This is a genomic window from Pseudonocardia lacus (genome assembly GCF_018531445.1).
Lineage (GTDB): Bacteria > Actinomycetota > Actinomycetes > Mycobacteriales > Pseudonocardiaceae > Pseudonocardia > Pseudonocardia lacus.
Genome location: NZ_JAHDTH010000024.1, coordinates 1 through 56,433, shown reverse-complemented (window position 1 = coordinate 56,433; position 56,433 = coordinate 1). Strand labels below are relative to the sequence as shown.

At 75.4% G+C, this 56,433-nt stretch carries 53 protein-coding genes (1 of these 53 only partly in view); 38 read left to right on the top strand and 15 right to left on the bottom strand.

The window, feature by feature from the left end:
• Together mmsA and mmsB are read left to right on the top strand one after the other, a co-directional pair.
• A protein-coding gene (gene mmsA, locus KIK08_RS07950; RefSeq protein ID WP_214402361.1) for a multiple monosaccharide ABC transporter ATP-binding protein crosses the window boundary here: on the top strand, nt 1-1,457 show its 3' portion. It extends 82 nt beyond the left edge of the window; only the last 1,457 of its 1,539 coding nucleotides appear in the window; its start codon lies off the left edge, out of view; its stop codon occupies nt 1,455-1,457.
• On the top strand, nt 1,454-2,695 hold the full coding sequence (gene mmsB, locus KIK08_RS07945) for a multiple monosaccharide ABC transporter permease (protein ID WP_214402360.1): 1,242 nt from the start codon (nt 1,454-1,456) through the stop codon (nt 2,693-2,695). Before mmsA ends, mmsB begins: the two co-directional genes overlap by 4 nt.
• A gap of 75 nt (nt 2,696-2,770) precedes the next feature.
• Here mmsB and KIK08_RS07940 read toward each other — a convergent pair whose 3' ends face one another.
• Complete coding sequence (locus tag KIK08_RS07940) at nt 2,771-3,463, bottom strand: DUF998 domain-containing protein (protein WP_214402359.1); 693 nt, start codon at nt 3,461-3,463, stop codon at nt 2,771-2,773.
• A 306-nt stretch (nt 3,464-3,769) separates the two neighbouring features.
• Here KIK08_RS07940 and KIK08_RS07935 point away from each other — a divergent pair, with 306 nt between their 5' ends.
• The 5 genes from KIK08_RS07935 to KIK08_RS07915 all read left to right on the top strand — a co-directional run bounded on the left by KIK08_RS07935 (nt 3,770) and on the right by KIK08_RS07915 (nt 8,182).
• On the top strand, nt 3,770-5,065 hold the full coding sequence (locus KIK08_RS07935) for an MFS transporter (protein WP_214402358.1): 1,296 nt from the start codon (nt 3,770-3,772) through the stop codon (nt 5,063-5,065).
• 43 nt (nt 5,066-5,108) lie between these two features.
• Nucleotides 5,109-5,906, top strand: a complete 798-nt coding sequence (locus KIK08_RS07930; RefSeq protein ID WP_214402357.1) for an SDR family NAD(P)-dependent oxidoreductase — start codon at nt 5,109-5,111, stop codon at nt 5,904-5,906.
• A gap of 128 nt (nt 5,907-6,034) precedes the next feature.
• On the top strand, nt 6,035-6,736 hold the full coding sequence (locus KIK08_RS07925; protein ID WP_214402356.1) for an RNA polymerase sigma factor: 702 nt from the start codon (nt 6,035-6,037) through the stop codon (nt 6,734-6,736).
• Nucleotides 6,736-7,227 (top strand): hypothetical protein, encoded by a 492-nt coding sequence (locus tag KIK08_RS07920; protein WP_214402355.1) that lies wholly within the window; start codon nt 6,736-6,738, stop codon nt 7,225-7,227. Before KIK08_RS07925 ends, KIK08_RS07920 begins: the two co-directional genes overlap by 1 nt.
• Before the next feature lie 184 nt (nt 7,228-7,411).
• Nucleotides 7,412-8,182, top strand: coding sequence for a C40 family peptidase (locus KIK08_RS07915; RefSeq protein ID WP_214402354.1), 771 nt, complete (start codon nt 7,412-7,414; stop codon nt 8,180-8,182).
• On the opposite strand, the gene KIK08_RS07910 is transcribed toward KIK08_RS07915, so the two are convergent.
• From KIK08_RS07910 to KIK08_RS07900, 3 genes are all read right to left on the bottom strand, one after another.
• Nucleotides 8,139-11,054, bottom strand: a complete 2,916-nt coding sequence (locus KIK08_RS07910; protein ID WP_214402353.1) for a LuxR C-terminal-related transcriptional regulator — start codon at nt 11,052-11,054, stop codon at nt 8,139-8,141. The genes KIK08_RS07915 and KIK08_RS07910 overlap by 44 nt on opposite strands.
• 168 nt (nt 11,055-11,222) lie before the next feature.
• The gene (locus KIK08_RS07905) at nt 11,223-12,275 is read right to left on the bottom strand and encodes an NAD(P)H-dependent flavin oxidoreductase (RefSeq protein ID WP_214402352.1); all 1,053 of its coding nucleotides are present in this window, start codon (nt 12,273-12,275) and stop codon (nt 11,223-11,225) included.
• 18 nt (nt 12,276-12,293) lie between these two features.
• Complete coding sequence (locus KIK08_RS07900) at nt 12,294-12,857, bottom strand: TetR/AcrR family transcriptional regulator (protein WP_214402351.1); 564 nt, start codon at nt 12,855-12,857, stop codon at nt 12,294-12,296.
• Nucleotides 12,858-12,956: 99 nt separating this feature from the next.
• Between KIK08_RS07900 and KIK08_RS07895 the strand changes: the two genes are divergently transcribed.
• The 3 genes from KIK08_RS07895 (at nt 12,957) to KIK08_RS07885 (ending at nt 15,394) form a co-directional block, all read left to right on the top strand.
• The gene (locus KIK08_RS07895) at nt 12,957-13,382 is read left to right on the top strand and encodes an organic hydroperoxide resistance protein (protein WP_308257485.1); all 426 of its coding nucleotides are present in this window, start codon (nt 12,957-12,959) and stop codon (nt 13,380-13,382) included.
• A gap of 113 nt (nt 13,383-13,495) precedes the next feature.
• The gene (locus tag KIK08_RS07890; protein ID WP_308257482.1) at nt 13,496-14,959 is read left to right on the top strand and encodes an amidohydrolase family protein; all 1,464 of its coding nucleotides are present in this window, start codon (nt 13,496-13,498) and stop codon (nt 14,957-14,959) included.
• A 129-nt stretch (nt 14,960-15,088) separates the two neighbouring features.
• Entirely contained in the window at nt 15,089-15,394 is a 306-nt protein-coding gene (locus KIK08_RS07885; RefSeq protein WP_214402349.1) for a hypothetical protein, read from the top strand.
• 73 nt (nt 15,395-15,467) lie between these two features.
• Here KIK08_RS07885 and KIK08_RS07880 read toward each other — a convergent pair whose 3' ends face one another.
• From KIK08_RS07880 to KIK08_RS07870, 3 genes are all read right to left on the bottom strand, one after another.
• Nucleotides 15,468-16,385: a hypothetical protein gene (locus KIK08_RS07880; protein ID WP_214402348.1), complete on the bottom strand. Its 918-nt coding sequence runs from the start codon at nt 16,383-16,385 to the stop codon at nt 15,468-15,470.
• A 142-nt stretch (nt 16,386-16,527) separates the two neighbouring features.
• Entirely contained in the window at nt 16,528-16,857 is a 330-nt protein-coding gene (locus tag KIK08_RS07875) for an antibiotic biosynthesis monooxygenase (protein WP_214402347.1), read from the bottom strand.
• On the bottom strand, nt 16,854-17,750 hold the full coding sequence (locus KIK08_RS07870; protein ID WP_214402346.1) for a haloalkane dehalogenase: 897 nt from the start codon (nt 17,748-17,750) through the stop codon (nt 16,854-16,856). Before KIK08_RS07870 ends, KIK08_RS07875 begins: the two co-directional genes overlap by 4 nt.
• 24 nt (nt 17,751-17,774) lie before the next feature.
• Here KIK08_RS07870 and KIK08_RS39660 point away from each other — a divergent pair, with 24 nt between their 5' ends.
• Complete coding sequence (locus tag KIK08_RS39660; protein WP_308257481.1) at nt 17,775-18,254, top strand: MarR family winged helix-turn-helix transcriptional regulator; 480 nt, start codon at nt 17,775-17,777, stop codon at nt 18,252-18,254.
• Between the two features lie 24 nt (nt 18,255-18,278).
• On the opposite strand, the gene KIK08_RS07860 is transcribed toward KIK08_RS39660, so the two are convergent.
• The 3 genes from KIK08_RS07860 to KIK08_RS07850 form a co-directional block, all read right to left on the bottom strand.
• Nucleotides 18,279-20,021, bottom strand: a complete 1,743-nt coding sequence (locus KIK08_RS07860; RefSeq protein ID WP_214402345.1) for a hydrogenase maturation protein — start codon at nt 20,019-20,021, stop codon at nt 18,279-18,281.
• A gap of 199 nt (nt 20,022-20,220) precedes the next feature.
• Nucleotides 20,221-21,570, bottom strand: a complete 1,350-nt coding sequence (locus KIK08_RS07855) for an NtaA/DmoA family FMN-dependent monooxygenase (RefSeq protein ID WP_214402344.1) — start codon at nt 21,568-21,570, stop codon at nt 20,221-20,223.
• Nucleotides 21,571-21,580: 10 nt separating this feature from the next.
• The gene (locus KIK08_RS07850; protein ID WP_214402343.1) at nt 21,581-22,774 is read right to left on the bottom strand and encodes an LLM class flavin-dependent oxidoreductase; all 1,194 of its coding nucleotides are present in this window, start codon (nt 22,772-22,774) and stop codon (nt 21,581-21,583) included.
• Nucleotides 22,775-23,178: 404 nt separating this feature from the next.
• Here KIK08_RS07850 and KIK08_RS07845 point away from each other — a divergent pair, with 404 nt between their 5' ends.
• On the top strand, nt 23,179-23,967 hold the full coding sequence (locus tag KIK08_RS07845; RefSeq protein WP_214402342.1) for a DUF1684 domain-containing protein: 789 nt from the start codon (nt 23,179-23,181) through the stop codon (nt 23,965-23,967).
• 50 nt (nt 23,968-24,017) lie between these two features.
• Here KIK08_RS07845 and KIK08_RS41605 read toward each other — a convergent pair whose 3' ends face one another.
• Nucleotides 24,018-25,334, bottom strand: a complete 1,317-nt coding sequence (locus KIK08_RS41605) for a YibE/F family protein (protein WP_214402341.1) — start codon at nt 25,332-25,334, stop codon at nt 24,018-24,020.
• Nucleotides 25,335-25,447: 113 nt separating this feature from the next.
• On the opposite strand from KIK08_RS41605, the gene KIK08_RS07835 reads away from it, so the two are divergent.
• From KIK08_RS07835 to KIK08_RS07795, 9 genes are all read left to right on the top strand, one after another.
• Nucleotides 25,448-27,376, top strand: a complete 1,929-nt coding sequence (locus tag KIK08_RS07835) for an acetoacetate--CoA ligase (protein ID WP_214402369.1) — start codon at nt 25,448-25,450, stop codon at nt 27,374-27,376.
• A gap of 77 nt (nt 27,377-27,453) precedes the next feature.
• Nucleotides 27,454-28,098: a hypothetical protein gene (locus tag KIK08_RS07830; RefSeq protein WP_214402340.1), complete on the top strand. Its 645-nt coding sequence runs from the start codon at nt 27,454-27,456 to the stop codon at nt 28,096-28,098.
• Between the two features lie 126 nt (nt 28,099-28,224).
• Nucleotides 28,225-28,551: an ArsR/SmtB family transcription factor gene (locus tag KIK08_RS07825; protein ID WP_214402339.1), complete on the top strand. Its 327-nt coding sequence runs from the start codon at nt 28,225-28,227 to the stop codon at nt 28,549-28,551.
• A gap of 25 nt (nt 28,552-28,576) precedes the next feature.
• On the top strand, nt 28,577-29,062 hold the full coding sequence (locus tag KIK08_RS07820; protein ID WP_214402338.1) for an NADH-quinone oxidoreductase subunit B family protein: 486 nt from the start codon (nt 28,577-28,579) through the stop codon (nt 29,060-29,062).
• Entirely contained in the window at nt 29,059-31,074 is a 2,016-nt protein-coding gene (locus tag KIK08_RS07815) for a proton-conducting transporter transmembrane domain-containing protein (RefSeq protein WP_214402337.1), read from the top strand. Before KIK08_RS07820 ends, KIK08_RS07815 begins: the two co-directional genes overlap by 4 nt.
• Nucleotides 31,071-32,018: a respiratory chain complex I subunit 1 family protein gene (locus KIK08_RS07810; RefSeq protein ID WP_214402336.1), complete on the top strand. Its 948-nt coding sequence runs from the start codon at nt 31,071-31,073 to the stop codon at nt 32,016-32,018. The genes KIK08_RS07815 and KIK08_RS07810 overlap by 4 nt, the downstream gene beginning before the upstream one ends.
• Nucleotides 32,019-32,028: 10 nt before the next feature.
• Nucleotides 32,029-32,691 (top strand): hypothetical protein, encoded by a 663-nt coding sequence (locus KIK08_RS07805; protein ID WP_214402335.1) that lies wholly within the window; start codon nt 32,029-32,031, stop codon nt 32,689-32,691.
• Entirely contained in the window at nt 32,691-34,181 is a 1,491-nt protein-coding gene (locus KIK08_RS07800; RefSeq protein ID WP_214402334.1) for a proton-conducting transporter transmembrane domain-containing protein, read from the top strand. Before KIK08_RS07805 ends, KIK08_RS07800 begins: the two co-directional genes overlap by 1 nt.
• Nucleotides 34,178-35,719: a hydrogenase large subunit gene (locus KIK08_RS07795; protein ID WP_214402333.1), complete on the top strand. Its 1,542-nt coding sequence runs from the start codon at nt 34,178-34,180 to the stop codon at nt 35,717-35,719. The genes KIK08_RS07800 and KIK08_RS07795 overlap by 4 nt, the downstream gene beginning before the upstream one ends.
• A gap of 30 nt (nt 35,720-35,749) precedes the next feature.
• On the opposite strand, the gene KIK08_RS07790 is transcribed toward KIK08_RS07795, so the two are convergent.
• The gene (locus tag KIK08_RS07790) at nt 35,750-36,208 is read right to left on the bottom strand and encodes a DoxX family protein (RefSeq protein ID WP_214402332.1); all 459 of its coding nucleotides are present in this window, start codon (nt 36,206-36,208) and stop codon (nt 35,750-35,752) included.
• Between the two features lie 278 nt (nt 36,209-36,486).
• Between KIK08_RS07790 and KIK08_RS07785 the strand changes: the two genes are divergently transcribed.
• The 7 genes from KIK08_RS07785 to KIK08_RS07755 all read left to right on the top strand — a co-directional run bounded on the left by KIK08_RS07785 (nt 36,487) and on the right by KIK08_RS07755 (nt 41,480).
• A complete protein-coding gene (locus KIK08_RS07785; RefSeq protein WP_250556532.1) occupies nt 36,487-37,020 on the top strand; it encodes a hypothetical protein in 534 nt (177 codons plus the stop codon).
• A 94-nt stretch (nt 37,021-37,114) separates the two neighbouring features.
• Nucleotides 37,115-37,510, top strand: coding sequence for a hypothetical protein (locus KIK08_RS07780; RefSeq protein ID WP_214402331.1), 396 nt, complete (start codon nt 37,115-37,117; stop codon nt 37,508-37,510).
• A 54-nt stretch (nt 37,511-37,564) separates the two neighbouring features.
• A complete protein-coding gene (locus KIK08_RS41320) occupies nt 37,565-38,251 on the top strand; it encodes a DUF1707 SHOCT-like domain-containing protein (RefSeq protein ID WP_308257479.1) in 687 nt (228 codons plus the stop codon).
• An 18-nt stretch (nt 38,252-38,269) separates the two neighbouring features.
• Nucleotides 38,270-38,689, top strand: coding sequence for an MmcQ/YjbR family DNA-binding protein (locus KIK08_RS07770; RefSeq protein WP_214402330.1), 420 nt, complete (start codon nt 38,270-38,272; stop codon nt 38,687-38,689).
• A 58-nt stretch (nt 38,690-38,747) separates the two neighbouring features.
• Entirely contained in the window at nt 38,748-40,007 is a 1,260-nt protein-coding gene (locus KIK08_RS07765) for a sensor histidine kinase (protein ID WP_214402329.1), read from the top strand.
• Nucleotides 40,008-40,021: 14 nt separating this feature from the next.
• The gene (locus KIK08_RS07760; protein ID WP_214402367.1) at nt 40,022-40,699 is read left to right on the top strand and encodes a response regulator; all 678 of its coding nucleotides are present in this window, start codon (nt 40,022-40,024) and stop codon (nt 40,697-40,699) included.
• Between the two features lie 247 nt (nt 40,700-40,946).
• Nucleotides 40,947-41,480, top strand: a complete 534-nt coding sequence (locus KIK08_RS07755; RefSeq protein WP_214402328.1) for a YceI family protein — start codon at nt 40,947-40,949, stop codon at nt 41,478-41,480.
• Nucleotides 41,481-41,484: 4 nt separating this feature from the next.
• Here the strand turns inward: KIK08_RS07755 and KIK08_RS07750 are convergent, their stop codons facing one another.
• On the bottom strand, nt 41,485-42,498 hold the full coding sequence (locus tag KIK08_RS07750; RefSeq protein ID WP_214402366.1) for a LacI family DNA-binding transcriptional regulator: 1,014 nt from the start codon (nt 42,496-42,498) through the stop codon (nt 41,485-41,487).
• 201 nt (nt 42,499-42,699) lie between these two features.
• On the opposite strand from KIK08_RS07750, the gene KIK08_RS07745 reads away from it, so the two are divergent.
• From KIK08_RS07745 to KIK08_RS07705, 9 genes are all read left to right on the top strand, one after another.
• Entirely contained in the window at nt 42,700-44,208 is a 1,509-nt protein-coding gene (locus KIK08_RS07745; protein WP_214402327.1) for a sugar ABC transporter ATP-binding protein, read from the top strand.
• A complete protein-coding gene (locus tag KIK08_RS07740; RefSeq protein WP_214402326.1) occupies nt 44,205-45,251 on the top strand; it encodes an ABC transporter permease in 1,047 nt (348 codons plus the stop codon). The genes KIK08_RS07745 and KIK08_RS07740 overlap by 4 nt, the downstream gene beginning before the upstream one ends.
• Nucleotides 45,244-46,314 carry an ABC transporter permease gene (locus KIK08_RS07735; protein ID WP_214402325.1) on the top strand — a complete coding sequence of 357 codons (1,071 nt, stop codon included), beginning with the start codon at nt 45,244-45,246 and terminating at the stop codon, nt 46,312-46,314. Before KIK08_RS07740 ends, KIK08_RS07735 begins: the two co-directional genes overlap by 8 nt.
• An 11-nt stretch (nt 46,315-46,325) precedes the next feature.
• Nucleotides 46,326-47,408 (top strand): rhamnose ABC transporter substrate-binding protein, encoded by a 1,083-nt coding sequence (gene rhaS, locus KIK08_RS07730; protein ID WP_214402324.1) that lies wholly within the window; start codon nt 46,326-46,328, stop codon nt 47,406-47,408.
• Nucleotides 47,409-47,460: 52 nt separating this feature from the next.
• Entirely contained in the window at nt 47,461-47,808 is a 348-nt protein-coding gene (locus KIK08_RS07725) for an L-rhamnose mutarotase (protein ID WP_214402323.1), read from the top strand.
• A complete protein-coding gene (gene rhaI, locus KIK08_RS07720) occupies nt 47,805-48,989 on the top strand; it encodes an L-rhamnose isomerase (protein ID WP_214402322.1) in 1,185 nt (394 codons plus the stop codon). The genes KIK08_RS07725 and rhaI overlap by 4 nt, the downstream gene beginning before the upstream one ends.
• 100 nt (nt 48,990-49,089) lie before the next feature.
• Entirely contained in the window at nt 49,090-51,144 is a 2,055-nt protein-coding gene (locus KIK08_RS07715) for a bifunctional aldolase/short-chain dehydrogenase (protein WP_214402321.1), read from the top strand.
• 17 nt (nt 51,145-51,161) lie between these two features.
• Nucleotides 51,162-52,592, top strand: a complete 1,431-nt coding sequence (locus tag KIK08_RS07710) for an L-fucose/L-arabinose isomerase family protein (protein WP_308257483.1) — start codon at nt 51,162-51,164, stop codon at nt 52,590-52,592.
• Nucleotides 52,589-54,043 carry a rhamnulokinase gene (locus tag KIK08_RS07705; RefSeq protein WP_214402320.1) on the top strand — a complete coding sequence of 485 codons (1,455 nt, stop codon included), beginning with the start codon at nt 52,589-52,591 and terminating at the stop codon, nt 54,041-54,043. The genes KIK08_RS07710 and KIK08_RS07705 overlap by 4 nt, the downstream gene beginning before the upstream one ends.
• Before the next feature lie 112 nt (nt 54,044-54,155).
• Here the strand turns inward: KIK08_RS07705 and KIK08_RS07700 are convergent, their stop codons facing one another.
• Nucleotides 54,156-55,034: a LysR family transcriptional regulator gene (locus tag KIK08_RS07700; RefSeq protein WP_214402319.1), complete on the bottom strand. Its 879-nt coding sequence runs from the start codon at nt 55,032-55,034 to the stop codon at nt 54,156-54,158.
• Between the two features lie 104 nt (nt 55,035-55,138).
• Here KIK08_RS07700 and KIK08_RS07695 point away from each other — a divergent pair, with 104 nt between their 5' ends.
• Nucleotides 55,139-55,501 (top strand): YybH family protein, encoded by a 363-nt coding sequence (locus KIK08_RS07695; RefSeq protein ID WP_214402318.1) that lies wholly within the window; start codon nt 55,139-55,141, stop codon nt 55,499-55,501.
• Between the two features lie 177 nt (nt 55,502-55,678).
• Here KIK08_RS07695 and KIK08_RS39650 read toward each other — a convergent pair whose 3' ends face one another.
• Nucleotides 55,679-56,152 (bottom strand): OST-HTH/LOTUS domain-containing protein, encoded by a 474-nt coding sequence (locus KIK08_RS39650; protein ID WP_308257478.1) that lies wholly within the window; start codon nt 56,150-56,152, stop codon nt 55,679-55,681.
• Nucleotides 56,153-56,433: the final 281 nt, after the last annotated feature.

Genomic DNA, 56,433 nt, shown 5'->3' with positions numbered 1-56,433 from the left:
TCCGCCGCGGCGAGATCCACGCCATCTGCGGTGAGAACGGCGCCGGCAAGTCGACGCTGATGAAGGTCCTCTCCGGGGTGCACCCGACCGGGAGCTACGACGGCGAGATCACCTTCGACGGGCAGCCGGTGCGCTTCGCCGGGATCCGCGACAGCGAGCACGTCGGCATCGTGATCATCCACCAGGAGCTGGCGCTGGTGCCGCACCTGTCGATCGCGGAGAACATCTTCCTGGGCAACGAGGTCACCGGGCGCGGCGGGCTCATCGACTGGAACAAGGCCAACGCCGAGGCCCGGCGACTGCTCGACGAGGTCGGGCTGGCCGAGAACGCGGTCACCCCGGTCGGCCAGCTCGGCGTGGGCAAGCAGCAGCTGGTGGAGATCGCCAAGGCGCTGTCGAAGGACGTCAAGCTGCTGATCCTCGACGAGCCGACGGCCGCGCTCAACGACACCGACTCGGCGCACCTGCTCGGCCTGCTGCGCGCGCTCAAGGAGCGCGGCATCACCTGCATCATGATCTCGCACAAGCTCAACGAGATCGTCAGCGTCGCCGACCGCACCACCGTCATCCGCGACGGCCGCACGGTCGAGACCATGGACATGAGCGAACCCGACGCCGGCCAGGACCGGATCATCCGCGGGATGGTCGGGCGCGACCTGGACAGCTTCTACCCCGACCGCGAGTCCGAGGTCGGGGAGGAGGTGCTGCGGATCGAGGACTGGACGGTCTGGCACCCCACCCAGGACCGCAAGGTCGTCGACGGCGCCTCGCTGACCGTGCGGGCAGGCGAGGTCGTCGGCATCGCCGGGCTGATGGGCGCCGGGCGCACCGAGCTGGCGATGAGCGTGTTCGGCCGCTCCTACGGGCGCAACATCTCGGGCCGGGTCTTCGTGCGCGGCGAGGAGGTCCGGGCCCGCACCGTCGCCGAGGCCATCGAGCACGGCATCGCGTACGCGACCGAGGACCGCAAGCGCTACGGCCTCAACCTCATCGAGGACATCCGGCGCAACATCTCGGCGGCCGCGCTGGGCAAGCTGTCGCGGCGCGGCTGGGTCAACGCCAACGAGGAGACCAAGGTCGCCGAGGACAGCCGGCGGGCCATGAACATCAAGGCGCCCACGGTGATGAGCATCGTGGGCAAGCTGTCCGGGGGGAACCAGCAGAAGGTCGTGCTGAGCAAGTGGTTGTTCACCGACCCCGAGGTGCTGATCCTGGACGAGCCGACGCGCGGCATCGACGTCGGCGCCAAGTACGAGATCTACACGATCGTCAACAAGCTGGTCGCGTCCGGGAAGGCGGTGCTGGTGATCTCCTCGGAGTTGCCCGAGCTGCTCGGCATCTGCGACCGCATCTACACGTTGTCCGCCGGGCGGATCACCGGTGAGGTTCCGGTCGGCGACGCGACCCAGGAGGGCCTGATGGCCCTGATGACGAAGGACCGGGAGCTCGCCGGATGACCCAGACCGCGCCCAAGGCGGACCCCTCCCAGGAGGCCGCGCCCGCCGCCGCCCTGCACACCGGGAGCAGCGACATCCGCGCGCTGCTCACCCGCAACCTGCGCCAGAGCGGCATCTACATCGCGTTCGTGGCGATCGTCGCGCTGTTCGCGATCCTGACCGGCGGCACGTCGCTCAGCCCGATCAACATCACCAACATCGTCCTGCAGTACTCCTACATCCTGGTGCTGGCCATCGGGATGGTCATCGTGATCATCGCCGGGCACATCGACCTGTCGGTCGGCTCGGTGGTCGCGCTGACCGGCGCGGTCTCCGCGGTGCTGGTCATCGGGCAGGGCCTGCCCTGGTGGGTGGGCATCCTCGCGGCGCTCGCGGTCGGCCTGGTGGTCGGCGCGTGGCACGGGTTCTGGGTCGCCTACGTGGGCATCCCGGCGTTCATCGTGACCCTGGCCGGCATGCTGCTGTTCCGCGGCCTGACGCTGCGGGTGCTGGACAACATCTCGCTGTCCCCGTTCACCCCGGAGTACCAGGTCGTCGCCAGCGGCTTCCTCAACGGCCTGCTCGGCGGGGAGGGCTTCGACGCGTTCACCCTGCTGATCGGCGCGATCGCGGTGGCGGGCTACGCGGTCAGCGGCTTCCGCACCCGGGTCGCCCGGATCACCTACATGCAGCCGGTGGAGTCGTTCCCGCTGTTCGTGACGCGGGTCGTGCTGGTCGGCGCGGTCGTGATGGCCTTCGCCTGGCAGCTCGCGCACGCCCGCGGCCTGCCCGTCGTCCTGATCATCCTGGCCGCTCTCGTGCTGGCCTACGGCGTCATCACCCGGCGCACGGTGTTCGGGCGCCAGGTCTACGCCATCGGCGGCAACCTGTCGGCGGCCCAGCTGTCGGGCGTGCGGGTCCGGACGGTCAACTTCTGGATCTTCGTCAACATGGGCCTGCTGTCCGCGATCGCGGGCATCATCTACTCCTCGCGGTCCAACGGCGCCCAGCCCGCGGCGGGCAACATGTTCGAGCTGGACGCCATCGCCGCGGCGTTCATCGGCGGCGCGGCCGTGACCGGTGGCGTGGGCACCGTGGTCGGGGCCATGGTCGGTGGTCTGATCATGGCCGTGATGAGCAACGGCATGCAGCTCATGGGCGTCGACCAGTCGATCCAGTCGGTGGTCAAGGGCCTGGTGCTGCTGCTGGCGGTCGCGTTCGACATCTACAACAAGCGCCGCGGCGCCGGGGCGCGCTGACGGTCCTCGCCCCCACGGGCGCGCCCGGGTCCCGGTGGACCCGGGCGCGCCCGTGCCGTACCGATCGACCGCTGGTCACCCGGCGAACCGGAGGTCGCCGACCGCGTCGGCACCCGTCCGTGCCCCCGCCCGTCGCCACAGGTGCGCGGCCAGCACGCTCACCCAGATCCACGGTGCCACCAGGAAGACCACCGCGATGGCGTACGGGTAGCCGCCCGCGGCGGCGCCGACGGCCAGCGCGGCCGCGAACGTCACCGGTACGGCGCACGCGTAGAGCCCGTGGAACCACGCCCAGCCCCGGCGCCCGGTGGCCGCGGAGTGCGCCGCGAGCACCACGATCGTCGCGACCAGCAGCACGGTGCTGACGCCGCGCGAGGCGTTCTGGACGGCTCCCTGCCAGGTGGCCGTCGCCATCGCGGGGGCGGCGCCGGGCGGGAAGCCGGCCGCCGGGTCCGCGGTGAGCGCGCCGCCGACGACGTACGCCGCGCCGAACAGCCCGAGCAGGCGTGGACCCCAGGTCGCGCCCCGACCCGGCCGCAGCACGCGCGCGGCCCCCACCGCGAACAGCATCGTGAGCGCCCCGACCAGCAGCATGTCGGCCCGGTGGACCCAGCCCAGGTCCCCGGCGGTGAGCGCGGTGAAGCGGTGGCGGGCCAGGTCGAACCCGTCGCGGGTCAACGCCTGGGCCAGCGCCACCGCCACGTACACCGGCCCGGCCACGACACCGCACGCCAGCAGCGCCCGCGTGGGCAGCACCCGATCCGTCATCCCGTGCCTCCGATCGACCGGCATTCCCTGCCCGCGATCGTGGCCGCTCCGACCGGGTCCGCGCGTCGGGCGGCGGAGGTATCCGCGCCGTCGTCGGCGGGACGTACGTGCTCCCCGGGACGTACGGGCCGCCGGCGCGCAGCCGGTCCTCCAGGACTCCGGCCCGAGCCCCCGCCGGGTCGTCGCGCGCTGGTCTTCCACCCCACGCAAGACGACCTTGACGGCCGCCGCCGGACGGGTCAGGCTCACCGCACAGGTTTTCGGACGGTTGTCCGCACAGCGGACACCTGGCAGTCGGGAGCTTCGATGGCGCAGCCGGCGGTCTCCGGTGAGCAGGGCGCACGTGACGGCGGGGGAGGGGCGGCCCGGGCACCGGCCGACGGCGGGGTGAGCCGGGCCGCGGTGATCGGCCTCGCCGTGCTGTGCGTGTCCTACATGCTCAACGCGATGGACCGGCAGGTCTTCTACCCGCTGGTGCCCCCGATCCGCGAGGAGTTCGGCTTCTCGCTCGACCAGGCCGGCCTGCTGGCCACCGGGTTCACCCTCGGCCTCGCGCTGACCGGCCTGCCGGCGGGCTACCTGCTCGACCGGATGTCGCGCCGCACGATCGTCGTGGTCAGCGTGCTGGTCTACTCGCTGGGCACCGTGGCCATCCCGCTCGCCTCCGGCTTCGTCGACATGGCGGTCTACCGGCTGCTCTCCGGCATCGGCGAGGGCGTGCAGGCCACCGCGATCTACGCGATCATCGGCGCCTACTTCTTCCACCGCAGGGCGCTGGCCGCCGGGTTCATCGGGCTGGCGTTCGGGCTGGGCGTGTTCCTCGGGCCGGTGGTCGGGCAGGCGCTGGTCGGGGCGAGCGGCACCTGGCGCACCCCCTTCTACGTCTTCGGCGCCGCCGGGCTGGTGATGGCCGCGGTGCTGCTGGTCGCCGTGCCGCGGTCGATGAGCGAAGCGGTCACCGGCCGCGCGGGCACCGCCGACACCGCCAGCTACGACCACGTGCCGGCCAGCCCCTACAACCGCAGCGCGCTCGGCCTGGGCATCACCTCCGCCGTCTCGGGACTGGTGTTCTACGGCTTCCTCGGGCTCTACCCGACGTTCCTGCGCGAGCAGCTGAGCTTCGGGCCCGGCGAGGCCGCGCTGGCCGCGTCGCTGGTCGGGTTCGGCGCGATGACCGCGCTGCCGGTGGGCTGGCTGGCCGACCGGGTCGACCAGCGGCTGCTGCTCGCCGTGGGGTTCGTCGGCTCCGCGGTGACCGCGCTGCTGGCCTACCAGGTGGCCGACGGCGTCGGCGCCCAGTACGTGCTCGCGTTCCTGATGGGCACCTTCGCCAGCGGCGTGCTGTTCACCAACTGCAGCACCGCGTTGCAGCGGGCGGTGCGCCCCGAGCACGTGGGGCGGGGCGCCGGGCTGTTCATCCTCAGCTACTACGTGGCCGCCGCGGTGTCCGGGCTGCTGTTCGCCCGGCTGGTGGCCGGCATGGGCTGGGCGGGCGCCGGGCTGGTGCAGCTCACCCTGCTGCCGGTCGTCGGGCTGCTGGCGCTGGCGCTGGTGGACCCGAAGCGGATGATCGTGCCGCCGCGGGTGCGCGCGCGGGGCTGAGCCGCGGCGCCGACCGGCCCGGCGGGGCGGCAGACTGATCGACATGGATCTGCAGCTGACGGGCAAGCGCGCGATCGTGACGGGCGGGAGCCGGGGGATCGGCTTCGCGGTGGCCGCCGCGCTGGCCGCGGAGGGCGCCGACGTGGCGCTGGTGGCGCGCGACGCGGGGGCGCTGGCGGAGGCCGCCGGGCGGCTGGCCGGTTCCGGGGGCCGCGTCCTCGCGCTGCCCGCCGACACCACCGACGACGCGTCGGTCCGGGCGATGGTCGACGCCGTGGTGGCCGATCTCGGCGGGGTGGACGTGCTGGTCAACGCGGCGGCGATGCCGGCGGGCACCATCAGCGGCGAGACCGCGGCCACGACCTCCGACGAGGTGATGCGCGAGCAGTTCGAGACCAAGGTCCTGGGCTACCTGCGCTGCGCGCGGGCCGTGGCGCCGCTGATGGTGGCGGCGGGCTGGGGGCGCATTGTCAACGTCAGCGGGCTCAACGCCCGCAGCTCCTCGTCGCTGGTCGGCTCGGTGCGCAACGTCGCCGTCGCGGCGATGACCGCCGCGCTGGCCGAGGAGCTGGGCCCGAAGGGCGTCAACGTGACCGTGGTGCACCCCGGGCTCACCGTCACCGAGCGCACCCCGGCGCTGGTGGCCGCCCGCGCCGAGCGCGAGGGCGTCGACCAGGCCGAGGCGCTGGCCCGGTTCGCGCGCAGCACCACGATCGGCCGGCTGGTCACCGCCGAGGAGGTCGCCGACGTGGTCGCGTTCCTGGCCTCGCCGCGCAGCGCGGCCGTCAACGGCGACGCGGTGGCGGTCGGCGGCGGGCAGCCCGGCGTGATCCACTACTGATCCCGCGGCGCGGCGCACCCTGGGGTGGCCCGCGCGTACGGGGGCCGATCATCCCGGGGTTTCTCCGGAATCCGTGCGGGGCCGGGGCTCCCTACGGTCTGTCACGACCGACGGGGGAGCACACCGACATGCTGTGGACCGAACGCACCACCACCGAGCTGGTCGCCGCGGCGCGCGCCGGCGACCAGCGCGCCTGGACCGAGATCATGGCGCGCTTCGGGGGCCTGGTGCGCAGCGTGGTCGGCTCGTTCCGGCTGCAGGACGCCGACACGGCCGACGCGGTCCAGAACACCTGGCTGCGCGCCGTCGAGCGGCTGGACACGGTCCGCGAGCCCGAGCGCCTGGGCGGCTGGCTGCGCACCACGGCGCGGCGCGAGTGCCTGGCCCTGCCGGCGCTCACCCGGCGCGAGGTACCCGACGAGATCCTGACCGACCAGATCGTCGAGTCCACGCCCGGTCCGGAGGCGGCCTTCCTCGACGACGAGGCGAGCCGGGCCGTGCGGGAGGCGGTCGACGCACTGAGCGGGCGGCGCCGGCGCCTGGTCGACGCCCTGTTCTACGAGCAGCACGGCGACTACTCGGTCGTCTCCCGGCTCACCGAGATGCCGGTCGGCAGCATCGGGCCCACCCGGGCCCGCGTCCTCGGCGCGCTGCGCACCACCCTGGAGCGCACCGGCTTCGGACCGGCCGGGGTCGAAGGAGGGGGCCCGCGCGTCGTCCCGGACCGACGCGGGCCCCGCCCGCGACCCGTGCCGCTGCGCCCCGTCCCCGCCGCGGTGCCGGCACCCGTCCCCGCCGCCGGGCGGCCGCTGCCGCTGGCCGTCGGCTAGTGCCCGCCGTGTCCCGCCCGACTCCCCGCCCGCTGCCGCCCGGTGCGGCCGCGGTGGTACCCCGGATCGTCGGCCCGGCCAGCTGGCCGGCCTGCGCGGCGCCCCCGCAGTTCCGGGTGGACGCCGCGGGCCTGCCGCTGTGGATGGTCGAGATGGCCACCTCCCGCGCGCTGATGGAGTCCATCGAGGACCGTTCGGGCGACAACTACTACTTCGGCGGCGAGGTCGAGGGCGTCTTCGGCACCGGCGACCGGTGGACCGTGCCCGACCAGGCCTGGCGGCGTCTGGGCGCCGCCGGCCTGCTGTACTACCGGCTGGTCGCCTACGACCAGGGCGGTATCGGCGGCTGTACGTTCTCGGTCGACGACCAGCACCTGGGCGAGCTGCCGCGGCTGATGGTCGCCGCCGCCGACGGCGGACCCCGCTGCGCCCGTCCGGCCGCGGCGCCGACCGCCCGTCCGAGGGGGTTGGCCGGTGACCGCCCGGCGTGAACCGCACACCCCCGCAGGGCGCTGGGTGGATCCGCCGTCCGCCACGGCGTTCTATGGTTCGGGGGACGACGACCCCCGCGCCCCGGTGCGCGACGCCGTCGCGAGCACCACCCCGTCCCCGTCGCCCGGCGCGCGCTCCCCGTGCCCGCGCCCGCGGCCGGGCCCGTCCCGCAGGAGCACATCGATGGCCGCGAAGATCCCACACCGCCGCGACGTCCCGCCGGCCCTGTCCCTCGACCACGTCACGACCGAGCGGGTCCCCGGCGGTCGGACGGCCGCCGCGGTCCGACCGGGTGACTTCCTGCTCAGCCGCGCGCACGGCTTCCGGCACTCGCTGATCCGGTTCGGCCAGGCCCGCCGCCTCGGCCGCGACCACCGCAGCTACCGGGAGTACACGCACGCGGCGCTGATCATCTCCGCGGAGGGCGACCTCGTCGAGGCCGTCGGCTCCGGCGTGCGCCACTCGACGCTGGCCGCCTACGTCGACGAGCAGTACACGATCGTGCACATCGACGCCTCCGCCGAGGACCGCCAGCAGATCGTCGACGTGGCGGTCGACATCCTCGCGCGCAAGGCCCGCTACAGCGCACTGTCCACCGTGAGCATCGCGCTGTGGGCGTTCCTGGGTTGGCGGATCACCTTCTTCATGGACGGCACCTACACGTGCTCGGGCCTGGTCGCCCGGTGCCTGCTGGCGGTCGGCGCGGTCTTCGACCAGGACGTCGTGAAGGTGACGCCGGCCCAGCTGGCCATCTCGTTCCGGGCCCCGACGCCGACGCGCGGGAAGGCCGGACCCCGCCGGGCGGTGGCGGGGCCCGTCGAGCCGGTGGTGCTGGCGGACGTGGAGCCACCGGCCGCGCCGGTCGGGGAGCCGGCGGTGGTGGGCGCCGACGGGGCGGGGGAGAAGCCGGTCAGGCCATGGCGGGGGGTCTGGCCGCGGCGGGACCGGGGCTGAGCGCCGCGTCCGGCGCCGCCGCGGGTCGCCGGGCGGGCGGCGGGGTGGCTCGCGCCGATGTCGTCGACCGCTGCCGCGGCGCCGTCGACGGGCGCGGCGCCGCGGGGGAGCGCTGCGCCGGAGCGGGCTCCGGCTCGTGGCCCGCCATCATCCGCCGGGCCAGCTCGACCCGGGAGCGGATGCCGAGCTTGCGGTAGATGTTGGACAGGTGGTACTCGATCGTCTTCGCCGACAGGAACAGCCGGGTCGCGGCCTCGGAGTTGGTGGCCCCGTCCGCGACGACGGTGGCCACCTGCAGCTCCTGCGGGGTGAGGCGCTCGGTGGCGCTGGGCGCGGCCTTGCGCGAGGTCATCCCGGTGGCCTGCAGCTCGGCCTCGGCGCGGCGGGCCCACGGTGCGGCGCCCAGCCGGGTGAAGGTGGCCAGCGCGGCGGCCAGGTGCGGGCGGGCGTCCACCCGGCGCTGCTGGCGGCGCAGGAACTCGCCGTAGCAGAGCTGGGTGCGGGCCTGCTCGAACGGCCGCCCCGCCGAGGTGTGCCAGCGCAGCGCCTCCTCGAAGGCCAGCGCGCCCTCCTCGTCGGAGGAGGCCAGCAGGGCCCGGCAGCGGGCGTCGACGGCCATCGCGTTCGGCGCCCCGGTGCGCTCGGCCTCGCGCGCCGCCGCGAGCGCCGCGGTCCGGGCCTGCTCGACGCGCCCGCAGCGGGCCAGCGCCTCGGTCAGGTCGCCGGCCCAGCTGAACAGCACCCGTTCGCCGATCCGGTGGGCCAGCGCGAACCCGCCGGCGACCTCGAGGTGCTCGGCGGCCTGCTCGGGGTTGCCCGCCCCGAGCTCCAGCAGCCCCAGCACCCGCGCGGCGTGCGCGGCGAAGATCCCCGAGTCGGACTGGCCGGTGCCCAGGCGGGCGGCCTGCTCGGCGTGCGCCCTGGCGGCGTCGGCGTCGCCGAGCGCGGCCTCGACGGTGGCCTGCACGATGAGGCCGTTGGGCAGCTCGGTGGCCCAGCCGGTCTCCTCGGCGAGCGCGACCGCGGCCTGGGCGTGGGCCAGCGCGCTGACCCACTCGCCGTCGCGCCAGCACTGCCAGGCCAGCCAGGACAGCTGGAACGGCAGCAGCCCGACGGCCTGGGCGTTGCGGGTGGCGCGCACCGCGCCCTCCAGCAGCGCCCGCGCCTGCGCGCCCTGCTCGATGCTGGCGTAGGCGCTGGAGGCCAGGACCGGGAGCTGGTCGATCGAGAGCGGGTCGGACGTGCGCAGGTGCGGTGCGCAGCGCTCCAGCAGCGCCCGCGCCGGGGCCGGGTCGTCGTTCATCGCGATGGTCACCGCGCGCACGACCAGCACCTGCAGCGCCTGCTCGTCGGGCAGGTGCCGCACCAGGTGCGCGGCGCGGGCGGCCATGTCGCCCGCGGCGCGCTGGTCGCCGAGCACGATGCTGACCACGGCGGCCTGGCTGAGCATCATCGCCGCCCACTCCGGCGCCCTGGCCCCGGTGCGCTCGGCGAGGTCGAGCAGTTGGTCGCGGGCCCGGGCGGGCTGCCCGCTCCACATCTGGATGCGGCACTGCAGGTGCTGGGCCGCGGTGAGCAGGTCCTCGTCCTCGGTCTCGGCGATGGCCGCCTCCAGCAGGGGGGCGACGACGTCGAGGGTGCCGGCGGCCTGCCCGGCGAACGCGGCCTCCAGGATGCGCCCGGCGCGGTCGGAGCCGGGCGGGCTGAGCCGGGCGGCCTTCTCGAACAGCACCGCCGCGGTGGTGTGGCTGTGGCGCGCGGCGGCGGTGCGGGCGGATTCGGCGAGCTGGGCGGCGACCGACTCGTCCGGGCCGGCGGTGGCCGCGGCCAGGTGGAACGCCCGGCGCTCGGCGGCACCGGGGGCGGAGCGCCCGGAGTACACCTCGACCAGGGTGCGGTGCGCGGAGCGCTTGGTGGCCGGCGACACCGAGTGGTAGACCGCGCTGCACACCAGCGGGTGGGTGAACGCCGTGGTGCCCGACTCCTGCAGCACCAGGCCGGTGTCCTCGGCGGGCTCCAGGTCGGTGCGGTCCAGGCCGCGCTGGGCCAGCGCCGCGTCGAGCATGTCGCCGGCCCGCCCGGCCACCGCGAGCAGCAGCAGCGCGTCGCGGGTGCGCGCGGGCAGCCCGACCAGCCGGCGGCCGTAGGCGCGCAGCAGCCGCGCCGAGAGCTGCAGCGGCTCGTCCAGGACGTCGGCGCTGTTGGCGGCGGTCATCTCCAGCAGGGCCAGCGGGTTGCCGGTGGCGGCCTCCCACGCCGCGACCGACAGCGTGCCGCGCTCGGCGGTCAGCTCGCGGGCCGAGGCCAGGTCCAGGCCCTCGACGCGGATCTGCTCGATCGGCTCCAGCCACTGCTCGACGACGGGCAGGACGTCGGCCTCCGACCGCGCGGTCATCACGACCGCGACGCGCTCGGCGTGCAGCCTGCGCAGCGCGAAGAACAGCGTCTCCAAGGAGGGCATGTCGAACAGGTGCACGTCGTCGACGGCCAGCAGCACGGGGCCGTGGTCGGCGGCCGCGGCCAGCGCGGCCAGCGTGGCCGGGCCCACGGCGAGCCGGTCGCCGTGCACCGCCGGGCCCAGGTTCAGCGCGCCCTCCAGCGCGGAGACCTGCGCATCGGCCAGCTGCGGGACCGTGGCCAGCAGCGGGCCGACCACCATCGACAGCGCCGCGAACGGGATCTCCCGCTCGGCCTCGTGCCCGGCCGCCCGGACCACGCGGAAGCCACCGGCCCGCTCGGCGACGTACTCCAGCAGGCAGGTCTTACCGATCCCGGGATCTCCGCGCAGCGCCACGACGCGTGGGTTGCCCGCTGCCGCGGCAGCCAGGACGTCGTCGAGCCGGCCGCACTCCCCGCCGCGGCCCACCAGCACGCGGGGAGGCTAGCACGGTCCGTGACGGGCGGGTCGCCCGTACGGGTGCGCGGATGTGAGCGCGCACACCTGGGCACGGCGACCCGGGTGAGTGCCCGGAGGCCTGTTCGGGTCGGATCACTTCGGGGTCGTCGCCGACCTGCGCTACTGACGGCTGAGGCCAGCGGCTCAGGCCAGCAGCGCCTGCGCCTCCCGCCACATCCGCGCCACGATCTCGCCCGCGGCCTCCGAGGTGGCCAGCGCGGCGCTCTGCCCGGACCAGAAGTTGACCGGGTCGAGCCCGGCGGGCTCCCCGGCCCGCCACCGCCCGACGAGGCGGCGCTGGTCGGGGTAGGGGGCGGTGGGTGGCGCGTCGGGTGCCGCCCACGCCCGCACGTACGGCGTCGGCGCGGCGCGGCCCAGCCGTCCCGAGTAGGCGCGGGTGGCCACGGTGTCCTCGGGCGCCAGGCCGTCCAGCGCCGCCGCCCAGGCCGGCGCCACGGCCGCCTCCGGGGTGCGCAGCAGGGCGGTGCCGACCTGCACCGCGCTCGCGCCCAGCGCCAGCGCCGCCGCGACCCCGCGCCCGTCGGCGATCCCGCCCGCCGCGACCACCGGCACCCGCAGCGCGTCGGCGAAGCGGGGCAGCAGCGCGAACAGCCCCACGGTGGTGGCCTCGGCGGCGGCCGGGTCGAAGGTGCCCCGGTGCCCTCCGGCCTCCATGCCCTGGGCGACGACCGCGTCCGCGCCGGCCTCCTGGGCGGCGAGCGCGTCGTCGAGGGTGGTGGCGCAGGCGAACCAGGCGATGCCGCGCTCGTGCAGCGCGCGGACGTAGTCGGGCCCGAACAGGCCCATGATCGAGGACACGACCGTCGGGCGCGCCTCCAGCATCGCCGCGCACTGCTCGGCGAACACGGGTCCGGGCGGCGCGGGCGGCCCGGGACGGCCGAAGCGGGACAGGAACTCCTCGGCCGCCGCGACGCGCTCCGGCTCGTCGACGGGCGGGTCGGGGATCCAGATGTTGAGCTGCAGCGGGCCGTCCGTGCCGGCCCGGTAGGCCGCGACCCATTCCGCGATGCGCCGCGGCGGGTCGAGCACGACCCCGTTGGCGCCCATGCCGCCCGCCTCGGCGACGGCCACGGCGAGGGCCGGCGGGCACGCGCCGGCCATCGGGGCCTCCAGGACGGGTGCGCGCAGTCCGTAGCGGCGGCAGAACTCGGCGGCGCGCTCGCGCGGGCTGGTCACCCCCCGATCATGGAGCGGTCAGCCGGCCTCGTCCAGGATCGCGTCGAGCCCGCGCAGCAGGGTGGCCCGGGCGACCTCGGGGTCGGCGAGGTAGCCGGCGACCATCGCGCCGTCGCGCAGCATCATCAGGTGCGCCGCGGCGCCGTCGGGGTCGGGGTGCCCGGCGGCGGCCAGGTCGGTGGCGAACAGGGCGCTGAGCCATCCGCGGTGCGCGGCGACCGCGCGGTGCACGGGGCTGTCGGGGTCGGCGAACTCGGCGGCGGCGTTGATGAACGAGCAGCCGCGGAAGCCGGGGGAGCAGAGGGTCTCGGTCATGGCGCCCACCGTGCGCCGCAGCCGGGCCGCGCCGGCCTCCTCGCCCGCCGCGTCGCGCACGGCGTCGTGCACGACGCCGAGGTAGGCGACCACGAGGTCGTCCTTGCCGGGGAAGTGCCGGTAGAAGGTGGCCCGGGTGACCCCGGCCTCCTCGACCACCCGGTCGACGCCGACGGCGCGGATGCCTTCGGCGTAGAACAGCGCCGACGCGGTGCGCAGCAGGCGTTCGCGGGCCTCGGACACCCGGCGCCCGGTGGTGGTGGACATGGGACCAGCGTAACAGGGAGAACGTTCGGTCTTGCGGATTCGGGCGTGTCGTGCCAGGCTCGGTGGCAGAAAGAGACCGAACGTTCTACCTATGGAGTCATCATGAAGGTCCTCTACACCGCCGCCGCCATGTCCACCGGCGACGCCCGCAACGGGCACGTCCGCTCGTCCGACGGCCTGATCGACCTCGACCTGACCACCCCGAAGGAGATGGGTGGCGCGGGCGGGGCCAGCAACCCCGAGCAGCTCTTCGCCGCCGGCTACGCGGCCTGCTTCCACTCCGCGCTCAAGGTCGTGGCCCGCCGGCGCAAGCTCGAGCTCACCGACTCCGCCGTCTCGGCCGAGGTGGGCATCGGCCCGAACGACGCCGGCGGGTTCGGCCTGACCGTGGCGCTGCACGCCGAGATCCCGGGCGTGGACCAGGCCACCGCCCAGGAGCTCGTCGAGGCCGCCCACCAGGTCTGCCCGTACTCCAACGCGACCCGCGGCAACATCGACGTCACGATCGACGCCGCCGTCGCCTGACCCACCGCGCGCGGACGCCGGTGTCGCGCCCGACCTACCCGAGCCTGCGCGGCCCACGACCGGCCATGATGATCCGGGCGGGCGGGACGGCAGTGCGGACGACGGGAGCACCGGTGGCGGAGTACCCCCTGGTCCTGGCCGGTGGCCGGGTCATCGACCCGGACAGTGGCCTGGACGCGGTCGCCGACGTGGCGATCGACGGCGACGTGGTCGTCGACATCGCCACCGGCCCGCTGGCCGGCGCCGAGCGGATCGACGTCTCCGGGCTGGTGGTCTGCCCCGGGTTCGTCGACCTGCACAGCCACGGCCAGGCGATCCCCGAGCAGCGGCTGCAGGCCCTCGACGGCGTCACCACCGCCCTCGAACTGGAGGCCGGCACGCTGCCGGTGGCCGCCGCGTACGCCGCGGCCGCCGCGCAGGGCCGGCCGATCAACTACGGCTACGCCACGTCCTGGGCGCTGGCCCGGATGGTCGAGCTGGCCGGGGTGCCGGTCGGCGGGGGAACGGCCAGCGTGCTGCGCAACCTGGGCGACCCCCGCTGGCAGGCGCCGGCCTCGCCGGCCCAGCGCGCCGCCGTGCTCGCCCGGCTGCGCGCCGACCTGGAGGCCGGGGCGCTGGGGATCGGCGTGCTGGCCGGCTACGCGCCCGGCACCGACCCCGGCGAGTACCTGGCCGTGGCCGCGCTGGCCGCCGAGGCCGCCACACCCACCTTCACCCACGCCCGTCCGCTGGTGGAGGTCGACCCGACGCTGCCGGTCGACGGGGCCGAGGAGATCGTGCGCGCGGCCGGCGAGACCGGCGCGGCCATGCACTACTGCCACGTCAACAGCACGTCCACCCGCCACGTCGACCGGGTGCTGGGCCTCGTGGAGCGGGTGCGTGCCCAGGGCTCGACGGTGACCACCGAGGCCTATCCCTACGGCGCCGGGTCGACCGCGATCGGCGCGGCCTTCCTGGCCCCGGACCGCCTCGCCGCCCAGGGCCTGCGCCCCGACTCGCTCACCTACGTCCGCACCGGCGAGCGGATCGCCGACGCCCGCGAGCTCGACCGGCTGCGCGCCGACGACCCGGGCGGCCTGGTGCTCGTGCACTTCCTCGACGAGGACGAGCCGGCCGACGTGGCGTTCCTGCGCCGCGCGCTGCTGTTCGAGGGCGCCAGCGTCGCCAGCGACGCCATGCCGCTGACCTGGACCGGCCCGGCCCCCGACCCGCTGGCCTGGCCGCTGCCGCCCGGGGCGGTCGGGCACCCGCGCGGCGCCGGCACGTTCAGCAGGGCGCTGCGGATGCTCACCGACGCCGGGCTCGGCCTGCCCGAGGCCATCGCGCGCTGCACGGCGGTGCCCGCGCGCGTACTGCGCCCGGCCGTGCCCGCGATGGCCGGCAAGGGCCGCATCGGCGCCGGCAGCGACGCCGACGTCGTGGTCCTCGACCCGGAGCGGCTCGCCGACCGCGCCACCTACGCCCGCGGGACGCTGCCCTCGGAGGGGATCGTGCACGTGCTGGTCAACGGCACGGCCGTCGTGCGCGACGGGCGACTCGTGCTCGACGCGCTGCCCGGCCGAGCGGTCCGGCGATGATCCGTCCCCACTTTTGCGGAAAACCTGACCGTCCGGTTAGCGGCGGGGAGGGTGATCGCGAGGTGACGGGTGTCCGGATCCCGCCGGGACGCGAGGTCGCCGGCCGGACGCGCACCCGAGGAGCCCGCGATGTCGATGCAGACCATCGGTGACGACCTGGTCCCGCCGTCGTGGCGCCCGGGCGCGGTGGCCGCCCTGGTGGCCGAGCTGCGGGCGCGCCTGCGCTCCGTGCGCTGGCAGCTGATGGACGCGGTCGGCACCGACGTCGAGAAGACCATGCTGCGCTTCGAGCTCGACCAGTTGGAGCACGCGCTGGGCAGCGACAGCCCGGCCGCGGGCACCGCGTTCGGCTGGCGCCGCGTGCGCGAGCTGGTCCGCGACCGGGTGCCGGCCGCGGCCCCGATCACCGGCCTGGTGCACGAGCTGTTCGGCTGACCCGCGCCCCCACCGCTCGCGGCATTCGTCGGCGGCGTGAGGCCGGTCGGTGTGCGTGGGGCCGCCGGCCGGGTCAGCCGCGCTGCCGCACGATCACGAGAGCGGTTGCGCCGACCGCGATGACCAGCGCCCCGGCGGCGGCCAGGGTCACCGCATCCGGGGCCGCGAGCGGCTGGCCGCGCAGGGCCTGCCAGGTCAGCAGGGCCAGCAGGGCGAGGTAGGTGCCGCCGGCCAGGCGGACCAGGGGGCGCCGGGCGGGCCCGGCCAGCCGCCGCTCGGGCAGCGCGATCAGTAGCGCGGCCAGCAGCGGCAGCACCTGCACCGCGTGCATCCCGACGAAGTGCGCGACCCGCAGGTCGCCGCCGGTGGTGCTCCAGCCGAACAGCGGCAGGCCCGGACCGCCGTCGGCCACCGCGACGGCGTGCCCGCCGTTGACCGACATCACGACGCCCACCAGCATCCCGAGCAGCGCGACCACCAGGCCGAGGCGGATCGAGGCGGTCAGCGCCGGGTCGAGCCGGGGCCGGCCCAGCACCCCGATGGCCAGCCACACGGTGGCCAGCCAGATGAACGCCACGGTCATCCCCATGACCGAGAACAGCGTGGCGTCGAGGTCGGTGTCGGAGTTGAAGTGGCTGCGCACGCCGCGCACCGCCTGCCCGAAGATGATCACCAGTTCCACCGCGGCGCCCGCCGCGACGGCCCACCCGAGCACCGCGCCGGTCCGGCGCCCGCCGTCGACCAGCGAGAGCATCCAGGACAGCGCGAGCCCGTAGAGGCCGAAGGACAGCGCGAACTTCAGCGGCTTCGCCCACAGCGGGGCGCCGAGCAGCACGCGGTCGTCGACCACGAGCCCCGTGGTGGCCACGACGGCGAGCACCGCCGAGAACACGGCGAGCCAGAACAGGCCCGGGTGCCCGTGGCGGGCCCCGGCGAGGACGGAGGCGCCCGAGGGCGCACGATGGGCGGGCCCGGCGGTGAGCTGCGACATGCCGACGAGCATGGGACCGGCGATGATCGTCCCCCAGCGGGTCAGCCCCTGGCCGGGGGTAGGGATCCCCCTACTCCGGGTTCGCCGTCACGTCCCCGTCCCCGCCGCGCGGCCGACCCGCGGGACGCCGCGCCCCGGCCGCTCACCGCCAGGGGCGTACCCGGTAGACCCCCGCGTCGGCGGCGACCCCGAGCCGGGCGATCGTGCGGATCGGGGAGAACCCGGCGGCCTCCTGCGCCCGCTGCGCCTCCCGCCGGGCCGCGGCGAACGCCGCGTCGTCCGCCCATTCGACCACCGTGAGCAGGGGGGTGGAGCCGTCGCCCGGCTGCCCTTCCAGCAGCAGGTTCTGCCCGCAGCCGGGCAGCCCGCCCAGCATGTCGTGGGTGACGCGCAGGCCGTCGAGGAACTCGTCGACCGCGGCGTCGGGCACCTCGAACCGGGCGATGCGCAAGACCGCGCCGATCTCGTTCACCGCGCCACCAGCCGGTGCCGGGCCACCCACGCGTCGATCGCGGCGGCGATCTCCGCGGGCCGGTCCTCCGGCGCGACGTGCCCGGCGACCCCGCCGTCGACGACGTCGAGGCCGGCGATGTTGGCCCGGCACCACTCGACGGCCCGCGGGCCGACCATCAGCGTGGGGTGCCCGGAGAAGGTGAGCAGCAGCTTGGGCACGTCGGGGCTGGTGGCCAGCCACTTGTCGTAGGCCTCGACCCGGGCGTGCACGTCGGGCGGGTCGCCGTCCACCGGCATCGACCGGGCCCAGGCCAGCAGTGGCCGGCGGCTGCGCGGTGTGGGGTAGGGCTCGGCGTAGACGGCGAGGTCCGCTGCGCTCAGCTCGGTGATCGTGGTGCGGGGCAGCGCGACGGTGATGAACTCGTTGTCCTCCAGCACCATCCGCTCGCCGGTGCCCGGCTCGCGCAGCGCCTGGAACCGCGCGCGTCCGCCCTCGGGCAGGTCGGACCAGCTCATCGGGCGCAGCACGGTCTCGAAGAACGCGACCCCGCTGACCCGCCCGGGGAGCCGGGCGGCGCGGTCGAGGGCCAGCGCGCCGCCCCAGTCGTGCCCGACCAGCACCGCCCGGTCGATCCCGAGCGCGTCGAACCACGCGTCGAGGTAGCGCGCGTGGTCGTCGAAGCGGTAGCCGGAGTCGGGCTTGCCCGAGCGGCCCATGCCGATCAGGTCGGGGGCCAGCAGCCGGGCCGGTGGGTCGTCGGGCAGGCGGTCGGCCAGGTCGTCGAGGACCCGGCGCCACACGTGGGACGAGCCGGGGTTGCCGTGCAGGAAGACGATCGGGGACCCGGAGCCCCGGTCGGTGTAGGAGATCGTCGAGTCGAGCACGTCGACGGCGTGGGTGGAGCCGGGCATCGCGGCCTCCGGTAGATTGGACAGGTGCCTGACGACAACGACCGTAGCACAGAAAGACAGGCTCCTGTCGATATCCCGGACGCCCTGGGTCTGCTGCTGCGCCTGCTGCACCAGCACTGGGGCGAGGACGTCGGCGAGGCGCTGCGCGAGGCCGGCCTCGACGGCATCCGCGCCCCGCACGCCAACGTCTTCCCGTTCGTGCCGCCCGGCGGCATCGCGGTCAGCGAGCTGGCCCGGGCGGCGAACATGCGCAAGCAGTCCATGGCCGAGGCCGTCGACCAGCTCGAACGCGCCGGTTACGTCGAGCGCCGCCCCGACCCGCACGACCGCAGGGCGCGGCTGGTCTCGCTGACCGAGCGGGGGGAGGCGGTGCGCTCGGTCGCCGTCGCCGCCGGGCACCGCGTCGAGCAGCGCTGGACCGAGCTGACCGGCCCGGCCGAGATCGCCGCGCTGCGCACCACCCTGCAGCGCCTGCTGTCCCGGCTCCGGGCCCGCCAGGACTGATGCCCGCCCGGCCCGGGCGTCCCGTCAGGCCGGGACCAGGGTGGGCAGCAGGTGGGCGCGGGAGACCGCGGTCGGCTGGCCCGAGGGCCGCTTGGTGACGAACGCGTGGCGCAGCTCGTCGAAGCCGTTGCGGTTCTCGAAGATGTCCAGGCTCATCGCGGCCAGCTCGTGGTGGCGGTAGGCGGCCAGCGGGCGGTGGCGCTCGTCGGCCTCACGGCGCCGGACCTTGTCGGCGAGCAGCCGGACCCGGTCGCTGCCGCAGGCCAGCTCGACGGCCCGGTGCAGCGCCGCGGCCGCGAACTCGGTGCACGTGCCCGGCAGCACCTCGTCGACCAGTCCGATCCCCACGGCCTCCGCCGGGCCGACCGGCAGGCACTGCTCGGTGAGGCGGGTGGCGACCGCGGCGCCCACCCGGCGCGGCAGCGTGTAGGTCCAGTACTCCGAGCCGTAGAGCCCCATGCTCTTGTAGTGCGGGTTGAGCACCACCGACTCGCGGGCCAGCACGAGGTCGGCGCCCAGGGCGAGCATCACCCCGCCGGCCCCGGCGTTGCCGCTGATCGCCGCGACCACGAGCTGGCGGGTGCAGTCCAGGACCGCGGCGCAGGCGTCGTCGATGGCGTTGATGTTGCGCCAGGCCTCCGGGGCGGGGCGCGAGCTCGCCTCGATCGTGTTGAGGTGGATGCCGTTGGAGAAGAAGCCGCCACCCTGCACCAGCAGCACCTCGGTGTCCTGGCCGGCCGCGTAGCGCAGGGCGGCGGTCAGGCGCTCGCACTGGGCCGTGGACATGGCGCCGTTGTGGAAGTCGAAGCTCACCACCCCGACCGGGCCGACGCGGTCGTAGCCGATCTCGCGGTAGCCCGACCAGCTCGACTGGCCGGGCCGGCCGGGGAACGGCTCGTGGCGGCGCGGCAGCTGCGCGACCCGGGCTCCGAGCGCCACCGAGGCCGGCAGCTTCACCCGTGTCCCGTTGCCCGCGCCGCGCACCCGGACGTGCCCGATCCACAGCGCGCCGTCGCCGGTGTGCACGAGCACGGCGCCGTTCTGGCACAGCGAGATCTCGCCCGGACGCGCCCGCGGCGCGGCGCCGTAGTACGGGTCGGGGTGGGCGTCGTACACCGAGACGTCCAGGCCCGCCAGCGTGGTGCGCACGCCGGGGAAGCCGTCGGCGGCCCGGATGCGGCGCAGGATCTCGGCGGTGGGCTCGTCCCAGGAGAACGCCCGGTCGGCCTGGGTCATCAGCGGGCGGGCCCGACCGCGCACGGACCCGGGGCTGTGGTCGGCCAGCGGCAGCGGGACGAACAGCGGGTCGGACGCCTTCTCGACGACCTCGCGGGCGAGCGAGGCCGCGGCGTCGGTGACCGCGCCGCCGTAGAGGGTGCTCTTGCGGGGCGGGTCGGCGGTGTCGACCCGGAACGTCCGGGTGCCCCAGACCGGCCCGCCGTCCATCTCGTCGATCGCCGAGAGCGCGGTGACGCCCCACTCGCCCACGCCGTCGGTGATGGCCCAGTCCAGCGAGGACGGGCCCCGGTCGCCGATCGGGCCGGGGTGGATGATCACCGTCGGGTGCTGGCGCCACACGTCGTCGGGCACGCGCTCCTTGAGGAACGGGCACAGCACCAGCTCGGGGCGGGTGCGGGCGACGGCGTCGCGGACGGCGTCGTCGGAGTCGGCGGTCTGCACGACCACGTGGTGGCCGTTGCGGCGCAGCTCGGTCCAGACCCGCTGGCTGAGACCGTTGAAGGCCGAGCAGAGCAGCAGGATGCGCACGGTTCTCCGATCCGGCCGGGGCCCGGCGAACCAGGTTCACCCCGCCCCGATCCCCGTCGCTGTCGCCGGGCCTGTGGGGGGCGGCTCGACGTGGGGAGCAGCAGACACTGGTCGGATCGTCGCACGCGCTCCGTCCGTTATCGCCGGACGCGCAATCCGTTCGTCCCAGTCCCGCTGCTCTTCCTCGGTGACGGTCGCACTACGCTCCGTGCGCGGGCAGGCCGAGGTGCTCCCGCAGCGTGGTGCCCTCGTACTCGGTGCGGAACACCCCGCGCTCCTGCAGCAGCGGGACGACGGTGTCGGCGAACTCGTCGAGCCCGCCGGGGGTGATGTGCGGGACGAGGATGAACCCGTCGCTGGCGCCGGCCTGCACGAACTCGTCGAGCGCCGTCGCCACCGCGGACGGCGTCCCGATGAACGACTGCCGCCCGGTCACCTGGATGATCAGCTCGCGGATCGACAGGTTCTTCGCCTCGGCCAGCTCCCGCCACTGCCTCGCCGTGGCGATCGGGTCGCGGTACATGCGCACGCTGGCCCGGCCGCGGGCGATGTGGCTGTCGCCGACGTGGGGGTCCTCGGCCGGCAGCGGGCCGTCCGGGTCGTGGGACGACAGGTCGCGGTTCCACAGCTGTTCCAGGAACTTGATCGCGGTCTGCCCGCTGACCTGCTGGTGGCGGATGAGGTCGGCCTTCTCCTGGGCGTCGGCGTCGGTGTCGCCGAGCACGAAGGTGGCCGCCGGGAGGATCTTGAGCGAGTCCGGGGTGCGGCCGTGGCGGGCCAGCCTGCCCTTGACGTCGGCGTAGAACTCCCGGCCGGCCTCCAGGGTGCCGTGCCGGGTGAAGATGGCGTCGGCGCTGGCCGCGGCGAACTCGCGGCCCTCGTCGGAGTCGCCGGCCTGGAAGATCACCGGGCGGCCCTGCGGGCTGCGCGGCACCGCGAAGCGGCCCTCGATGTCGAACTGGGTGGAGTGCACGGCGAAGCGGCCGGCGTCGGGGACGCGCAGGAACCGCCCGGACTCCTGGTCGGCGACGATCTCGTCGCCCGACCACGAGTCGAACAGCACGCCGGTCGCGGCCAGGAACTCCCGGGCCCGCACGTAGCGCTGGTCCTGGGGCAGGAAGCCGCCGCGGCGGAAGTTCTCCCCGGTGAACTCGTCCCACGAGGTCACCACGTTCCACGCCGCGCGCCCGCCGGAGAGGTGGTCGAGCGTGGCGAACTGCCGGGCCACCTCGTAGGGCTCGTTGAACGTCGAGTTGATCGTGCCGGCCAGCCCGAGCCGGTCGGTCACCGCGGCCAGCGCGGCGAGCACGGTGAACGTGTCCGGTCGCCCGACGACGTCCAGGTCGTAGATCAGGCCGTTCTGCTCGCGCAGGCGCAGGCCCTCGGCCAGGAACAGGAAGTCGAACTTGGCCCGCTCCGCGGTCCGGGCCAGGTGCACGAAGGAGGAGAAGTCGATGTGGCTGCCGGCGGCCGGGTCGCTCCACACGGTGGTGTTGTTGACCCCGGGGAAGTGCGCGGCCAGGTGGATCTGCTTGCGCGGGCTGGTCATGTCGGTCCCCTCAGGCGGTCGCGTAGCGGTTGGCCGGGCGGGCGAGTCCGAACCGCTCGCGCAGCGTCGACTCCTGGTACGCCGTGCGGAACGCGCCGCGGCGCTGCAGCTCGGGCACCAGCGCGCGGGTGATCAGCGGCAGGTCGTGGGCGTTGCCGGCGGGGCGCAGCCGCACCCCGGCCAGCCCGGCCGCGTGCCAGTCCTGCACCAGGTCGGCGAGCCCGGCGGGGGTCCCGGTGAACACGAGCGCGTCGGTGCGCAGCTCGGCGCCGGCGAGCTCGTCGAGGCGGGCCTTGCGCGCGGCCGCGGCGTCGGCGTCGTCGTCGAGGAAGACCAGGACGTCGCCGAGCACGGGCAGCGGCTCGTCGGCCCGGCCGCCCGCGGCCTGCTCGGCGCGGATCTCGGCGAGGATCGCGGCCAGGTGGTCGCCGTCCTGCGGGGTGACGAAGCCGAGGTCGGTGGAGCGCGCCACGAGCCGGTAGGGCACGGTCTGGTGGGCCAGCGCGGTGACCAGCGGCTGGCCCTGCGGCGGGCGCGGGGTGATCGAGGGCCCGCGCACCGAGAAGTGCTCGCCGACGAAGTCGATGTAGTGCAGCTTGGCGCGGTCGACGAAGCGGCCGGTGGCCGCGTCGCGGATCTCGGCGTCGTCCTCCCAGCTGTCCCACAGCCTGCGCACGACCTCGACGTAGTCCCCGGCCTCGGCGAACAGCTCGGTGAGGCCGGTGTCGTCCCGGCCGGTGGGGTCGACGCGGGCGGCGTCGCGGCGGCCGAACAGCGCGGCCTCGTCGGGCCGCGCGGACACCCGCACCCGCACCCCGGCGCGCCCGGTGCTGACGTAGTCGAGCGTGGCGATCGCCTTGGAGGCGTGGAACGGCTCGGTGTGGGTGACCTGCACGGTCGGCACGATGCCGATGTGGCTGGTCAGCGGGGCGACCCTGGCCGCGACCAGCACCGAGTCCAGCCGGCCGCGGACCTGGTCGGTGCGGTCGTCGGGGCGGAACGGGTGGTCGGACTGCAGGGCCATCGCGTCCTCGAAGGTGACCAGGTCGAGCAGGCCCCGCTCGGCCTCCTGCACCAGCTCGGTCCAGTACTTCGCGGACAGCAGCTCGGCGGGCCGGGCGCCCGGTTCGCGCCAGGACGCCGGGTGCCAGCCGGTGCCGTCCAGGGCGAGGGCCAGGTGGGGGGTGGGGTCGGGGCTCGGCATGCTGACGCTCCTGGTCGGCCGGTGGCGGGTGGCGGCGTGCGGGGGCGCGTGCTCGACGGGGCCCGTGGCGGACGCACGGGTCCGCACGGCGACCGGGCGAGGCGGCCCGGGGTCAGCGGCGACAGTGCCCGGGGGGCGAGCCGAAGCCGTCCAGCCAGCGCCGGCCCACGAGCACGCGGGCGTGCAGGGCGCGGCGACGACCAGGCATCTCGAACCTCTCCGGTGGACCAGCCCGTCCACAGTAACCAGCGCCCGCGGCGGGCAGCCACGGTCGCGCGCGGAATCGGTGCCGTGAAGCACGGCACAGCGACCAGCGGAATATCCGGGAATGCCCCGCGGAGTCGGGGTGTCGCAGTGGGGGACCGGACGCAGGGCGATCGCGGAGGTGCGCGCGGATGACTCGGATGACGGCGACCGAGACCCGGCTGGCGCGGGACTGGCTGGACTGGCACGAGCGGCGCGAGGAGGAGCTGCGCGCCCCGCACGGCTGGCTCAGCCTGACCGCGCTGCACTGGCTCGGCCCGGACGCGGCCGCCTTCCCCGACGTGCCGGGGCGCTGGCGCGCCACCGGCGACGGCGGTGTCGAGCTGACCGCCGACGGCGAGGTGTCGGTGGACGGCGAGCCGGTCCGCGGCACGGTGCGTCTGGAGCCGGTCGACGGCCTGCCCGGCGTGCTGGTGGCGGCGGGGGAGCGGCGCATCGAGGTCGTGCGCCGCACCGACGGGTACGCGCTGCGCGTGCGCGACCCGCAGGCCCCCACCCGCACCACCTTCGACGGCGTGCCGGCCTTCCCGGTCGACGCCGCGTGGGTCGTCGAGGGGCGGTTCGAGCCCTACCCCGAGCCGCGGCGGATCACCGTCGGGGCGGTGGTGGACGGGCTGTCGCACTTCCCGACCGCGCTCGGCGTGGTGCGCTTCGCCGTGGGCGGCGCCGAGCAGGAGCTGCTCGCTCTGACCGGCAAGGGCGCCGGCCTGCGGCTGCACTTCCGCGACGCCACCTCCGGCACGAGCACCTACGGCGGCGGGCGCACGCTGGTCGTCGACGAGCCCGACGCGCGGGGCCGGGTGCGCATCGACTTCAACCGCACCGTCAACCTGCCCTGCGCGTTCACCGCCTACGCGACCTGCCCGCTGCCGCCGGCGGAGAACCGGCTCACGGTCGCCCTCGAAGCGGGCGAGTGCCTCCCCGCCTGACCGCCGCCGCCGTCGAGAACGAACTTACGGTGATCGTTCGGGCTTGTTGATCACGACAGCTTCGTTCTCGACGGGAGTGCCCGGGGTGGGCGCAGCGTGCCCCGGGTCGCCACCGCGACGGCCAGCGCGGTCGTCACCGGCACCGAGACCACCAGTCCGATGCTGCCGACCAGCGTGCGCACCACCTCCGTGGCGATGACCTGCGTGGTCAGGGTGTCGCCCAGGCCCCGCTCCGCCACCGAGAACAGCAGCAGCAGCGGCAGCGCGGTGCCCGCGTAGGCCAGCACCAGCGTGTTGACCGCGGAGGCGAGGTGGTCGCGGCCGATGCGCATCGCCGAGCGGAACAGCGCCGCCGCGGGCAGCCGCGGGTCGGCCGCGCGCAGCTCCCAGACCGCGGTCGTCTGGGTGACCGTGACGTCGTCGAGGGCGCCGAGGGCGCCGATCACCAGCCCGGCCAGCACCAGCCCGCGCCCGTCCACCTCGGTGCCCAGGGTGGCCGCCAGGCTCGCGGTGTCCTCGTCGACGCCGGTCAGGTGGGCGAGCTCGGCGAAGGTGATGCCCAGCAGCGCGATCAGCACCAGCCCCACGAGCGTGCCGAGCACCGCCGTTGACGTGCGCGCGGACATCCCATGGGTGAGGTAGAGCGCCCCGAACATGATCGCGCAGCAGCCGACCACCGCGACCAGCAGTGCGTTGCGCCCGGCCAGCACCGCGGGCAGCACGAACCCGACCAGCACGACGACGGTCAGTCCCAGCCCGGCCAGCGCGGCCAGCCCGCGCATCCGGCCCAGCGCGACCACGGCCACCACGAACACCGCGGCCAGCGCCAGCAGCGGCACCTCCCGCTGCAGGTCGACCACGACGTAGGCGGCCGGGTCGGCGGGGTCGCCGCCGGCCGCGGTGAGCACCACGTCGTCGCCCGCCCCGAACGGCGCCCGCCCGCCCGGCGCCGAGATCAGCACCTCGATCGTGCGTCCGGCCAGCGGCCCCTCGGCCAGCTGCACGCCCAGCGCCAGGCAGCCCGGCGGGCCGGCGTCCGGACCGGCCTCCTCGTCGCAGGCCCGCTCGGCGGCGGCGCTGACGTGCCCGTCGATCCGGGGACCCGCGGACTCGGCGTCGACGGCGGGGGCGGCGGCCGGGTACAGCAGCACCAGCCCGACCAGCGTGGCCAGCACGCACGGCGTCAGCAGCACCCACAGCAGCGTGCGCACCCGCCGGTCGGCCCGCGGCGGCGGGCCGTGGCCGTGGCCGTGCTGGTGGCCGTGCTGCTGGCCGGGCGGAGAGGGGGGCTCGTGCCGGTGCCCGGGCTCCGCGGCGCGGCGGTGGCGCGCGCCGGACGAACGGGACGATCTGTCGCGGGGGAGCACGCGGGCAATTGTGGCCGCCGGTGTGGCGTCGGTCGGCGCAGAGGGCGGATCGCGGGTCGGGCGGGTTACCGTCCGCTGACGACCATGGCTGGAGGGCACCGTTGGCCGACATCATGCGCCGCCCCGACGACGACGTCCTGGACACCACGTCGATGGGCCGCTTCGTCCGCTGGCTCGACGCCGAGCGGGGCCTGCGCTTCGACGACTACGACGCCCTCTGGCGCTGGTCGGTCGACGACGTGGAGGGCTTCTGGGCCGCCGTGTGGGACCACTACGGCGTGCGCGGCACCTACGACGCCGTGCTCGGCTCCCGGGAGATGCCCGGCGCGCAGTGGTTCCCCGGCGCCCGGCTCAACTACGCCGAGCACATGTTCGGCCTGCCCGAGGACGCCGACCGCGTCGCCGTGATGGCCCGCTCGCAGACCCGCGACCCGTTCGAGCTGACCTTCGGGGAGCTGGCCGAGCAGGTCGCCAGGGCTCGGGCCGGTCTGCGCGCGCTCGGCGTGGGCCGCGGCGACCGGGTGGTCGGCTACCTGCCCAACATCCCCGAGGCGCTGGTCGCGTTCCTGGCCTGCGCCTCGCTCGGCGCCGTCTGGGCGTCCTGCGCCCCGGAGTTCGGCGCCCGCAGCGTCGTCGACCGGTTCGCCCAGATCGAGCCCACCGTGCTGCTGGCGGTCAGCGGGTACGCCTACGGCGCCAAGAGCATCGACAAGTCCGACGACGTCGCCACGATCCGGGCCGGGCTGCCCACCGTGCGCCGGGTCGTCGACGTGCCCTACGGCGAGCGGGCGCTGCCCGACGCGCTGGGCTGGGCCGAGCTGCTCGCCGACCACGAGCCGCTCGCGTTCGAGCCGGTGCCCTTCGACCACCCGCTCTACGTGCTCTTCTCCTCCGGCACCACGGGCCTGCCCAAGGCCATCGTGCACGGCCACGGCGGCATCCTGCTCGAGCACCTCAAGAGCGCGGCCCTGCAGCTGGACCTCGGCCCGGGCGACACGTTCCTCTGGTTCACCACCACCGCGTGGACGATGTGGAACATCCTGGTCTCCGGGCTGCTGCGGCGCGCGGCGGTCGTCGTCGTGGACGGCAACTTCCTGCACCCGGACCTGCTGGCGCAATGGCGGACCGCGGCCGAGACCGGGGCCACGCTGATGGGCACCAGCCCGGCCTACCTGATGGCCTGCCGCAAGGCCGGCGTCGACCCGACCGCGGAGCTGGACCTGTCGCGGCTGCGGATGCTGGGCGTCACCGGCTCGCCGCTGCCGCCGGAGGGCTTCGACTGGGTCGACGGGCTCTTCGGGCGCCGGGTCCTGGTCAACTCGATGAGCGGGGGCACCGACGTGTGCTCCGGGTTCGTCGCGGGCAACGTCTGGCTGCCGGTCTACCGCGGCGAGCTGTCCGGGCCGTGCCTCGGCGTCGACGTCACCGCGTTCGACGCCGACGGGAACGAGGTCGTCGGGCAGTTGGGCGAGCTGGTGATCCGCCAGCCGATGCCGTCGATGCCGGTGCGGTTCTGGAACGACCCCGGCGACCAGCGGTACCGGTCGTCGTACTTCGAGACCTACCCCGGTGTCTGGCGCCACGGCGACTGGGTGACCATGTCCGAGCGGCGCAGCTTCGTCATCTCCGGGCGGTCCGACGCCACCCTCAACCGCGGCGGCGTGCGGCTGGGCACCGCGGAGTTCTACTCGGTCGTCGAGGACGTCCCCGAGGTGGCCGACAGCCTCGTCGTGCACCTGGAGGACGCCGCGGGCGGCGGCCCCGGGCGGCTGCTGCTGTTCGTGGCCCTGCGCGACGGCGCCGACCTCGACGACGCGCTGCGCGCCCGCATCGCCGGGGCGTTGCGCCGCGAGCTGTCGCCGCGCCACGTGCCCGACGAGATCGTGGTCGTGCCGGCGGTGCCGCGCACGCTGACCGGGAAGAAACTGGAGACCCCGATCAAGCGCATCCTGCGCGGCACCCCGCCGGCCGAGGTGATCAGCCCGGACGCGGTCAGCGACTTCGCCGCGGTGACCGCCTTCGCCCGCCTCGCCGACCGCTGAGGGAGAGGCATAGGGTCGCAGTTGCAGAGTTTCATAAGCGTTCACGAGTCATGGGATGCATCGGTCGTGACGGAGCGGTGTCCCGGTGGCGGCAGCACGTCGAGGAGGCCGACATGCACGCGCGGGTCAACATCATTTTCGGGGACCGGGACCGGGTCGAGGACGGTGTCGCCCGCCTGGAGGACGTCGACCGGACCGCGGTGGAGGTGGCGGCGGGCAACCGCGGCCTGGTCACCATGGTCGACCGGGCGGCCGGGGTGATCGTGGCGGTGTCCTACTGGGACGAGCCGACGCACTCCTCGGACGCCGCCCTGACCAGGGCCCGGGACTCCGCGGCCGCGGCGGCGGGCGGCGACCTGGTGGTGGAGGGCTACGAGGTCGCGTTCCGCGAGGGCGCCCCGGTCGCCGACCCGGGTGCCGCGGTGCGGCTGGCCCGGATGCGGGTCGACCCGTCCCAGGTGGATGCGGCGCTGGCGTTCCTGCGCGAGGCGCTGCCGCGGCTGCGCTCCCGCGCCGGGTTCGCCGGCGCCGAGGTGCTGGTCGACCGGGGCGTGGGCGCCGGGCTGCTGGTCACCGTCTGGGCCACCGACGACGACGCCGAGGGCGCCGCCGCGGTGCTGGAGCGCCTGCGCGACGACGCGGCGCGGCGGGCCGGGGCGGTGTTCCCGGGGACCGAGGCGTACACCCTGGTCCGGGCCCGGGTGCCGGCCGCCGCCGGCTGATCGGGCGGGCCCCGCGCGGGTCCGTGTCTTCAACGATTGCTAAAGTCTGCAATTGGTAGAACTTGCAATCGTTGGTGTGCGTGCGATGGGACGGGGTGGCGGTGGCGCGGGGACCGGGAGGCTGGCGTGAGCAGGCCGCTGTACCAGGCGAAGGCGGAGCTCTTCAAGACCCTGGGCCACCCGGTGCGCATCCGCGTGCTGGAGCTGCTCAGCGTGCGCGAGCACGCGGTCTCGGGGCTGCTCGCCGAGATCGGGGTCGAGCCGGCGAGCCTGTCGCAGCAGTTGGCGGTGCTGCGCCGGGCCGGCCTGGTGGCCACCCGCAAGGAGGGGTCGGCGGTGCACTACTCGCTGACCAGCCCACAGGTCTCCGAGCTGATGCGGGTGGCCCGGTCGATCCTGACCGGGGTGCTGTCCGAGCAGATCGAGCTGCTGGACGACCTGCGCGCGCCCTGACCGCCCCCGGCGCACGGCGCCTGCCGTGCTGAAGCTGTGGCGCACGATCCGCCGGATCGGCCGGGTCGCCGAGCCTGCCCCACCGGCGCCGGCCGAGCTGCGCCCGGCTCTGGCGCCGCGGCCGGCCGGCTCGATCCAGGTCCGGCACGTCGACGCCGGCTCGTGCAACGGGTGCGAGGTGGAGATCGGGTCGGCGTTCGGGCCGGTATACGACGCCGAGCGGTACGGGGCCCGGCTGGTGGCCTCGCCACGGCACGCCGACGCGCTGCTGGTCACCGGTCCGGTGACGCGCAACATGGCCGAGCCGCTGCGCCGGACCCACGACGCCGTCCCGGAGCCGGGCCTGGTCGTCGCGGTGGGCGACTGCGCGCGCAACTGCGGGGTGTTCGCGCAGGCGTACGGCGTGGTCGGCGCGGTCGGCGACGTCGTACCGGTCGATCTGGAGGTGCCGGGCTGCCCACCGCGTCCGGAGGTGATCGTCGAGGCGCTGCGGACGCTGACCGGCCGATGAGCGTCGTCGGAGCCGCCCTCGCCGCCACCGGCGCGTCCTGCGCCGGTGGCGTCCTGGCCGCGCTCGCCGTCCCGCGCGCCCGCCGGGCGCTCGTCGTCGGGATGCTGACCTGCGTCGCCGGTGCGTGCGCCACCGTGGCGGGCGCCGCGGCGATGCTCGGGCACACCTGGGCGGCCGAGCTGCCCGGGCTGCTGCCGCTGTCCGGTGTCGTGCTGGGCGTGGACGCCCTGGGCGGCGTGTTCGTGGCGGTCGGCGGGGCGGTCGCGGTGGCGGTGGCGCTGTACGGCATCGGCTACTCCCGGCACGGCCTGGACGGGCGCGCCGTGCAGGCGATGGTCCCGGTGTTCGTCGGGTCGCTGCTGCTGGTGCCGATCGCGGCCGATGTCACCACGCTGCTGGTGGCCTGGGAGCTGATGGCGCTGACCTCGCTGCTGCTGGTCGTCGCAGAGCACCGCCGCCGCGCCGCGGTGGCCTCGGCGGGGCGCTGGTACGCGGTGATGACCCACCTGGGCTTCGTCGCGATCCTGATCGGGCTGCTGGTGCTGGCCGCGCCCGCCGCGGACGGATCCTTCGCCGCGGTGCGCGCCGCGGCCGGCGCCCTGCCGCCCGTGGCGGCCGGCGCGGTGTTCGTGCTGTGCCTGGTGGGCTTCGGGTCCAAGGCCGGGATCGTGCCGCTGCACGCGTGGTTGCCGCGGGCGCACCCGGAGGCGCCCAGCCCCGTCTCGGCGCTGATGTCGGCGGCGATGGTGAACCTGGGGGTGTACGGGATCGTCCGGGTCGGGCTGGACCTGATGGGCGGCGGGACCCGCTGGTGGTGGCTGCTGGTGATGGCGCTGGGCGCCGTCTCGGCGGTGTACGGGATCCTGCAGGCGGTGGTCAGCTCCGACCTGAAGCGGCTGCTGGCCTACTCCACCACCGAGAACATGGGCCTGGTGCTGGTCGGCGTCGGGGCCTGCGGGCTGTTCGCGGCGACCGGGAACCCGGTGCTGGCCGCGCTCGCGCTGACCGCGGCGCTGCTGCACCTGCTCGGCCACGCCGCGTTCAAGACGCTGCTGTTCCTCGGCGCGGGCTCGGTGCTGCACGCGACCGGTACCCGCGACCTGGACGAGCTGGGCGGGCTGCGGGCCGGGATGCCGGTGACCACCGCGGCGTTCGGGCTCGGCGCGCTGGCCGCGTCCACGCTGCCACCGGGCACGGCGTTCGTCGGCGAGTGGCTGCTGCTGCAGTCACTGGTCCACGGGCTGCCCGCGCCGGGGGTGGCCACCTCGATCGTGCTGCCCGTCGCGGTCGCCGCGGTCGCGCTCACCGCGGGCCTGGCGGTGGCGACGTTCGTCAAGGCGTTCGGGGTGGGGTTCCTGGCCCGCCCGCGCAGCGACGCCGCCGCGGCGGCCCGGGAGAGCCCGCCGACGATGCTGGCCGGGATGGCGCTGGCCGGGGTGGCCTGCGTCGTGCTGGCCGTCGCGCCCACGGTCGTGCTGCCGGTGCTGGCCACGGTGGCCGGCGACCTGCTCGCCGTCGCGCCCCCGGTGTCCGGAGCGGTCACCGTCGAGCTCGCCGGGGTCACCGGGGCGCTGTCCCCGCTGCTGCTCGCCACCGCGCTTGCGCTGGCCGCCGCTCTGGTGGTGGTGCTGCCGCGGCTGCTGGTGGCCCGCCGGGCCCGGCGGGCGGCGCGGCTGTGGGACTGCGGCGCCGGCCCGCTGTCCGCGCGGATGGAGTACACCGCGACCTCGTTCGCCGAGCCGCTGCAGCGGGTCTTCGACGACGTGCTGCAGCCGGTGCAGGACATCGACGTCACCCACCACCGGGAGTCGGCGTACCTGGTGCAGTCGGTGGCCTATCGGCGCCTGGTGCCCGACCGGGTGGAGCGGCGGCTCTACACGCCCGTGCTGGCCGCGGCCGCGGCCTGGGGGCGGGTCGGGCGGCGGCTGGGCACCGGCAGCGTGCACCGCTACCTGGGCTACGGCTTCGTCGGCCTGTGCGGGCTGCTGGTCCTGCTGGTGCTGACCCGATGACCGCGCTCGGGGTGCTGGGCGGCGCGCTGCAGGCCGTGCTGGTCGTCGTCGGGTCGCCGCTGCTGGTGGGCCTGATGCGGCAGGTCAGGGCGCGCATGGAGGGCCGGGCCGGGGCCGGGGTCGGGCAGCCGTGGCGGGACCTGCGCAAGCTGCTGGGCAAGCAGCCGATCACGCCCCGCGGCACCAGCGAGTTGTTCCGGGTGGCCCCGGTGCTGCTGGTGGCGATGACCCTGGTCGTCGCGGTGGTCGCGCCGTTCGTCAGCACCGCGTCGGCGCTGCCCCCGGTGGCCGACCTGATCGTGGTGGTGGCGCTGCTCGCGCACGGCACCGTGGTGCTCGCGCTCGCCGGCCTCGACACCGGCACCGCGTTCGGCGGGATGGGGGCCAGCCGGGAGACGACCATCCTGGCCCTGGTCGAGCCGACCGCGCTGATGGCGATCTTCGCGCTGTCCGTGCCCGTGGGGTCGACCGCCCTGCCGGCGATCGTCGGGTCCGGCCTGCAGGACCCGGCGCGGGTGCTGTCGCCGGCGAGCCTGCTGGCCGCGGTCGCGCTGCTGCTGGTCGTGGTGGCCGAGACCGGGCGGCTGCCGGTGGACAACCCGTCCACGCACCTGGAGCTGACCATGGTGCACGAGGCGATGGTGCTCGAGTACGCCGGTCCGGACCTGGCCCTGGTCGAGCTCGGCTCGGCGATGCGGCTGTCGGTGTACCTGGGGCTGCTGGCGAACCTGTTCCTGCCGTGGGGCATCGCCACCGAGGCCGGGGTGCTCGCGCTGGCGCTCGGGGTGCTCGCGCTGGTGGTCAAGGTGGCCGTGCTCGGTGCTGCGCTGGCCTTCGCCGAGGTGTTCCTGGCCAAGGTGCGGCTGTTCCGGGTGCCGGAGCTGCTGGCCGGGTCGTTCCTGCTCGCCCTGCTCGCCGTGACCGCGGCCTACTTCCCGGCGTGAGGGGGACCCGATGACCGCCGCCCTGTACCACCAACTGCTCGACCTCACCGCCGGGGCACTGCTGCTCACCGCGGTGCTGGTGGTGTGGCGCCGCGACCTGGCCATGATCATCCGGATCTTCGCGGTGCAGGGCGTGGCGCTGGCCGCGCTGGTCGGGGTCCTCGCGGCGCACGAGGGGTCGGTCGAGCTGGCCGTGGTCGCGCTCGGCGTGCTGGTGCTGCGCGCCGGCGTGCTGCCCGCCCTGCTGCGCCGGGCACTGGCCGCCGCCGGGGACGACCGGCGGGAGACCCGCCCGCTGGTGAACGTGGCGGCCTCGCTGCTGGCGGCGGCGGCGCTCACGCTGCTGGCGCTGGCCGTGTCGGCGCCGATCGTGGAGCTGGCGCCGTCGCCGACGACCCGGGCGGCCCCGATCGGCGTCGCGGTCGTGCTGATCGGGTTCTTCGTGCTGGTCACCCGCCGCCGCGCGCTCTCCCAGCTGGTCGGGTTCCTGCTGATGGACAACGGGATCACCGCGGTCGGCTTCCTGGTCACGTCCGGGATCGGGCTGGTCGTCGAGGTGGGGGTGGCGCTGGACGTGCTGCTGGTGGTGCTGGTGCTGGGCATCCTCACCGGCCGGATGCGCGAGGTGTTCGGCGGGACCGACCTCGACGAGCTGCGGGAGTTGCACGACTGATGGTCACCCTGCTCGCGTTCGCGCCGATCCTGGTGCCCGCCCTGGGTGCGGTGGTGCACCTGCTGCTCGGGTGGCGGCGCGCCACGACGTGGGTCGGCACCGGCAGCGCCGCGCTGGTGGCCGTGGCCGCCGTGCTGCTGGCCGGGCAGGCGGTGCGGGCGGGCGACGGGGTCGTCGTCGCCGGGTTCCTGCTGGTCGACCCGCTCAGCGCCTACATGCTCGTGGTCATCGGTGCGGTCGCCGTGCTCGCCGCCCTGGCCACGCCCGCCCACCTGGCCGCCGAGATCGCCGCGGGGCGGGCGGACGAGCGTTCCGCGGCCCGGCACGTCGTGCTGGTGCAGGCGTTCCTGGCCGCGATGGCGCTGGCCGTGCTGGCCGCCGACCTCGGCGTGCTGTGGGTCGCCGTGGAGGCCACCACGATCGTCACCGCGTTCCTGGTCGGCCAGCGCCGCACCCGGACCGCGGTGGAGGCGGCGTGGAAGTACGTGGTGATCTGCTCGGCCGGGATCGCGCTGGCCCTGCTGGGGATCGTGCTGCTGAACTTCGCGGCCCTGCACACCGGGACCGGCGCCGGCCTGGGCTGGGTCGAGCTCACCGCGGCGGCCGGCCGGCTCGACCCCGGCGTGACCCGGATCGCGGTCGTGCTGCTGGTCCTCGGGTTCGGCGCCAAGGCGGGCCTGGCCCCGCTGCACGCCTGGCTGCCCGACGCGCACAGCCAGGCCCCGGCCCCGGTGTCGGCGCTGATGTCGGGCGTGCTGCTGTCGGTCGCCTTCTACGCCATCCTGCGGATCAAGGTCGTCTCCGACCTCGCGCTCGGCCCCGGGTTCGCCCGCGGGCTGCTGCTCGCCGCCGCGCTCGCCTCGCTGGCCGTGGCCGCGTCCCTGCTGCTGCACCAGCGCGACCACAAGCGGATGCTGGCCTACTCCAGCATCGAGCACATGGGCCTGCTCGCCCTCGGCGCGGCCGTCGGCGGGGTGGCGGCCACCGCTGCCGTCCTGCTGCACGTGCTCGGGCACGGCCTGGTCAAGAGCGCGCTGTTCCTCGGCGCCGGCCGGCTGCTGCAGACCACCGGGACCAGCCGGATCGACGGGGTGCGCGGCCTGGCCACCGACCAGCCGCTGCTGGCCGGGTGCCTGGCCGCGGGGATGCTGGCGCTGGTCGGGTTCCCGCCGTTCAGCCTGTTCGCCAGCGAGCTGGGCATCGCCAGGGCCGGGTTCGGCAGCGGGGTGGCGGTCGTCGGCTGGGCGACCGCGCTGGCGCTGGTGCTGGTGGTCGTCATCGCCGCGGCGCTGGTCAACCACACCAGCCGGATGCTGCTCGGCGACCCCCCCGACGCCCCCGGGACCGCGACGGCCCCGCCACGGCTGCCGCGCAGCACCGCGACCGCGCTGGTCGCCGGCCCGGTGGCGGCCGCGGCGCTGGGCCTCACCGCGGGCCCGCTGGCCCCGCTGCTCACCGCGGCGGCCCGGACCGTTGGCGGTGCGCCGTGACCGACCCGCACCCGCCGACCCCCCACGACCGGGAGGTCGTGGATGCCGACGCGCTGCCCGACCGGGCCGCCGCGCTGCTGGCCGCCGGCCACCGCGTCGCCCTGGTCGCCGGCCACGACGACCGCGCCACCGGCGCGGGCCTGCGCGCGGTCTACCTGTTCACCCGCGCCGCGGCGGTCGAGGCCCCCGAATCCCGGGTGGAGCTGCACGTCCGGCTCGACCCCGAGCGCCCGCGGGTGCCCAGCCTGGCCGGCCTGTCGTTCCCGGCCGGCCGGTTCGAGCGCGAGATGCGCGACCTGTTCGGCATCGTGCCCGTGGACCACCCGCTGCCGCGCCGCCTGGTCCGGCACTTCCACTGGCCGCGGCACTGGTACCCGATGCTGTCCGACGCCGGCCCGCCGCCGCGCTTCGGCGACGTCGACGGCCCCTACCCGTTCCGGACGGTGGAGGGTCCCGGGGTGTACGAGATCCCGGTCGGCCCGGTGCACGCCGGCCTGATCGAACCGGGCCACTTCCGGTTCTCGGTGGTCGGGGAGACGGTGCTCAACCTCAAGGCGCGGCTGTGGTTCGTGCACCGCGGGGTGGAGAAGCTCTTCCAGGGCCGCACCCCCGCCGAGGGCGTCGAACTGGCCGAGCGGATCAGCGGGGACACCTCGGTCGGGCACACGGTGGCCTACTGCCGCGCCGTCGAGGACGCCCTCGGGACGCCGGTCACCGCCGACGTCGCCCGCCGCCGCGCGGTCCTGCTGGAGCTCGAACGGCTCTACAACCACGTCACCGACATCGGTGCGCTGTGCAACGACGTCGCCCACGGCATCCGCAACGCCCACGCCCAGCGCCTGCGCGAGCGGCTGCTGCGGATCAACGACCGGGTCACCGGCCACCGGTTGCTGCGCGGGGCGATCCGCCCCGGCGCGGCGGTGCTGCGCGCCCTGCCCGACCCCGTCGAGCTGGCCGGCATCGCCGCGGACGCGGCCGGGATCGTCGCCGGGGCGCTGGGGCACAGCGTGGTGCGCGACCGCTTCGCCGGCACCGGGGTGCTCACCGCGACCCAGGCCGGCGACATCGGCGTGCTCGGCTACGTCGCCCGGGCCAGCGGCGTCGCGTGCGACGCCCGCCACGACCACCCGTGGACGGTCGCTCCACCGCCCGCGCACCGCGACCACACCGGCGGTGACGTGCTGGCCCGCTTCGTGGTGCGGGCCGAGGAGATCGCCGAGTCGGTCGGCCTGATCGGCACGCTGGTCGCGGACCTGGACGGCGACCCCGCAGGCGACCCCGCCGGCGACCCGACCGGCCCGACGATGCCCACTCCGGCCGCGCAAGCGTCCGGAGTGGGCATCGTCGAGGGCTGGCGCGGGACCGTCGTGCACCGGGTCGAGCTGGGCGCGGACGGCCGGGTGAGCCGGGTGAAGGTGGTCGACCCGAGCTTCCTGAACTGGCCGGCACTGCCGGTCGCCATGGCCGACACCATCGTCCCGGACTTCCCGCTGGTCAACAAGAGCTTCAACCTCTCCTACGCCGGCAACGACCTCTAGCTCCAGCGGTCGGCCGCGCCGGCGGGCCGGTCAGCGGCGCCGGGCCGGGAGGGTGGCGGCGACGGCCAGCGCGCCGGCCACCAGCACCAGGTTCTTCACCACGAACTCGCCCTCGGTGGTCAGCAGCAGCGGGTTGCCGTCCTGGAACGCCACGCCCGGCAGGGTCACCAGCACCAGGAACGTGCCGACCAGGTGCGCGACCAGCACCGCCAGCACGGGGCGCAGCAGCCGCCCGACGACCAGCAGGCCGCCCGCGACCACCTCGAACGCTCCGAGCGCGGGCAGCAGCAGGTCGGGCGGGATCGGGACGAACGCCAGTGTGTCGGCGACCAGCGCGGCCACCGGCGTCACGTTGGCGATCTTGAGGGCGCCGAACCAGACGAACACCACGCCCAGCGCCACCCGCAGGAGGGTCGGGGCGTGCCGGCGGAGGTCGGTGGCGCGGCCCGCGGGGACGGCGGGCGTCGGGTTCGCGGTCGTGAGCTGCATGGGTCTCTCCCGGTTCGTGCGGTCGATTCGGTACGCCGGGAACGCTAGGAACGCCGGGGGCCCACGGGATCGGCCCGTGGACGTCAGCCGGGGTGCGGTGGCGGGCGTAGGGGCCGACCCGGGCGCGCCGGCGCCCGCCGCTCGGGGTCGGGTCGGGGTCGGGGATCGCCCGTGGCCCCGGGGGAGCAGGCGCCGGCGGCGGCGGTACTCCCGCGGCCGCACCCGGACCGCACCCGCCGCCCGACGCCAGCCGCCCCGCCGTCGCCCAGGATGGCCGGATGCGCTCATCCGCCACCCCACCGGTCGCCCGGACACCGCTGGTGCGCCCGCTGCGCCGCACCGGCCGCCGGGTGTGGCTGGTCGTGCACCTGCTGGCCAGCGGCGGGTGGATCGGCATCGACGTCGTCCTCGCCGTGCTGGTGCTCGGCGCGCTGCTGGGCGACCCCGCGACCGCGGCCCTGTGCCTGCAGGTGGCGCCGATGCTGTTCTGGCCGATCCTGGTCGCCGGCCTGCTCAGCCTGGTCAGCGGCGTCGTGCTCGGCCTCGGCACCCGCTACGGCCTGCTGCGCTACTGGTGGGTCGCGGTGAAGCTGGCGCTGAACCTGGTGCTCGTCGTGCTCGTCGCCCTGGTGCTGCGGGCGGGTCTGCAGGACGCCGCCGCGCGCGGCGCGGCCGGCGGCCCCGACCCGGCCGCCGGCCTGGACACGCTGGTGTTCCCGCCGGCGGTCTCGCTCACCGCGCTGGTCGTGGCGACCGTGCTGGCGGTCGTGAAGCCCTGGGGACGGATCCGCCGGCTACCGCCGCGGGGGTAGCCGGTCGGCCGCCCCGCGCACGACGTGGCGGGGCTGGTCCTGGCGCGACCCTGGTCCGGCGAACGCGACACGGGTCGCGTCGGACCGGAAGGGCGTGAGCGAGATGGCGATCAACGGCGTGGCGGCGACGGCGCGGTGGACGACCGTCGGTGGGCTGCTGGTCTGCGCGCTGGGGATCCTGGTGCTGCGGTTCTCCGGAGTGGCGATGCCGCCGGTGCCCCCGGCGCTGGTGCTGCTCGTCGGGGCGGCGGTCCTGATCACCGCGGTCGGTCGGCGGTGGGTGCCGGTGGTCGGCGTGCTGGTGGCCGCGGCCGAGGCCGCCGGGTTCGTGCTCACCGGCGCGGCCGCCGGGCTGTTCGGCGCGGAGTCGGCCGGGATCGCGGTCGGGAGCTGGCTGCGCGGGGTGGGGGTCGCGGTGGCGGTCGTCGCGGGTGTCGTCGCCGTCTGCGCCCCACGTGCGGAGGTGCCGTCGGCCGGTGCCGGTGCGTGACGGCGTCCACCGACCGGGCGACGCGCCCGAGCGGTTCCCTGCCAGGATGGGACCGTGGACGAGTCGCGACCCGAGGTGCGCATCGGCGACCGCGAGCGCCGGGAGGTCGACGCCCGCCTCCAGCAGGCCTACGCCGACGGCGTGCTCACGCTGACCGAGTACGAGGAACGCTCCGGCCACGTCTGGGCCGCGCGCACCCGCAGCGAGCTGGCGCCGCTCGTCGCCGACCTCCCCGATCCGGACGCCGATGCCGCCCCGCAGCCGGTGGCCGGGGCCGCGGTGGAGAAGCCGGAACCGACCCCGGTGCCGGCGGCCCGCTCGGGGCGCCGCGGTCCGGTCCAGGCGCTCGTCGGGCTCGCCGTGCTCGGTGCCGCGCTGTTCGGCGCCGGCCAGGTGTTCGTGGCCGACGACGGCTTCACGGCCTTCAACAGCTCGGTCGTCACCGTCGCCCCCGACGACGACCGGGTCGACCTCGGGTACGTCTTCGGCAGCACCCGGGTCGTGGTGCCGGCCGACGCCCGCGTGCAGGTCGAGGGCGTGCGGATCTTCGGCGGGACGAACTGCAACGCCGCGTGCGACGGCTCGGGCACCCGTGACGTCGTCGTCGACGCCAGCGGCGCGTTCGGCTCGCTGAACATCCAGCGGGCCGGCGAGCCGGCGGTGAACGACGACGACAACCGTGACAACGACGACAACGACAACCGCGACAACGACGACGACGATGACGACGATGACGACTGAGCCGCGCGCCCGCCACCGGTGAGCGGCCCCGACGACGTCCCGCCCGACCTCCTCGCTCCGGTGCGCGCCGCCTGCCTGGCCCTGCCCGAGGTGCGCGAGGAGGCGGCCTGGGAGGGCGTGCGCTGGCAGGTCCGCGGGCGCACCTTCGCCCACCTGCTCACCGTCGCCGGCGGCCGCCCGCAGGCGTTCGCCCGGGCGGTCGGGACCGACGGCCCGGTCACGGTGCTCATGCTGCGCTCGTCCGGTGCCGAGCTCGATGCGCTGCGCGCGGGCGGCCCGCCGTTCTTCCCCGCCCCGTGGGGCGCCGACGTGGTCGGCATGGCGCTCGACGCCGACGTCGACTGGACCGAGGTCGGCGAGCTGCTCACCGAGAGCTTCCTGGTGCGGGCGCCCCGGGTGCTCCGCGAGGAGGTCGAGCGGCTACTGCCCGGGGAGTAGCCGGGCGCGCTCTCCGCGGACGACGCCCCGGCTGGCCCCGCTGACTACGGTGAGCCGCGTGTCGTTCGCCACGGGTCGGGTCGCGGGCCGGTGGGCCCGGGCCGGGGGTGCCGTGGCCGGGGTCTGGCCCGTCGCGTCCGCGGTGCTGGTCGCGGTGGTCCTGCTGGTCGGCACCCGGGGCGCCGCGGCGTCCCAGCCGACCGCGCGCCCGCTCGACCTGCTCGCCGACGCGCTGCTGGTCGCGTGCTCGCTGGTGCTCGCCCTGCGCGCCCGCCACCCGTCAGCGGTGCTCATCGTCTCCACGGCGCTCGTGCTGGTGTTCCTGGCGCTGGGCTACCCGTTCGGCCCGCTGTTCCTGGCCCCGTTGGTCGCGCTGTGCTCGGCCGTGCTCGCCGGGCACCGCCGCGTCCCGTACACGACCACCGCGCTGGCCGTGCTGGGCCTGGCGGCCGTGCACATGCTGCGCAACCCCGGCGCCCTGCCGCTGGCCGGCACGGCGGCCTGGGTCGCGGCGCTCGTGGCCGTCATCGCGGCCTGCGAGGGCTGGCGGGCCCGCCGCGAGCGCATCCTGCAGGCGGACGCGGCCCGCGAGGAGGCCGCCCTGCGCAAGCGCAGCGACGAGCGGCTGCGGATCGCCCAGGAGTTGCACGACGTGCTGGGCCACCACGTGTCGCTGATCAACGTGCAGGCCGGGGTGGCGCTGTACCTGATGGACGACGACCCGGAGCAGGCGCGCACCGCGCTCACCGCGATCAAGCAGTCCAGCCGCGACCTGTTGCGCGAGATGCGCGCGACGCTCGGGGTGCTGCGCGGGGTCGACGCCGCGCCGCCGCACCACCCGGTGCCGGGCCTGGCCGACCTGCAGGAGCTGGTCGGCGACGCGTGCGCGGCGGGGCTGGCGGTGCGGGTGGAGGTCGAGGGCCCGGCGGTCGAGCTGCCGCCGGGGGTCGACCGGGCCGCCTACCGGATCGTGCAGGAGGCACTGACCAACACCCGCCGCCACTCCGGCGCGGCGACCGCCACGGTGCGGCTGCGCTACACGGCCGACGAGCTCACCGTCCGGGTCGACGACGACGGCGGCGGGACCCGCCCCACCAGGGGTGCGATGCACGGCGCCGTGGACGTCGACGACGGCGTCAGCGGGGACGCCGGTGGGAGCGGGGTGGCGGGCATGCGCGAGCGCGCGCAGTCCCTCGGCGGCACCAGCCGCATCGGCCCGCGCCCGGACGGCGGGTTCCGCGTCGAGGTGCGGCTGCCGCTGCCGGGCGGGCGGCGGGTGGCCGGCGGGGGTCCGGGGATCGGGGAGCGGGTGGGTTGATGACCGCGGACGGCGTGATCAAGGTGCTGCTGGCCGACGACCAGGCGCTCGTGCGCAGCGGCTTCCGGGCGCTGCTGGACGCACAGCGCGACATCGAGGTCGTGGGCGAGGCCGAGGACGGCGCGGTCGCGGTGCGGCTGGCCCGCAGGCTGCGCCCGGACATCGTGCTGATGGACATCCGGATGCCCGGTCACGACGGGCTGGCCGCCACCCGCGAGATCGTCGCCGACGCCGGCCTGTCCGGGACCCGGGTCATCGTGCTGACGACCTTCACCGACGACTCCTACGTCTTCGACGCGATCCGGTTCGGGGCCTCCGGGTTCCTGGTCAAGGACAGCGAGCCGGCCGAGCTGGTGCAGGCCATCCGGGTGGTGAACGGGGGAGAGGCGCTGCTGGCGCCCGTGGTCACCCGCACGTTGATCGCCGAGTTCGCCGCCAGGGCCCGCCCGGCGCGCGTCGACCGCCGCCGCGCCGCGCTCATCGCCACCCTGACCGACCGCGAGCGCGAGGTCGTCACGCACGTGGCGGCCGGGCGCACCAACGAGGAGATCGCCAGGGAGCTGTTCCTGAGCCCCACCACGGCCAAGACCCACGTCAGCCGGGCGATGACCAAACTCGGCGCGCGCGACCGCGCCCAGGTGGTGGTGATGGCCTACGAGAGCGGGCTGGTGCGCCCCGGCTGGGACGCCTGACGCGTCGATCCCGAGGAAGGTCGCGACGTCCTCGGCCGCCGAATCGGCGTGCCCGCGCACGTCCCCGTACGGATCGGTGAGCGCGGCGCGCACGTGCGCCAGCAGGTCCGCCCGCGTCTCCCGGGACCGGCGGGCGGCGTGACCGACCCCCGGCATGCCGGACCGCGTCGGGTACTCGGACGGGAGTAGCCGCGATTGCGTAGTTGCGCCGATGACGCGGCGGCGGGCAGCCGCGACGCTGTCCGCCATGAGTCTGCTCGACCACGGTGTCATGGGCGACACCACGTGCTGGACCGTCGACGCCCGGGGCTCCCGGCTGGAGCTGGAGATGCGGGTGGGCGGGCTGCTGCCCGTGCGGGGGCGCTTCACGGGCGTGCGCGGCCGGCTCGACGTCGGCGACGACCTCGCGAGCTGCGCCGTGCAGGTCGACGTGGACGCCACCTCGCTCACCGCCGGCAGCGCCCGTCGCGACGCGGTGCTGGACCGGGCCGGCGTCCTCGACCCGGCGGCCGGACCGGTGATCACCTACCGGTCGCGCGCGGTGCGGGCCGTCCCTCGGGGTGGCTGGCTGGTGCTGGGCGTGCTCGGCACCGACCGCTGCGCGGTGCCGCTGCGCCTGGAGGTCGCCGAGCCGCAGTGGGGCCCGTCCGGGGCGCTGCTGCACGCCCGCGGTGAGATCACCCGTGACGAGGTGGTGCGGCTGCTCGCCCGGCCCGGCGCCGGCGTGCTGCTCGGGCCGGTCGCCCGGCTCGACCTCGCGCTCGCGCTGCGGCCCGGCTGAGCCCTCAGGCCACCGTGGTGGCCACCCGGCGCAGGCCCGTGGAGGCCCGCACCACCAGCTCCGGGGCGAACAGGATGTGCTGGTGGGTGTGGCCGGCCAGGCCGCGCGCCTCGGCCAGCAGCAGCTCGGCGGCCGTGCGCCCGAGGCGCTGGCGGGGCTGGGCCACCGAGGTGAGCGGGACGGCCGCGGCGGCGGCGAACTCGATGTCGTCGTAGCCGACGATCGCGACGTCCTCGGGCACGCGCAGGCCCAGGTGCACCATCTGCTGGAGCAGGCCGAGGGCGAGCAGGTCGTTGGCGCAGAACGCGGCGGTGGGCCGGCGGGTCGCGGGCAGCCCGGCGAAGCGCTCGCCGGCGCGGCGGCCCTCGGCGATGTTGAGCTTCTCGGTCTCCAGCACCGTCAGCGGCTCGCCGCCGGCGCGGGCGATGGCCCGCTCCGCGCCGGTGATGCGGTCGGCGACCTGGCCGATGTCGCGCGGCCCGCCGACGAACGCGATCCGGCGGTGGCCCAGGTCGAGCAGGTGGGTGGCGGCGAGGTCGCCGCCCAGGACGTCGTCCACGGTGACCGAGCAGTGCTCGTCGCCCGCGCCGCGGTCGACGAGGACCACGGGCGTGCCCCGCCGGGCGAGCGCGGCCAGCCGCGGGTCGGCCGGGTCGACCGGGGTGATCAGCACGCCCTCGACGCGCTGCTGCTCCAGCAGGTCGAGGTAGGCGGCCTGGCGCTCGCGGTCCTCGCCGCTGTTGCACAGGAACAGCGCCAGGCCGGCGGCGTCCGCGGTGACCTGCGCGCCGGCGGCGACGTCGGTGAAGAACGGGTTGGCCGCGTCGAAGACCACGTAGGCGACCGTGCGGCTGCCGCCCCCGCGCAGCTGGCGGGCCGACTCGTTGCGCACGAAGCCGAGCGCGTCGATCGCGGCCTGCACCCGCCTGCGGGTGCGCTCGCTGACCAGCTCGGGATGGTTGAGGACGTTGGAGACGGTGCCGAGGGAGACCCCGGCCCGCGCGGCGACGTCCTTCATGCTCGGTGCGCCCGGTCCGGACACCGCGGCCTCCCCCCTGGGTGAAACGTGATCGGACTCTACGGCACGAGCCGGCTCGCTCCGCTCCGAGCGCCGCGCGCGCCTGGCGGATAACGCGCTCTTGACGGGTGTCCCCGGTCACCGTACGGTCCGGAGCCACCTCTTTGAAACGTTTCATCGGAGAAGCCGGGGGGAGGGCGGATGAGCGCCGAGACGGTGCCGCGGCTCGCGGTCCGCACGGTCACCAAGTCGTTCGGTGCCGTGGCCGCCGTGCGCGGGGTGTCCCTCGAGCTGCGCGCGGGCGAAGTGCACGCGCTGGTGGGCGAGAACGGCGCGGGCAAGTCGACCGTGGTGGCGATGCTCGCCGGGGTGCACCGGCCGGACTCGGGCACCATCGAGCTCGACGGCCGCCCGCTGCGGCTCGACACCCCGGCCGCGGCGCTGGCCGCCGGCATCGCGGTCATCTACCAGGAGCCCACGCTCTTCCCGGACCTGACCGTGGCCGAGAACGTGGTGATGGGCCGCCAGCCGACGCGCTCGTTCGGCCGGGTCGACCGGGCCGCGATGAACGCGCTGGCCGCCGACCTGTTCGACCGCCTCGGCGTGGCGATCGACCCCGACCGGCCCGCGCGCGGGCTGTCCATCGCCGACCAGCAGATCGTCGAGATCGCCAAGGCGTTGTCGCTGGACGCGCGCGTCATCGTGATGGACGAGCCCACCGCGGCGCTGTCGCCCGTCGAGGTGCGCAGGCTCTTCGCCGTCGCCCGCACCCTGCGCGACGGCGGCGCCGCGCTGCTGTTCATCTCCCACCGCTTCGAGGAGATCACCGCGCTCTGCCAGCGCGTCACCGTGCTGCGCGACGGCGCGCTCGTCTCCAGCGACCCCATCGGGGAGCTGACCGTCGACGAGATGGTCCGCCGGATGGTCGGGCGCCCGCTGTCGGCGCTGTTCCCCAAGCGCGAGGTGCCCACCGGCGACGTGCTCCTCTCGGTCGAGGGCCTCGGCAGGCGCGGGCTGTTCTCCGGGGTCTCGTTCGAGGTCCGCGCCGGGGAGATCGTGGCGCTGGCCGGGCTGGTCGGCGCCGGGCGCTCGGAGGTCGTGCGGGCGGTCTTCGGCGTCGACCCCCGCGACAGCGGGGTCGTCCGGGTCGGCGGGCGCGAACTGCGCGCGGGCGACCCGCGCGCCGCGATGGCCGCGGGCGTCGCGCTCGTCCCCGAGGACCGCCGCCAGCAGGGCCTGGTGCTGGAGGCCTCGGTCGCGCGCAACGCCACGGCCACCCGCTGGCGCTCGCTGGCCCGCTTCGGGCTGCTGCTCGGCGGGACCGAGCGGCGCGCGGCGCGCGAGTGGACCGCCCGGCTGCGGACCAAGTACGCCGATCTCGACGACCCCGTGGCCCGGCTCTCCGGCGGCAACCAGCAGAAGGTCGTGCTGGCCAAGTGGCTGTCCACGGCGCCGCGGGTGCTGATCGTCGACGAGCCCACCCGCGGCATCGACGTCGCCACCAAGGCGGAGGTGCACCGGCTGATGTCCGACCTCGCCGCCGACGGGGTGGCGGTCCTGATGGTGTCCTCCGAGCTGCCCGAGGTGCTGGGCATGGCCGACCGCGTGCTGGTGATGCGCGAGGGCCGGCTGGTGGCCGAGATCCCGCGCGACCGGGCCGACGAGGAGAGCGTGATGCGCGCGGCCACGGGGCAGGAGGTGGCTGCGTGACCGCGCCGCAGGAGACGGCCGAGCCCGCCGGGCGGACGCCCGACAAGACCGCCGCGTCGCGGGTGGCCGTCCTGCTGCGGGCCCGCGAGCTGGGCATCGTGCTCGCGCTCGCGGCGCTGGTGGTGGTGACCACCGCGGTCAACCCGCGGTTCCTGTCCGCGCAGAGCGTGCGCGACCTGGCGCTGGGCGCGGCCATCCTGGTCGTGCTGGCCGTCGGGCAGACCGTCGTGGTGATCACCCGCAACATCGACCTGTCGGTCGGCTCGGTGCTCGGGCTCTCGGCGTTCGCGACCGGATCGCTGCTGCAGGCCGCGCCGGGGACGCCCGTCGTGCTGGCGCTGCTGGTCGGCACGCTGGTCGGCGGGCTGTGCGGGCTGGTGAACGGGGCGCTGGTGCGCTTCGGCAACGTGCCCGCGCTGGTGGTCACGCTGGGCACCCTCTACGTCTACCGGGGCGTCTGCTTCTTCTGGGCGGGCGGCCAGCAGATCAACGCCGACGAGCTGCCCCCGGCGTTCCTGGGCTTCGGCACGGCGACCCTGCTCGGTGTGCCCTGGCTGCTGCTCATCGCCCTGGCGGTGGTGCTGGTCGCCGGGTTCGCGCTGCGCAGCTACCGATCCGGGCGCGAGCTGTACGCGATGGGCTCCAACCCGCGCGCCGCCGTACTGGCCGGGGTGCCGGTGGGGCGGCGGCTGCTGGTCGCGTTCACCGTCAGCGGCGCGCTGGCCGGGCTGGCCGGGGTGCTGTTCGCGGCCCGGTTCGGCACCGTCGACGCCGCCTCCGGCACCGGCGACGAGCTGGAGGTCGTCGCCGCCGTCGTGGTCGGCGGGGTGGCGGTGTTCGGCGGCAGCGGCACCGTCTACGGCGCGGCGGTCGGCGCGCTGCTGCTCACCACCATCGGCAGCGCGCTGCCGGTGCTGGCCATCGACCAGTTCTGGCAGGGCGCCATCGTCGGCGCGCTCATCCTGGCCGCCATCGGCACCGACCGTGCCGTCGCCGCCAGGGTGGCCGCCCGGCTGCGCCGCAGGGAGGCCCACCGTGGCTGAGCGCGTCGGCAACCGTGCCGTGATCCGGCGGCTCGCCGGCTGGGACCGCGCGATCATCGCGCTGCTGGTGGCGTTCCTGGTCGTCGCCGCGCTGACCGTGGACAACTTCGCCACCGGGCGCAACCTGTCGTTCCTGGTGCTCGACCTGGCCCCGATCCTGCTCATCGCGCTGCCGATGACGCTGGTCGTGGTCACCGGCGAGATCGACCTGTCGGTGGCCAGCACGCTCGGGCTGTCCAGCGCGGTGATGGGCGCGATGTGGCAGGGCGGGCTGCCGATCGAGACGATCATCCCGCTGTGCCTGCTGCTCGGGCTGGTCCTGGGCGCGGTCAACGGGCTGTTCGTGACGGTGTTCGGGCTGCCGTCGCTGGCGGTCACCATCGGCACGCTGGCGCTCTACCGCGGCCTGGCGCTGGTGGTGCTCGGCGACGCCGCGGTCGCGCAGTTCCCGGGCGCCTACACGAGCCTGGTCACCGGCCGCACCCTCGGCCTGCCCAACCTGCTGCTGCCCCTGCTGGTGCTGTCGGTGGTGTTCGCGGTGGTCCTGCACGCGACCCCGGTGGGGCGCTCGCTGTTCACCATGGGCGCGGGTGTCGACGCCGCCCGCTTCGCCGGCATCCGGGTCGCGCGCACCAAGTTCTGGCTCTACGTGCTCACCGGTGGCGTCTCGGCGCTGGCCGGCGTGCTGTGGACGCTGCGCTACGCCAGCGCCCGCGCCGACAACGGCTCGGGCCTGGAACTCGCCGTGGTCGCGGCCGTGCTGCTCGGCGGCGTGTCGATCTTCGGCGGACGCGGCACGCTGTGGGGCGTCGTCGCCGGCGCCACCCTGCTGGCCGCGCTGCAGAACGCCCTGCGCCTGGCCGACGTGTCCACCGAGGCGCTCACCGTGGTCACCGGGCTGCTGCTGATCGTCTCGGTGATCGCCCCCAACGCGGCCGGCGCGATCCGCTCGGCCCTGCTCCGTCGCCGCGGCGGTCCCACCCCGCCCGCCGCGGGCGAGCCCTCCGATCCGCCGCCGACGACGTCCCCGTCCGTCCCCTCGACCTCCGTCCGGTCCTCATGAGAGGAAGTCCGATGATCCGACACCTGCGGCGCACCGTCGCGCCCGTGGCCCTCGGCGCCGTCGTCGTGCTCGGCCTGGCCGCCTGCGGCGGCACCACCCGCGACAGCGTGGAGGCCGAGCAGCCCGGCCCCGCCGGCGAGCCCGCGGCCACCGCCGACCCGAACGCCCCGACCAGGGAGGGCCTCAAGATCGCCTTCCTGCCCAAGCAGCTGAACAACCCCTACAGCGACGTGGAGACCGGTGGCGGCGAGGAGGCCGTCACCGAGCTCAAGGGCGAGTACAAGCTCGTCGGCCCGAACGACGCCAGCGCCTCGTCGCAGGTCAGCTACATCAACACGCTGATCCAGCAGCAGCAGGACGTCATCACCATCGCGGCCAACGACGCCAACGCGGTGTGCCCGTCGCTGCAGCAGGCCCGCGACGCCGGCATCAAGGTCGTCTCGTTCGACTCCGACGCGGCCCCGGAGTGCCGCGACGTGTTCATCAACCAGGCCACCACGGAGGGCATCGGGCAGGGGCTGGTGCAGATGGCCAGCACGCTGGCCGGTGGGCAGGGCGAGATCGCGATCCTGTCGGCCACCCCGAACGCCACCAACCAGAACGCCTGGATCGAGGTGGTGGAGCAGGAGCTGCAGAAGCCGGAGAACTCCGGGCTCCAGCTCGTGGCCACCGTCTACGGCAACGACGACGACCAGAAGTCCTTCCAGGAGGCCCAGGGCCTGCTGGCGACCCACCCGAACCTGAAGGTCATCGTCGCGCCGACCACCGTCGGCATCGCCGCGGCGGCGCGCTACATCTCCGGCTCGGAGTACAAGGGCCGGGTCGCGGTCACCGGGCTGGGCCTGCCCAACCAGATGCGCGAGTTCGTCAAGGACGGCACCGTCGCCCAGTTCGCGCTGTGGAACCCGGCCGACATCGGCTACCTGGCCGGCTACGCGGGCGCCGCGCTGGCCTCGGGGCAGATCACCGGCGCCGAGGGCGAGACGTTCAGCGCCGGCAAGCTCGGCGAGTACACGATCGGCGCCGGCGGCGAGGTCGTGCTCGGGCCGCCCACGGTGTTCGACGCGAGCAACATCGACCAGTTCGACTTCTGACCGCTCCGGGGCCGGCCGGCGCGCCGGTCGGCCCCGGAACCAGGGGGTTCACGTGCGCTACTGCTTCCTGCTCCAGGTCCGGCCCGACCGGCTCGACGAGTACCGGGAGCGCCACCGCGCCGTCTGGCCGGAGATGCTCGCCGCGCTGCGCGACACCGGCTGGCGCAACTACTCGCTGCACCTGCGCGCCGACGGCCTGCTCGTCGGCTACGTCGAGGCCGACGACCTGGCCGCCGCGCGGCGGGCGATGGCCGCCACCGGGGTGAACACCCGCTGGCAGGCCGAGATGGCCCCGTTCTTCACCGGCCTGGACGGCGGGCCGCCGGACGGGGGTTTCGAGGTCCTGGAGGAGGTCTTCCACCTGGAGGACCAGCTGGCGCGAACGGAGATGGGGACGTGACGGACCGAGGAACGGTCGCCCGGCGGGCGCTGCGCGAGCAGTGCATCGAGACCCCGTCGTGGGCCTACGCCAACTCCGGCACCCGGTTCAAGGTGTTCGCCCAGCCCGGCGTGCCGCGCGACCCGTGGGAGAAGCTCGCCGACGCCGCGACCGTGCACCGGTTCACCGGGGTCGCCCCGACCGTCGCGCTGCACATCCCGTGGGACCGCGTCGACGACTACGGCGCCCTGGCCGCGTTCGCCGGCGACCACGGCATCGGCATCGGCACGATCAACGCCAACGTCTTCCAGGACGACGACTACAAGCTCGGCTCGGTCACCAACCCCGATCCCGGCGTGCGCCGCAAGGCGACCGACCACCTGCTGCAGTGCGTCGACATCATGGACGCCACCGGCAGCCGCGACCTCAAGCTGTGGTTCGCCGACGGCACCAACTACCCCGGCCAGGACTCCATCCGCGCCCGCCAGGACCGGTTGGCCGCCGCGCTGCGCGAGGTCTACGACCGCCTCGGCGACGACCAGCGGATGCTGCTGGAGTACAAGCTGTTCGAGCCGGCCTTCTACACCACCGACGTGCCCGACTGGGGCACCTCGTACGCGCACTGCCTCGAGCTGGGGCCGAAGGCCACGGTCTGCATCGACACCGGCCACCACGCGCCCGGCACGAACATCGAGTTCATCGTGGCGTTCCTGCTGCGCGCCGGGCGGCTGGGGGCGTTCGACTTCAACTCCCGCTTCTACGCCGACGACGACCTGATGGTCGGCGCGGCCGACCCGTTCCAGCTGTTCCGGATCCTGTTCGAGATCGTCTCGGCCGACGCGCTGGGCGCCGGCTACAGCGCAGGCGGGGCGCCGATCGCCTACATGCTCGACCAGTGCCACAACATCGAGGCGAAGATCCCGGCGATCATCCGCTCGGTGCTCAACGTGCAGGAGGCCACGGCGAAGGCGCTGCTGGTCGACGCCGGGGCGCTGGCCGCCGCGCAGTCGGCCGGTGACGTGCTGGGCGCGAACGAGGTGCTGATGGACGCCTACTCGACCGATGTGCGCCCGCTGCTGCGCGCGCTGCGCGAGGAGACGGGCCTGGACCCCGACCCCATCGGCGCCTACCGGCGCTCCGGATACCAGGAGCGGATCGTGGCCGAGCGCGTCGGCGGCACGCAGGCCGGATGGGGCGCCTGACCCGGCCCGCCCCGACGTTCAGGAAAGCCACGATGCTGCCCGCAGCGGACCTGAACGTGGCTTTCCTGAACCGGCCGGACCCACGACAGCGGGAGGAACCATGAGCCACGCCACCGTCCAGGAGTTGCTCGAGCGCAGCAACCGGCTCGGCGCCGACCCGACCACCACCAACTACGCCGGCGGCAACACCTCGGCCAAGGGCAGCGCCACCGACCCGGTGACCGGCGGCCCGGTCGACCTGCTGTGGGTCAAGGGCTCCGGCGGCGACCTGGGCACCCTCACCGCGTCCGGGCTCGCGGTGCTGCGCCTCGACCGGCTGCGCGCGCTGCCCGCCGTGTACCCGGGCGTCGAGCGCGAGGACGAGATGGTCGCCGCGTTCGACTACTGCCTGCACGGTCGCGGGGGCGCCGCGCCCTCGATCGACACCGCCATGCACGGGCTGGTCGACGCGCCGCACGTCGACCACCTGCACCCCGACGCCGGCATCGCGGTGGCCACCGCGGCCGACGGCGAGGCGCTCACGAAGGAGATCTTCGGCGACCGGGTGGTCTGGGTGCCGTGGCGGCGTCCGGGCTTCCAGCTGGGGCTGGACATCGCCGCGGTCGCCCGGGCCCATCCGCGGTCCATCGGGGTGGTCCTGGGTGGGCACGGGATCACCGCGTGGGGCGCGACCAGCCAGGAGTGCGAGCGCAACTCGATGGAGATCATCCGCACGGCGCAGGCGTTCATCGACGCCCGCGCGGCCGGCGCCGCGCACCCGTTCGGTCCCGAGCGGCCGGGCTACGGCGCGTTGCCGGACGCCGAGCGGCGCGCCCGCGCCGCGGCGCTCGCCCCCGTCGTCCGCGGGTTGGCCAGCACCGACCGCCGCCAGGTCGGGCACTTCACCGACACCGACGCGGTGCTGGAGTTCCTGGGCCGGGAGAAGCTCGCCCCGCTGGCCGCGCTGGGCACCTCCTGCCCGGACCACTTCCTGCGCACGAAGGTCCGGCCGCTGGTGCTCGACCTCCCGGCGAGCGCCCCGCTGGCGGAGGCGGTCGCCCGGCTGCGCGAGCTGCACGCGGCCTACCGCGCGGACTACCGGGCCTACTACGAGCGCCACGCCGACCCCGACTCGCCGCCCATGCGGGGGGCCGACCCGGCGATCGTGCTGGTCCCGGGCGTGGGCATGTTCAGCTTCGGGGCCGACAAGCAGACCGCGCGGGTCGCCGGCGAGTTCTACGTCAACGCCATCACCGTGATGCGCGGCGCGGAGACGATCTCGACCTACGCCCCGATCCCGGAGTCGGAGAAGTTCCGCATCGAGTACTGGGCGCTGGAGGAGGCCAAGCTCAAGCGGATGCCGGCGCCCCGGCCGCTGGCCGGGCGCATCGCGCTGGTCACCGGGGCCGCGTCGGGCATCGGGAAGGCCACCGCCGCCCGGCTGGCCGCCGAGGGCGCCTGCGTCGTGGTCGCCGATCTCGACGCCGACAGGGCCGCCGCCGCGGCGGCCGAGATCGGGGGGACCGACGTCGCCGTTGGCGTCGGCGCCGACGTGTCCGACGAGGACGCCGTCCGGGCGGCCGTGGACGCGGCCGCGCTGGCCTTCGGCGGGGTCGACCTGGTGGTCAACAACGCCGGGCTGTCGATCTCCAAGCCGCTGCTGGAGACCACTCTCGCCGACTGGGACCTGCAGCACGACGTGATGGCCAAGGGCTCGTTCCTGGTCTCCCGCGCGGCGGCCGCGGCGATGATCGAGCAGGGCATCGACAACGACATCCCCTGTGACATCGTCTACATCTCCAGCAAGAACTCGCTGTTCGCCGGGCCCGACAACATCGCCTACGGGGCCACCAAGGCCGACCAGGCCCACCAGGTGCGGCTGCTGGCCGCCGAGCTGGGCCGGCACGGCATCCGGGTCAACGGGATCAACCCCGACGGCGTGGTGCGCGGGTCCGGGATCTTCGCGGGCGGCTGGGGCGCGAAGCGGGCCGAGGTCTACGGCGTGCCCGAGGACGAGCTGGGTGCCTTCTACGCCAAGCGCACGCTGCTCGGACGCGAGGTCCTGCCCGAGCACGTGGCCGCCGCGGTGTTCGCGATCACCGCGGGCGAGCTGTCCCGGACCACCGGCCTGCACGTGCCCGTCGACAGCGGCGTCGCGGCCGCGTTCCTGCGGTAGGGAGAGCCGTGACCAGCATCCTCGACACCCCCGGCCTGCAGCGCGTCACCCCGCGCCGCACCACCGTCGGCCTGGTCGCCGGCGGGCTGGGCGCCTACTGGCCGCAGTTCCCCGACCTGCTCCCGCAACTGCGGCGCTCGGCCGCCCGGGTGTCCGAGCGCATGGCGGAGCTGGGCGGGGTCGACGTCGTCGACGTCGGGTTCATCTCCGACGCCCAGGAGGGCGCCGCGGCCGCCGAGCGGCTGCGGGTGGCCGGCTGCGACCTGATCGTCGGCTTCCTGACCACCTACATGACCGCGTCGATGCTGGTCCCGGTGGCCCAGCGCAGCGGCGCCCCGGTGCTGCTGATCAACCTGCAGCCCACCGAGCGGATGGACCACGCCAGCTTCGACACCGGCGCGTGGCTGGCCTATTGCGGGGCCTGCCCGCTGCCGGAGATGGCCAACGCGTTCGAGCGGGCCGGGGTGGCGTTCCGGTCGGTGTCGGGGTTCCTGTCCGACGAGCGGGCCTGGGCGCGGATCGCCCGCTGGGTGCGCGCGGCCGGGGTGCGCGGCGCCCTGCGGCACGCCCGGCACGGCCTGATGGGCCACCTCTACCCGGGGATGCTGGACGTCTCCACCGACCTGACCTCGGTGTCCACCCAGCTCGGCGGGCACGTCGAGGTGCTGGAGATCGACGACCTGCGGGTGCGGGCCGCCGCCGCGACCGCCGCCGAGGTCGACGAGCGGGTCGCGCTCACCCGCGCGGTCTTCGACGTCGACGCCGGCGTCGACCCGGACGACCTGGCCTGGGGCGCGCGGGTCTCGGTCGGGCTCGACCGGCTCGTCGAGGACTTCGCGCTGGACTCGCTGGCCTACTACCACCGCGGCCTCGACGGCGAGCAGCACGAGCGCCTCGGCGCCGGGCTGATCCTGGGCGCGTCGCTGCTGACCGCCCGGGGCGTGCCGGCGGCGGGGGAGTACGAGCTGCGCAACTCGATCGCCATGCTGGTCATGGACCGCCTCGGCGCCGGCGGCTCGTTCACCGAGCTGCAGGCGCTCGACTTCACCGCGGGCGTGGTCGAGATGGGCCACGACGGACCCGCCCACCTGGGCATCAGCTCGGGTCGGCCGGTGCTGCGCGGGCTCGGGGTCTACCACGGCAAGCGCGGCTGGGGCGTGTCGGTCGAGTTCGACGTGCGCCACGGGCCGGTCACCCTGTGCGGGCTCGGCCAGCGCCGCGACGGGCGGTTCGTGCTGGTCACCGCCGAGGGCGAGGTGGTCGACGGGCCGCACCTGGCGATCGGCAACACGACCTCGCGGGTCGACTTCGGGGTCGACCCGGGGGAGTGGACCGACGCCTGGAGCGCATCGGGGGTCGACCACCACTGGGCCCTGGGCACCGGGCACCGGGCGGGCGAACTGGCCGCGGTGGCCGAACTCGTGGGCCTGGAGTTCGTGGCCGTATGAGGGTCGCGGCCATCGACCTGGGGGCGTCCAGCGGGCGGGTGATGGCCGCCGGGATCGGCCCGGACCGGCTGGATCTCACCGAGGTCGCCCGGTTCCGCAACCGGCCGGTGCGCCTCGGCGCCACCCTGCACTGGGACGTCCTCGCGCTGCACCGCGGCGTGCTCGACGGCCTGCGCGCCGCCGGGGACGTCGACGGGGTCGGCATCGACTCCTGGGCCGTCGACCACGGGCTGCTCGACGCCGACGGCGCCCTGCTGGGCAACCCGGTGCACTACCGCGACTCCCGCACCGACGGCGTCCCCGAGCGGCTGCACCGGACGCTGTCGGCGGCCGAGCTGTACGCCACCACCGGTGTGCAGGTGCTCGCGCTGAACACGATCTACCAGCTGGTCGCCGCGGCCGGGACGGCCCAGCTCGCCGCGGCCCGCGGGCTGCTGCTGATCCCCGACCTGCTCGGGTACTGGCTCACCGGCGCCCGCGTCACCGAGGTCACCAACGCCTCCACCACCGGCCTGCTCGACACCCGCCGCCGGCACTGGGCCGCGGACGTCATGCGCCGCGCCGGCATCGACCCCGGCCTGTTCGCGCCGCTGGTCGAGCCGGGGCAGCGGATCGGGGAGCTGGCCGAGCACGTGCTCGCCGAGACCGGGCTGCCCGGCCCGGTGCCGCTGCTGGCCGTCGGCTCGCACGACACCGCGTCGGCCGTGGTCGGGGTGCCCGCCGAGGGGGACCGGTTCGCCTACGTCTGCACCGGGACGTGGTCGCTGGTCGGCGTGGAGCTGGCCGCACCGGTGCTGACCGAGGCCGGGCGCGCCGCCAACTTCTCCAACGAGCTCGGCGTCGACGGGACGGTGCGCTACCTGCGCAACGTGATGGGGCTGTGGCTGCTGCAGGAGTGCCTGCGGGAGTGGGGGGAGCCCGAGCTGGGGCCGCTGCTCGCCGCCGCGGCCGACGTGCCCGGTCCGGGGCCGGTGGTCGACGCGGGGGACCCGGCGTTCATCGCGCCCGGGGGGATGCCGGCGCGCATCGTCGCCGCCTGCTCGGCACTCGACCAGCCGGTGCCGTCCGGGCGGGCCGCCGTGGTGCGCTGCGTGCTGGACAGCCTGGCGCTGGCGCACCGGCGCACGGTGCGGGCGGCGGCCGCGCTGTCCGGGCGGGAGGTCGATGTGGTGCACGTGGTGGGCGGCGGTGCCCGCAACGCGCTGCTCTGCCAGCTCACCGCGGACGCGTGCGGGTTGCCGGTGCTGGCCGGGCCGGTCGAGGCGGCGGCGTTGGGGAACGCGCTGGTGCAGGGGCGGGCGTTGGGCGCGGTGTCGGGCGGGCTGGGCGAGCTGCGCGGGTTGGTGCGACGGACCCAGGACGTCATGCGTTACGAGCCGGCCGGCAACACCCCGGCGTGGGACGCGGCCGATCGATTGCTCGCGACCGGGCCCGGGATCACCCGGTCGTAGCTGTCGTGGAGGGGGCCCGCGGGCTCTGGACGGACCTCGCGGATCGCCCTGGGCCATCGCGAACGCGAGGAGCGGGCAGATCGCGCCGCACACGACCGCGAGGGCGCGGCGCTCAGCCGCCGAAGGCCCGGCGGGCGTGGTCGAGCAACTCGCGCAGTGCCGGGGCCGGGGCCCGGTCGGCCCAGACGAGGGCCAGCACGGCGGGGTCGGGCACGTCGTCGATCAGCCGGGGGTGCAGGCCGGCGCCCTCCTCGACCATCGACTCGGACAGGATCGCCACCCCGAGGCCGCGGCGGGCCAGGTCGAGCACGGCGCCGGGGGCCGCGGCCTGCAGCGCGACGGCGGGGCGGTGGCCGCGCTCGGCGCAGGCGCGGTCGAAGACCGCGCGGATGCCGGTGCCCACCGGGAGGCAGACGACCGGGTGCCGGTCCACCCCGGCCAGCGTCAGCGGGTCCTCGTCGAGCAGCGGGTGGCCGGCGGGGACAGCGGCGACCAGGCGCTCGCGCACGACGGTGAAGGACGCCAGCCCGGCCGGTGGGTCGCCGTCGACGCCGACGAGGGCGAGGTCGGCGTCCCCGGTCCGCACGCGCTCCACCAGCCGGTCGGAGTTGTCCTCCAGCAGGCTCAGCTCGATGCCCGGGTGGGCGCGGTGGAACGCCGCGAGGGCCTCGAACAGCGGGGTCACCTCGCAGGCGGTGACCATCCCGACGACGAGGCGGCCGCGGACGAGGCCGTTGACGTCGTCCACCGCGGCGCGGAGCGCGGCCGCGGCGGCCAGGGCGGCCCTGGCGTGCGCCAGCGCCGCCGCACCGGCCTGGGTCAGCGTGGTGGCGCGGCCCGAGCGGTCGAACAGGGGCGCACCCAGTTCGCGCTCCAGCTGGCGGACCTGGGCGCTGACCCCGGGCTGGCTGACGTGCACGCGGTCGGCGGCCCGGGTGAAGCCGGCCTCCTCGGCCACCGCCACGAAGTACTCCAGCTGCCGCAGCTCCATAACCGCTGATTCTAGCTCCGAGACGATTCATCTGTTGGACTTCTGACTCGGTGTGGCGCACGGTGGAGGTGTCCGAGAACGCGACACCGAGGAGATGATCGAACGTGGCCCCCCAGGAGAAGGCCCGCACCCCCGAGGACCTCACCCGGCTGTTCGTCGAGCGCGCCAACGCCGGGGACGCCGCCGGCATCGCCGCGCTCTACGAGCCGGACGCCGTGATGGCCTTCCCGCCCGGCGAGCGGACGGTCGGCCGGGAGGCGATCCGGGAGCTGTGGGAGAAGGTGCTGGCGCAGTCGCCGCGCTTCGAGCCGGAGGACCCGCTGCCCACCCTGGTCAGCGGCGACATCGCGCTCACCTCGACCCCGGCCAGGGACGGCACCGGGATCCGCGCGCAGGTGGTGCGCCGCCAGCCCGACGGCAGCTGGCTGCGCCTGCTGGACCAGCCCGAGTCGAAGCCCGCGTCCTAGTCCGTCGCCCCCACCCCGCCCCCCGCCCCACCCCACCCCACCCCGCCTCACAGTCTTCGCAGGGGCGGCGTGGTCGGCGCAGGGTGCACGGCACCTGCGAGGACCGCGCCGCCCCTGCGAAGACGGTCACGACATCGCCGCGCCGGGCCGGCGAGCGGCACGCGGCCGGTCGTGCGGCTAGGCCGGCACGTCCAGCAGGTAGTCGCCGGTGTCCTCGTCCCAGTCCATGGTGACCAGGCCGCGGGCGCGGGCGGCCCGCACGAACGCCGAGAAGCTGTTGAAGCCGTAGCGCTTCTCGCTGAACCCCGGCTCGCGCTTGCGCAGCTGGTTCTTCAACCCGCTCAGCTGGGGGCGCGACTGGGGCGTGCGCAGCCGGGTGATCACGTCCACCAGCAGCCGGAACGCCGCCGCCTCCGCGGCCTCGGCCGACTCGCCCTGCGGGAAGGTCACCTCGGGGTCGCCCTGGGCGGTGCCCGGGCGCAGCTCGACCACCCGTTCGGTCTCCAGGCGGCGCAGCAGCTCGGAGAAGTTGCGGAAGCCGTGGTCGGCCTCGTCGAAGGTGGGGTCCTTGCGCAGGATCGCCCGCTTCACCCGGGACGCGAGCACCGGGCCGTCGGTGTGGCGCTGCAGGCCGGCGAGCGTGCGGGCCACCAGGGCCCCGAGATCGCGGTCGGCGTCGTCGGCGGGCCCGTCGTCCTCGGCGGGCGGCTCCGGCGCCTCGACGACCGGCGGGGTGGGCTCCGGAGCAGGGGGCGCGGTCGCCGCCGCGGCCGGTCGGCGGCCCCGGCTGGGGCCCCGCCGGCGCCCCGCCCGGCCCGACGCTGCCCACTCCGGCCGCGCAAGCGTCCGGAGTGGGCATCGTCGAGGGCTGGCGCGGGACCGTCGTGCACCGGGTCGAGCTGGGCGCGGACGGCCGGGTGAGCCGGGTGAAG

Coding starts and splice junctions, on each gene's coding strand:
- KIK08_RS07705 (WP_214402320.1), top strand. CDS start 52,589: ATGAGGGTCGCGGCCATCGACCTGGGGGCGTCCAGCGGGCGGGTGATG.
- KIK08_RS07940 (WP_214402359.1), bottom strand. CDS start 3,463: ATGACGGATCGGGTGCTGCCCACGCGGGCGCTGCTGGCGTGCGGTGTC.
- KIK08_RS07870 (WP_214402346.1), bottom strand. CDS start 17,750: ATGCCCGGCTCCACCCACGCCGTCGACGTGCTCGACTCGACGATCTCC.
- KIK08_RS07935 (WP_214402358.1), top strand. CDS start 3,770: ATGGCGCAGCCGGCGGTCTCCGGTGAGCAGGGCGCACGTGACGGCGGG.
- KIK08_RS07835 (WP_214402369.1), top strand. CDS start 25,448: ATGCGCCGCCCCGACGACGACGTCCTGGACACCACGTCGATGGGCCGC.
- KIK08_RS07700 (WP_214402319.1), bottom strand. CDS start 55,034: ATGGAGCTGCGGCAGCTGGAGTACTTCGTGGCGGTGGCCGAGGAGGCC.
- KIK08_RS07715 (WP_214402321.1), top strand. CDS start 49,090: ATGAGCCACGCCACCGTCCAGGAGTTGCTCGAGCGCAGCAACCGGCTC.
- rhaS (WP_214402324.1), top strand. CDS start 46,326: ATGATCCGACACCTGCGGCGCACCGTCGCGCCCGTGGCCCTCGGCGCC.
- mmsB (WP_214402360.1), top strand. CDS start 1,454: ATGACCCAGACCGCGCCCAAGGCGGACCCCTCCCAGGAGGCCGCGCCC.
- KIK08_RS07925 (WP_214402356.1), top strand. CDS start 6,035: ATGCTGTGGACCGAACGCACCACCACCGAGCTGGTCGCCGCGGCGCGC.
- KIK08_RS07755 (WP_214402328.1), top strand. CDS start 40,947: ATGAGTCTGCTCGACCACGGTGTCATGGGCGACACCACGTGCTGGACC.
- KIK08_RS07800 (WP_214402334.1), top strand. CDS start 32,691: ATGGTCACCCTGCTCGCGTTCGCGCCGATCCTGGTGCCCGCCCTGGGT.
- KIK08_RS07880 (WP_214402348.1), bottom strand. CDS start 16,385: ATGTCGCAGCTCACCGCCGGGCCCGCCCATCGTGCGCCCTCGGGCGCC.
- KIK08_RS07900 (WP_214402351.1), bottom strand. CDS start 12,857: ATGTCCACCACCACCGGGCGCCGGGTGTCCGAGGCCCGCGAACGCCTG.
- KIK08_RS07885 (WP_214402349.1), top strand. CDS start 15,089: ATGTCGATGCAGACCATCGGTGACGACCTGGTCCCGCCGTCGTGGCGC.
- KIK08_RS07930 (WP_214402357.1), top strand. CDS start 5,109: ATGGATCTGCAGCTGACGGGCAAGCGCGCGATCGTGACGGGCGGGAGC.
- KIK08_RS07750 (WP_214402366.1), bottom strand. CDS start 42,498: ATGAAGGACGTCGCCGCGCGGGCCGGGGTCTCCCTCGGCACCGTCTCC.
- KIK08_RS07815 (WP_214402337.1), top strand. CDS start 29,059: ATGAGCGTCGTCGGAGCCGCCCTCGCCGCCACCGGCGCGTCCTGCGCC.
- KIK08_RS07805 (WP_214402335.1), top strand. CDS start 32,029: ATGACCGCCGCCCTGTACCACCAACTGCTCGACCTCACCGCCGGGGCA.
- KIK08_RS07785 (WP_250556532.1), top strand. CDS start 36,487: ATGCGCTCATCCGCCACCCCACCGGTCGCCCGGACACCGCTGGTGCGC.
- KIK08_RS07855 (WP_214402344.1), bottom strand. CDS start 21,570: ATGACCAGCCCGCGCAAGCAGATCCACCTGGCCGCGCACTTCCCCGGG.
- KIK08_RS07745 (WP_214402327.1), top strand. CDS start 42,700: ATGAGCGCCGAGACGGTGCCGCGGCTCGCGGTCCGCACGGTCACCAAG.
- KIK08_RS07915 (WP_214402354.1), top strand. CDS start 7,412: ATGGCCGCGAAGATCCCACACCGCCGCGACGTCCCGCCGGCCCTGTCC.
- KIK08_RS07850 (WP_214402343.1), bottom strand. CDS start 22,774: ATGCCGAGCCCCGACCCCACCCCCCACCTGGCCCTCGCCCTGGACGGC.
- KIK08_RS07810 (WP_214402336.1), top strand. CDS start 31,071: ATGACCGCGCTCGGGGTGCTGGGCGGCGCGCTGCAGGCCGTGCTGGTC.
- KIK08_RS07845 (WP_214402342.1), top strand. CDS start 23,179: ATGACGGCGACCGAGACCCGGCTGGCGCGGGACTGGCTGGACTGGCAC.
- KIK08_RS07790 (WP_214402332.1), bottom strand. CDS start 36,208: ATGCAGCTCACGACCGCGAACCCGACGCCCGCCGTCCCCGCGGGCCGC.